The organism is Streptomyces sp. NPDC001002 (genome assembly GCF_053599215.1).
Map to the genome: position 1 here is coordinate 1 of NZ_JBSFLV010000039.1, position 56,554 is coordinate 56,554.

Consider the following 56,554-nt stretch of genomic DNA (forward strand, 5'->3'; position numbering starts at 1 on the left):
CAGCCCGGCGCAGGCCAAGTCCGAGTGACGTTGTCGGTGAGGTCCTTCCAGACGCCGGAGACGCCTCGCACCTGGGCCTGGCCGCCGAGGTTGCCTTCGGTGCCGACCTCGCGGGCGACGCGGGTGACTTCGTCGGCGAACGCGGAGAGCTGGTCGACCATCGTGTTGATCGTGGACTTCAGCTCCAGGATCTCGCCCTTCGCCTCGACCGTGATCTTCTTGCCGAGGTCGCCCTGGGCCACGGCGGTGGAGACGAGCGCGATGTTGCGGACCTGTGAAGTCAGGTTGTCCGCCATGAAGTTGACGTTGTCGGTGAGGTCCTTCCAGACGCCGGAGACGCCTCGCACCTGGGCCCGCCCGCCGAGGTTGCCCTCGGTGCCGACCTCGCGGGCGACCCTGGTCACCTCGTCGGCGAACGCGGAGAGCTGGTCCACCATCGTGTTGATGGTCGACTTCAGCTCCAGGATCTCGCCCTGGGCGTCCACGGTGATCTTCTGCGACAGGTCGCCGTTGGCCACGGCGGTCGTCACCTGGGCGATGTTCCGGACCTGTGACGTCAGGTTCGAGGCCATGAAGTTGACGTTGTCGGTGAGGTCCTTCCAGACCCCGGAGACCCCTCGCACCTGGGCCCGGCCGCCCAACTGCCCCTCGGTGCCCACCTCGCGTGCCACGCGCGTCACCTCGTCGGCGAACGCGGACAGCTGGTCCACCATCGTGTTCACGGTGAGCTTCAGTTCGAGCAGCTCACCGGTCGCCTCGACGGTCACCGTACGGGTCAGGTCGCCGCGCGCCACCGCCGTCGTCACCAGGGCGATGTCCCGCACCTGCGCGGTCAGCCGGGACGCCATCGTGTTGACCGCCTCGGTCACATCGCGCCAACTGCCGGACAGGCCCGTCACCTTGGCCCGCCCGCCGAGCCGACCCTCCGTGCCCACCTCGCGCGCGACCCGGGTCACCTCGCCGGTGAACAGCGACAGCTGGTCCACCATCTTGTTCACGGCCCGGCCCAGGCGCCGCAGATCACCGCGCAACTGCCTGCTGCCGTCGTGCAGATCGACCCGCTGGGTCAGATCGCCGCCGGCCACCGCGTCCAGCACGCGCGTGGCGTTGGCCGCCGGCGCCACCAGGGCGTCCAGCAACTGATTCACGTCATTGACCCGGGAGGTCCAGGCGCCCTGCCCCGGACTGGCGCTCACCCGCTCGTCGAGCCGCCCGTGCCGCACCAGCTCCCGCTTCACCCGCTGCACCTCGGAATTGAAGTGCGTACTGCGGTCCATGATCTGGTTGAAGGCGGCGGTCAGTTCGGCCACCAGCCCCTGTCCGGTCTCCGGCACTTTGGTGAAGTCGCCGTCCCGGGCCGCGGTCATCGCGGCGAGCAGAGGGCGCAGCTCCGATGCTCGAAGTTGTTCCGGTTTCTGACCGTCTTCGAGCACACGCGTACCACTGTTCTCACTCATGGCGGCCCACTTCGGTAACTCGGCGCTTATGGGCGTGGCCAGTCTGTCACTCTGTCGACGTCCGCTGAGGTGTATTCGTGCGAACCGTTCCGGGAGCTGTCGATGGGGGCCATTCCGACGCAACGGGAGACCGCCTTCCGCGCCTCCGATGCGCCCGCGCACGGGAGCGCGGAGGGGCGCGGGAGCGTGGAGCAGCGCGGAGGCGTGGAGCAGCGTTCGGGCGGTGTGCGCCCGCGCGCACAGAAATCCGCCGCGCTCCCCGGTAGCCCCCTCGCGCCCGGCACCGCCCGCGCGATCGTGCGGGCCGCGCTCACCGAGTGGGCCGAGGTCGCCCTGCCCGGCACCGAACACCTCACCGACCGGCTCGCCGACGACGCCGTGGTCGTGGTCAGCGAACTCGTCACCAACGCCGTCGTGCACGCCGGCACCGACGTCGAGGTGGCCTGCCGGATGGAGGAGGCGAGCGGTGACGTGGTCGTCGAGGTCTGCGACCACCACCCCTCGCGCGCACCGCGCGACGCGGACCTCTCCCGCGCACCGCGCGAAACGGACCTCTCCCGCGCACCCCGCGACGCGGACCAGCGGGGCCCGTACGAGGCCCCGGAGCACGGCCGCGGACTGCGCCTGGTCGCCACGCTCGCCGAGTCCTGGGGCGTCACCTACCGCAGGGGCGCCAAGACGGTCTGGGCGCGGCTGTCCGCCGAGGGCACCACGGCCGCGGACGGCATCGAGGAGTACACCGGCCGGCACGCCGTCACCCACGGCCTCGACGCCGCCGATCTCCTCGCCCCCGAACCCCTGCGCGCCGAGTACGACCGCGAGTGGCTGGACCGCGGCGCCCTGTCCTTCCTCGCCGAGGCCTCCGACCTGCTCGCCGGCCAGCTCGACGAGAACCTCGTCGCCGCCCTCGCAGGCCAGCTGATCGTGCCGCGGCTCGCCGACTGGTGCGCGGTCTGGCTGGAGGACGAGGCCACCGGGCGCGGCGGCTGGGCCGACGGCAGCGGCGGCACCGGACTGCGGCTGGCCCGCGTCTGGCACGGCAGCGAGAACCGCATCGAGGAACTGCGCCGGGCCCTGGAGAAGGACCCGCCCCACCCCGCCGACGCCTCCCGCCCAGGACCGGCCGGCTACCCCTGGCCCGCGGGCGCCCTCGGGCCGCACGGCACGGCACTCGCGTACCGGCTGATCGCGGGCGGCCGTCCGCTCGGCACGCTCGTCATCGGGCGGTCCGGACTCCTGCGCTTCGCCGACGAGGTCACCGGGCTGATCGAGGACCTCAGCCGCCGGGTCGCGCTCGCGGTCGGCGCGGCCCGCCAGTACGCCCGCCAGGCCACCATCAGCCGGGTCCTGCAGCGCGGCCTGCTGCCCGTCGCCGTCGCCGAGATCCCCGGCGTGCACAGCGCCCTCGTCTACGAACCCTGCGACAAGGGCGGCCCCAGCGGCGACTTCTACGACCTCTTCCCGGCCGGCGACGGCCGCTGGTGCTTCGCCGTCGGCGACGTCCAGGGCAAGGGTCCCGAGGCCGCCGTCGTCATCGGCCTGGCCCGCCCCTGGCTGCGGCTGCTGGCCCGCGAGGGCTACCGCGTCGCCGACGTCCTGGACCGCCTCAACCGCCTCCTCCTCGACGACGCCACGGAGGCCGCCGACGCCGCCGCGCGAGCCCTCGTACGCCCGCCGGGACCCGGCGACGGCCCGCAGACCCGCTTCCTGTCCCTCCTCTACGGCGAGCTGGCCCCCTTCGACGGCGGAGTGCGCTGTACCCTCGCCTCCGCCGGACACCCGCTCCCGCTCCTCCTCGGCCCCGACGGCAGCGTGTGCACGGCCGCGCGCCCGCAGACCCTCCTCGGCGTCATCGAGGACGAGACCTACACCAGCGAGACCTTCGAACTGCGCCCCGGCGACACCCTGCTCTGCGTCACCGACGGCGTGACCGAACGGCGGTCGGGACCCCGCCAGTTCGACGACGCCGACGGCCTCGCGACGGCGTTCGCCGGCTGCGCGGGCCTGAGCGCCGAGCTGATCGCGGAGCGCATCCGCCGCCTGGTCCACGAGTTCGGCGGCAAGCCACCGGAGGACGACCTGGCGCTGCTGGTGCTCCAGGCGGAACAGGCACAGCAGGCGGAGTAGCCACGCGCGCGTGCCGGACGGGAGTGGGCATGCGCGGGCGTGCTGGACAATGGAACGCATGCCTTCCGCACTCCCCGACGGTGAACCGGTCCCCGACGACGGCGCCCTCCCGCAGGCCGCGCTGGCCGGCGCCGCCGACCGCCCCCTCGGGTTCTATCTGCACGTCCCGTACTGCGCGACCCGCTGCGGCTACTGCGACTTCAACACCTACACCGCGACCGAGCTGCGCGGCACCGGCGGCGTCCTCGCCTCCCGCGACAACTACGCCGACACCCTGATCGACGAGATCCGCCTCGCGCGCAAGGTGCTGGGCGACGACCCGCGCCCGGTCCGCACGGTGTTCGTCGGGGGCGGCACCCCGACCCTGCTGGCCGCCGACGATCTCGTACGGATGCTGGGCGCGGTCCGCGACGAGTTCGGCCTCGCGCCCGACGCGGAGGTCACCACGGAGGCGAACCCGGAGTCGGTCGACCCGCGATATCTGGCCACGCTCCGCGAGGGCGGCTTCAACCGGATCTCCTTCGGCATGCAGAGCGCGAAACAGCACGTCCTGCAGATCCTGGACCGCACCCACACCCCCGGCCGCCCCGAGGCCTGCGTCGCGGAGGCCCGCGCGGCGGGCTTCGAGCACGTCAACCTCGACCTGATCTACGGCACCCCCGGCGAGTCCGACGACGACTGGCGGGCCTCCCTCGAAGCGGCCCTCGGCGCCGGCCCCGACCATGTCAGCGCCTACGCCCTGATCGTCGAGGAGGGCACCCAGCTGGCCCGCCGGATCCGCCGCGGCGAGGTCCCGATGACCGACGACGACGTCCACGCGGACCGGTACCTGATCGCCGAGGACCTGCTCTCCGCGGCCGGCTTCGACTGGTACGAGGTCTCCAACTGGGCCACCTCCGACGCCGGCCGCTGCCTCCACAACGAGCTGTACTGGCGCGGCGCCGACTGGTGGGGCGCGGGCCCCGGCGCCCACTCCCACGTGGGCGGCGTCCGCTGGTGGAACGTGAAACACCCGGGCGCGTACGCGGCGGCACTGGCGGCGGGCCGATCGCCGGGCGCGGGCCGCGAGCTGCTCTCCGACGAGGACCGCCGCGTGGAACGCATCCTGCTGGAGCTGCGCCTGATCGAGGGCGTCCCGCTGTCCCTGCTGCACGAGGAGGGGCTGAAGGCCGCGGGCCGGGCACTGACGGACGGACTGCTGCAGGAGGGTCCGTACGCGGAGGGGCGAGCGGTGCTGACGCTGCGGGGGCGGCTGTTGGCGGACGCGGTGGTGCGGGACCTGGTGGACTGAGCGGGCGGGAGAGGGACCCGGGGGGAGCGGACCATCAGTCGGCGGGTGCCGTGACGAAGTCGATCAGTTCCTCGACCCGCCCCAGCAGCTCCGGCTCCAGGTCCTTGTACGACCGCACCCGGCCCAGGATCGCCTGCCAGGCCGCACCGGTGTTTTCCGGCCAGCCCAGGGACCGGCACACGCCCGTCTTCCAGTCCTGGCCGTGGGGGATACGGGGCCAGGCCTCGATGCCGAGGGAGGACGGTTTCACGGCCTCCCAGATGTCGATGTAGGGGTGGCCGACGACCAGTGCGTGCTCGCTCGTCACCGCCTGGGCGATCCGCCACTCCTTGGTGCCGGGCACCAGGTGGTCCACCAGGATGCCGAGCCGGGCGTCGGGGCCCGGGCCGAACTCGTCCACGATGGCGGGCAGATCGTCCACGCCCTCCAGGTACTCCACGACCACGCCCTCCACGCGCAGGTCGTCGCCCCACACCCGCTCGACCAGTTCCGCGTCGTGCCGCCCCTCGACGTAGATGCGCCCGGCACGCGCCACACGCGCGCGTGCGCCCGGCACGGCGACCGAACCGGATGCCGTACGGGAGGGACGGGCGGGGCCCGAGGCGGGGCGTACGAGGGTCACCACGCGGCCCTCCAGGAGGAACCCGCGCGGCTCCAGCGGGAAGACCCGGTGCTTGCCGAAGCGGTCCTCCAGGGTCACCGTGCCCGCCTCGCAGCGGATCACCGCGCCGCAGAAACCGGTGCCGGGCTCCTCCACGACCAGTCCGGCCTCCGCCGGGACCTCGGGGACGGGCTTCGGCTTCTTCCACGGCGGGGTCAGATCGGCGGAGTACTGGCGCATTCGGATGACGATAGGAGAAGCGCCGCGGTGACGTCGTACAGATCGCGACGACACGCCGTGACCGACCTCATGGTGAGACCGACTTCATGGTGAGACGCCGAAACGGGCCGCCAACGCGTCCCGTTGCCGCCGTACGAACCCCGCGTCCACCACCGCCCCGTGACCCGGCACGTACAGCGCGTCCTCGCCGCCGAGGTCGAGCAGGCGGTCGAGGGCGGCGGGCCAGTGGGACGGTACGGCGTCGGGGCCCGCCTGCGGTTCGCCGGACTCCTCGACCAGGTCGCCGCAGAACAGCACCGCGGGGGCGTCCGGTGTGCCGGGGACGAGGACCGCCAGGTCGTGGGCCGTGTGGCCCGGGCCGACGTTCGCCAGCAGGACCTGGAGGCCGCCGCCGAGGTCGAGCGTCCACTCGCCGGAGACGTGGTGGTGCGGCGCGACGAGGGAGGCCGCTGCCTCGGTCGCCGTCCGCTCGTCCAGTCCGTTGCGCACCGCGTCCAGCCGCAGCTCCTCGCGCGCGTGCAGCGACACCACGTCCAGGCCCACCGCGCCGAAGACCTCCGCCTCCGCGAACGCCGCCGCCCCGAAGACATGGTCGAAATGCGGGTGGGTGAGCGCGAGATGGGTCACAGGGTGACCGGCGAGCGCCTGCGCGCGCGTACGCACCAGCGCGCCCTCGGCGAGGCTCGACCCCGAGTCGATCACGAGCGCCGTGCCGTCCCCGACGACCAGCCCCGCCGTGCAGTCCCAGCCCGGCAGCCGGCACCGCCCGGCACCGGCCGCCAGCCGCTCCCACCCCAGCTCTTCCCAAGTCACCGTCATACGGCGACGCTAGCTGTACGGGGTCGCTCCGCAGGCCGTCCTTGCCCGGGGAGTACCCCTCCGCCGTACACTGGCCGGGGAATGCTGGCACTCGGCTGGACAGAGTGCCAGGCGAAGCGCCCAGGGGACGAGTTCGGGAGGTGTGCGCGATGTTGAGTGAACGACGGCTCCAAGTGCTGCGCGCCATCGTCCAGGACTATGTCGGCACCGAGGAGCCGGTCGGGTCGAAGGCCCTCACCGAGCGGCACAACCTCGGCGTCTCCCCGGCGACGGTGCGCAACGACATGGCGGCCCTGGAGGACGAGGGCTTCATCGCCCAGCCGCACACCAGCGCCGGGCGGATCCCCACCGACAAGGGCTACCGGCTGTTCGTCGACAAGCTCGCCGGCGTCAAGCCGATGAGCGGTCCCGAGCGGCGTGCCATCCAGAACTTCCTGGACGGCGCCGTGGACCTCGACGACGTCGTGGCCCGCACGGTACGGCTGCTCGCGCAGCTCACCCGGCAGGTCGCCGTCGTGCAGTACCCCTCGCTGACCCGCTCGACCGTCCGGCACGTGGAGCTGCTCGCACTGGCTCCCGCCCGGCTGATGCTGGTGCTGATCACGGACACCGGCCGGGTCGAGCAGCGCATGGTGGACTGCCCGGCGCCCTTCGGGGAGACCTCGCTCGCGGATCTGCGGGCGCGGCTCAACAGCACGGTCGCGGGCCGCCGGTTCTCCGACGTGCCCCGGCTCGTGGAGGACCTCCCCGACGCCTTCGACGTCGAGGACCGCGGCACGGTCTCGACGGTGCTCTCCACCCTCCTGGAGACACTCGTCGAGGAGAACGAGGAGCGGCTGGTGATCGGCGGAACCGCCAATCTCACCCGTTTTGGACATGACTTCCCCCTCACCATCCGCCCCGTTCTGGAGGCCTTGGAGGAACATGTCGTACTCCTCAAGTTGCTTGGCGAGGCAGGGGATTCGGGCATGACCGTACGCATCGGTCACGAGAACGCCTACGAGGGACTCAACTCCACTTCCGTGGTGTCGGTGGGCTACGGTTCGGGCGGCGAGGCAGTCGCCAAGCTCGGCGTGGTCGGACCGACCCGCATGGATTACCCGGGAACGATGGGAGCGGTACGCGCAGTGGCACGGTACGTCGGACAGATCCTGGCGGAGTCGTAAGTGGCCACGGACTACTACGCCGTTCTCGGCGTGCGCCGCGACGCGTCGCAGGATGAGATCAAGAAGGCGTTCCGTCGGCTCGCGCGCGAGCTGCACCCGGACGTCAACCCGGATCCGAAGACCCAGGAGCGGTTCAAGGAGATCAACGCCGCCTACGAGGTGCTCTCGGACCCGCAGAAGAAGCAGGTCTACGACCTCGGCGGCGACCCGCTCTCGCAGGCCGGCGGCGGTGCCGGCGGCTTCGGCGCGGGCGGCTTCGGCAACTTCTCCGACATCATGGACGCGTTCTTCGGCACGGCCTCGCAGCGCGGCCCGCGCTCGCGGACCCGCCGGGGCCAGGACGCCATGATCCGGCTGGACATCGAGCTGGACGAGGCGGCCTTCGGCACCACGAAGGACATCCAGGTCGACACGGCGATCGTCTGCACCACCTGCAACGGTGAGGGCGCGGCGCCGGGGACCTCGGCCCAGACCTGTGACATGTGCCGCGGTCGCGGCGAGGTGTCCCAGGTCACCCGGTCCTTCCTGGGCCAGGTCATGACCTCCCGCCCCTGCCCCCAGTGCCAGGGCTTCGGCACGGTCGTGCCGACCCCGTGCCCGGAGTGCGCGGGCGACGGCCGGATCCGCTCCCGCCGCACGCTCACGGTCAAGATCCCGGCCGGCGTCGACAACGGCACGCGCATCCAGCTCGCGGGCGAGGGCGAGGTCGGCCCCGGCGGCGGCCCCGCCGGCGACCTGTACGTCGAGATCCACGAGCTGCCGCACGCGATGTTCCAGCGGCGCGGGGACGACCTGCACTGCACGGTCACCCTCCCGATGACCGCGGCCTCCCTCGGCACGAAGGTGCCGCTGGAGACGCTGGACGGTCTGGAGGAGGTCGACATCCGGCCCGGCACCCAGTCCGGCCAGTCGATCCCGCTGCACGGCCGGGGCGTCACGCATCTGCGCGGTGGCGGCCGGGGCGACCTCATCGTGCACGTCGAGGTCCAGACCCCGAGCAAGCTGGACCCGGAACAGGAGCGCCTGCTGCGCGAACTGGCCCAGCTGCGCGGCGAGGAGCGTCCCACGGGGCAGTTCCAGCCGGGGCAGCAGGGGTTGTTCTCCCGGCTGAAGGACGCCTTCAACGGTCGCTGAGGACGAGTTCGACGGTCGCTGACGGGCTGCCGGGGGCCGCCGCCCCCGGACGTCCCGCAGGTCGGAATCGGCCACCGGCGTCGACAGATGCCGGAGGCCTATGCCCTACCGAAGGCCGATTCGGACTTGTTCGGAGGACGTGACAACATGCCGTCATGTCCTCCGCACTGACCGATCTCTTCCCTCACCCGATCGTGCAGGCGCCCATGGCGGGCGGCGTCTCCGTGCCGCGGCTCGCCGCCGCCGTGTCCGAGGCCGGCGGGCTCGGGTTCCTCGCCGCCGGGTACAAGACGGCCGACGGCATGTACCAGGAGATCAAGCAGATCCGAGGGCTCACCAACCGTCCCTTCGGCGTGAACCTCTTCATGCCGCAGCCGGACAACGCCGACCCCGGCGCCGTCGAGATCTACGCCCACCAACTGGCCGGCGAGGCCGCCTGGTACGAGACCGAGCTCGGCGATCCGGACAGCGGCCGGGACGACGCCTACGACTCCAAGCTCGCGGTGCTGCTCGACAACCCGGTGCCGGTGGTCTCCTTCCACTTCGGCATCCCGGGCCGGGACGTGCTGGACTCGCTGCGCCGGGCCGGCACCTTCACCGTGGTCACCGTGACGACGCCCGAGGAGGCCCTCGCGGTGGAGCGGGCGGGCGCGGACGCGGTGATCGCGCAGGGCGTGGAGGCCGGCGGTCACCAGGGCACCCACCGGGACATCCCGGAGAACGACGGCTCCGGCATCGGCGTGCTCTCCCTGGTCGCCCAGGTCCGCGAGACCGTCACGCTGCCGATCCTCGCCGCCGGCGGCATCATGCGCGGCGGCCAGATCGCCTCCGTCCTCGCGGCGGGCGCGAGCGCGGCCCAGCTCGGCACGGCGTTCCTCGCCACCGCCGAGTCCGGCGCCGCCGCCGTCCACAAGCAGGCACTGACCAACCCGCTGTTCGCCCGTACGCAACTGACCCGCGCCTTCTCCGGCCGCCCCGCCCGCGGCCTGGTCAACCGCTTCATGCGCGAGCACGGCCCGTACGCCCCCGCCGCCTACCCGGAGGTCCACCACCTCACCTCGCCGCTGCGCAAGGCCGCCGCCAAGGCCGGCGACGCGCAGGGCATGGCGCTGTGGGCGGGACAGGGCCACCGCATGGCCCGCGAACTCCCCGCCGGACAGCTGGTGGAGGTCCTCGCGGCCGAACTGGACAGTGCGCTGACAGCGTTGTCGGGCAAGGGCGGCTTCCGGTGACCGCGCCGGTGTTCGTGGTCGACTCCCTGGCGGGCGTGGGCCCCGGGTCGATCGTCGAGGTGACCGGCGCCGAGGGCCGCCACGCGGTCTCGGTACGACGGCTGCAGCCCGGCGAGGACGTGGTGCTGACCGACGGTCTGGGCCGGGGCGCGGCCGGTACGGTCCTGCGCACCGAGGGCAAGGACCGCCTCCTCGTCGAGCCGACCGACTTCCCGGTGGAACCCGAACCCACCCCCCGTATCACCGTCGTCCAGGCCCTCCCCAAGGGCGACCGCGGCGAGTTGGCCGTCGAGACGATGACCGAGACCGGTGTCGACGCGATCGTCCCCTGGGCCGCCGCCCGCTGCATCACCCAGTGGAAGGGCGAGCGCGGCCTCAAGGCCCTCACCAAGTGGCGGGCCACCGCCCGCGAGGCCGGCAAGCAGTCCCGCCGGCTGCGCTTCCCGGAGGTCGCGGACGCAGCGACGACCGCTCAGGTTGCCGCACTTCTCGCCAAAGCCGACTTCGCCGCCGTCCTGCACGAGGACCGCGCCTACCCCAGCGACCCGCTGGCCACCGCCGAACTCCCCGCCACGGGCGAGATCGTGCTGGTCGTCGGCCCCGAAGGCGGCGTCTCCCCCGAGGAGTTGGCGCGCTTCGAGGTAGCCGGCGCGAGGGCCTACCGGCTCGGGCGTAGCGTGCTGCGTACCTCGACCGCGGGCACCGCGGCGACGGCCCTGCTCCTCGGCCGCACCGGCCGCTGGTCCTGACCGACCCACGGGGGAACCTCATGGAACTCGCCCAAGTCCGCCTCCTCGTCACCGACTTCGCCGCCTGCTACCGCTTCTACGCCGAAGTCCTCGGCCTCAAGCCGCAGTCGGGCGCGACCGAGGGCCCGTACGAGAAGTTCAGCCCGGCCACCGGTTCGGCGGGCATCGCCCTCCAGGACCGGGCCATGATGGCCGAAGTCCTGGGCGAACTCGGCGACTCGGCCACCGGCCACCGCTCCCTGGTCGTCCTGCGCGTCGACAACCTCGACACCTACTGCGCCCAGATCACCGAGCGCGGCGCGACCCTCCTGCACGGCCCCGCGCCCTTCACCGACCGCATGCGTGTCGCCCATCTCAAGGACCCCGAGGGCAACTTGGTGGAGCTTCAGGAATGGCTGCTGCTGCGCGGCTGACGGCCACCGGGTGGATGTTCGGGTCCGGCAGGTTGCCGGTGTGCCTCCCAAGGTGACCGCATGCGGTCTACCGTGGGCACGTGCCAAGTGGCAGGCTGCCCTCCATGGGGGCATTGAGGCGGATTTGGCTTCGGCCGCGCGGACCGCGGGTACTGGCCGTGGCCGGGCTCGTGGTGCTCGGTGTCGGCGGAGCGGTCGGGTGTGATCCCAACGGGCTGAGCACCGCAGCGGTGGCGTACACGACCGACCAGACCGCGACCAAGGAGCTGGAGCGGAAGAACGTCGACGTCCAGTGGCTCAGCTGCACCGCCAACTACGGCAACGACAAGGCGTACACGCCGGGCAAGTCGACGCCCGAGGCGAGCGAGACGACCGTCGCCAACGTGGACTGCCAGGGTGAGACCAAGGACGGCCGGGACATCACCGTCTCCGGGACGGTCACCCGCGCGGTCAACGGCTCCTGCGTACGCGGTCAGTTGGTCGCCAAGGTCGGCGGCAAGGAGTGGTTCCGGGTCAACGGTCTCGGCAACTGCAACGCCACCCCGTCCCCGGTCAACCCGCCCGCCACCTACCAGCAACCCGGCGAACCCACGGTCACGGTGACCGTCACCCGGACGATCTATTGCCAGGGCGACCCCAGTTGCTGGCCCGTAGAGGGCAAGTGACCGGTCCGGACAGTCCGTGGCCAAGTGATCCAAACCCCTGTGCCCGGTGAGCGCGGCTGCATAGAGTGATCGGGTGACACAGTCCGCGGCCCACGCCTATCTCCGGTATCCGCATCCGCACGGCGACTTGGTGGCGTTCACCGCCGAGGACGACGTGTGGCTCGCGCCCCTCGACGGCGGTCGGGCCTGGCGGGTGAGCGCCGACAACGTGCCGGTCAACCATCCGCGCATCGCGCCGGACGGGACGACCGTCGCCTGGACGTCCAGCCGGGACGGCGCCCCCGAGGTGCATGTCGCGCCGGTCGACGGAGGCCCCGCCAAACGCCTGACGTACTGGGGGAGTTCGCGCACCCAGGTGCGCGGCTGGACCCCGGGCGGCGAGGTGCTCGCGATCAGCACCCAGGGTCAGGCGAGCCTGCGCCGCAGCTGGGCGCGGGCCGTCCCGCTGGACGGCGGACCGGCCACCACCCTGCCGTACGGGCCCGTCGGCGATGTGGCCTTCGGCCCGTCCACGGTCCTGCTGTCCGCGCCGATGGGCCGCGAGGCCGCCTGGTGGAAGCGGTACCGGGGCGGCACGGCGGGCAAGTTGTGGATCGACCCGGACGGCGACGGCGAATTCGTGCGCCTGCACGAGGAGTTGGACGGGAATCTCGAAACCCCCGTGTGGGTGGGGGAGCGGCTCGCGTTCCTCTCCGACCACGAGGGCGTCGGCGCCGTCTACTCCTCCCTCGCCGACGGCTCCGATCTGCGCCGCCACACACCGGTCGACGCCTTCTACGCACGGCACTTGGCCGGCGACGGCAGCCGACTCGTCTACTCCAGCGCCGGCGAGCTGTGGACCCTCGACGACCTCGACGGCGCCGAACCCCGCCGCCTCGACATCCGGCTCGGCGGCCCGCGCGTCGACCTCCAGCCCTTCCCCGTGAACGCGTCCCGCTGGTTCGGCTCCGCCCACCCCGACCACACCGCCCGCGGCAGCGCGGTCGCCGTCCGCGGCGCCGTGCACTGGGTCACCCACCGCGCCGGACCCGCCCGCGCGCTCGCCGCCGAACCCGGCGTACGGGCCCGGCTGCCGCGCACCTTCCGCGCCGACGGCGAGGAACACGTCGTCTGGGTCACCGACGCCGAGGGCGACGACGCCCTGGAGTTCGCCCCCGCGACCGGCAGCGCCCCGGGCACCACCCCGCGCCGGCTCGCCGCCGGACAGCTCGGCCGGGTCCTCGACCTCGCCGTGGCCCCCGACGGCAGCCGGGTCGCCGTCGCCGCGCACGACGGACGCGTCCTGCTCGTCGAGCGGGACAGCGGCGAGGTCCGCGAGCTCGACAGCAGCGCCGACGGCAACGTCTCCGGGCTGGTCTTCTCACCCGACTCAGGCTGGCTCGCCTGGTCCCACCCCGGCCCGCGCCCGCTGCGTCAGCTCCGGCTCGCCAACACCACCGACCTGTCGGTCACCGAGGCCACCCCGCTCCGCTTCCGCGACTACTCGCCGGTCTTCACCCTCGACGGCAAGCACCTCGCGTTCCTCTCCGCGCGCTCCTTCGACCCGGTCTACGACGAGCACGTCTTCGACCTGGCCTTCGTCGGCGGCTCCCGCCCGCACCTGATCACGCTGGCCGCGACCACACCGTCCCCCTTCGGACCGCAGCGCCACGGCCGCCCCTTCGAGGCCCCGGACAAGGACGAGACGCCCGACAGCGAGGGCGCCCCCAGCACCCGTATCGACCTCGAAGGGCTCGCCGAGCGGATCGTGCCGTTCCCGGTCGAGGCCGCCCGCTACACCACCCTGCGCGCCGCCAAGGACGGCGTCCTGTGGCTGCGCCACCCCGTGCGCGGGGTCCTCGGCGCCTCCCGGGCCACCCCGGACGACCCCGACCCGCGGACCGCGCTGGAACGGTACGACCTGGTCCAGCAGCGCATCGAGCACCTCGCCTCCGACGCCGACCACCTCGCGGTCAGCGGGGACGGCAAGCGGGTCCTGCTGTGGACCGACGGCAAGCTCAAGGTCGTCCCCAGCGACCGGCGCGCCTCCGGCGACGACGACAGCGACACGAACATCACCGTCGACCTCACCCGCGTCCGCCAGACCGTCGACCCGGCCGCCGAGTGGCGCCAGATGTACGACGAGACCGGCCGCCTCATGCGGGACAACTTCTGGCGCCCCGACCTGGGCGGCGTCGACTGGACCGGCGTACTCGACCGCTACCGCCCCGTCCTGGACCGGGTCGCCACCCACGACGACCTCGTCGACCTCCTCTGGGAGGTGCAGGGCGAGCTGGGCACCTCGCACGCCTACGTCACCTCGCGCGGCGGCCACGGCGACGGCGAGCGCCAGGGCCTGCTCGGCGCCGACATCTCCCGTCACGAGGACGGAAGTTGGCGCATCGACCGGGTCCTGCCCGCCGAGACCTCCGACCCCGACGCCCGCTCCCCGCTCGCGGCCCCCGGCGTAGCGGTCCGCGCGGGCGACGCGATCGTCGCCGTATCGGGCCGCCCCGTGGACCCCACCACCGGCCCGGGCCCCTTGCTGGTCGGCACAGCGGGCAAACCGATCGAGCTGACGATCCTCCCGTCCGGCGGCGGCGACCAGCGCCACGCGGTCGTGGTCCCGGTCTCGGACGAGGAACCCCTCCGCTACCACGCCTGGGTCGCCGACCGCCGCGCCTACGTCCACGAACACTCCGCCGGCCGCCTCGGCTACCTCCACGTCCCCGACATGCAGGCCCCCGGCTGGGCCCAGATCCACCGCGACCTCCGTATCGAGGTGGCCCGCGAGGGCCTCGTCGTCGACGTCCGCGAGAACCGCGGCGGCCACACCTCCCAACTCGTCGTCGAGAAGCTGGCCCGCCGTATCGTCGGCTGGGACGTCCCGCGCGGCGTCCGCCCCTACAGCTACCCCGAGGACGCCCCCCGCGGCCCCGTCGTCGCCATCGCCAACGAGTTCTCCGGCTCCGACGGCGACATCGTCAACGCCGCGATCAAGGCCCTCGGCATCGGCCCCGTCGTAGGCACCCGCACCTGGGGCGGAGTAATCGGCATCGACCACCGCTACCACCTGGTCGACGGCACCCTGGTCACCCAGCCCAAGTACGCGTTCTGGCTGGAGGGTTACGAGTGGGGAGTGGAGAACCACGGGGTCGACCCGGATGTCGAGGTCCTGCAACGCCCGCAGGACTGGGCAGCGGGCAGGGATCCCCAACTGGACGAGGCGATCCGCTTGGCCCTTGAGTCACTGGAGACCAGCCCGGCCAAAACCCCGCCCAGCTTGCCCACCTAAGGGGCGCGGGGCTGTATCGATTTGCGGCTCCGCCGCGTGGGCGCGACCAGCCACGATGCACCCGCACCCGACAACGCTACGATGCCCCCATATTCGATCAATCTGTGCGAGGAGCGGCCACATGCCAGGGGACCCTCAAGACGACTGCCTGTTCTGCAAGATCGCCGCAGGACACATCCCGGCCACCATCGTCCGTGAGACACAGACCACCGTCGCGTTCCGGGACATCAACCCCCAGGCCCCCACCCACATCCTGGTCATCCCCAAGGCCCACTACGAGAACGCCGCCGAACTGGCCACCGCCGAACCGACAGTCGCCGCCGACGTACTGCGCGAGGCCGGCGAAATCGCCGCCGAGGAAAAGCTCGACAGCTACCGGATCGTCTTCAACACCGGCACCGGCGTAGGCCAGACCGTCTTCCACGCCCACGCCCACATCCTGGGCGGCCGAGGCATGACCTGGCCCCCCGGCTAAGCCAAGTCACCATGTCCGTACGCGAATTGGTAGTCCTCGGCACAGCCAGCCAGGTCCCCACCCGCCACCGCAACCACAACGGCTACCTCCTCCGCTGGGACGCCGAAGGCATCCTCTTCGATCCCGGCGAAGGCACCCAGCGCCAGATGCTCCGCGCGGGCGTCGCCGCGCACGACCTCAACCGGATCTGCGTGACGCACTTCCACGGCGACCACTCCCTCGGCCTGGCCGGCGTGATCCAGCGCATCAACCTGGACCGGGTCCCGCACGAGATCACCGCGCACTACCCGCGCTCGGGCCAGCACTTCTTCGACCGCCTGCGCTACTCCACCGCCTACCGCGAGACGGTCGGCATCACGGAAGCCCCCGTGGACGCGGACGGCGTGTTCGTCACCACACCCTCGTACACCCTGGAAGCGCGCAAGCTCTCCCACCCCGTCGAGTCCTACGGCTACCGCCTCACCGAACCCGACGGCCGCCGCATGCTCCCCGACCGCCTCGCCGAGCACGGCATCAAGGGCCCGGACGTGGGCCGTATCCAACGCGAGGGATCGGTCGACGGGGTCCCGCTCGCCGAGGTCAGCGAAACGCGCCGCGGCCAGCGGTTCGCGTTCGTCATGGACACCCGCCTCTGCGACGGAGTGCACGCCCTCGCAGAGGGCTGCGACATGCTCGTCATCGAGTCGACGTTCCTCGACGAGGACGAGCAACTCGCCGTGGACCACGGCCACTTGACCGCCGGACAGGCGGCGAGGGTGGCGCGCGAGGCGGGCGTACGGCATCTGGTCCTCACGCACTTCAGTCAGCGCTACTCCGACCCCGACGAGTTCGAGCGGCAGGCACGGGACGCGGGCTACGAGGGGGAGCTGACCGTGGCGCACGATCTACTGAGGGTGCCGGTTCCGAAACGGCGATAAAACACCCGTACGATACTTCGATGCCTCTCCCCAAAGCCGAACTGCACCTGCACATCGAAGGCACCCTGGAGCCGGAGCTCGCCTTCTCCCTCGCCGCCCGCAACGGCGTCGAGCTGCCCTACGCGGACACGGAAGAGCTCCGCAAGGCGTACCTCTTCGACGACCTCCAGACCTTCCTGAACCTCTACTACGAGCTGATGGCGGTCCTGCGCACCGAGCGCGACTTCGAGGACCTTGCGAACGCCTATCTCGCCCGCGCCGCCGCGCAGGGCGTACGGCACGCGGAGATCTTCTTCGACCCGCAGGCGCACCTCGCGCGGGGCGTGGACATGGGCACGGTGGTGAACGGCCTGTGGCGGGCGCTGGGGAGCAGCGAGGCGCACCACGGCGTCTCCACCCGCCTCATCCTGTGCTTCCTGCGCGACCAGTCCGCCGAGTCGGCCTTGGAGACGCTGGAGGCCGCGAAGCCGTACCTCGACCGGATCGTCGGCATCGGCCTCGACTCGGCGGAGGTCGGTCACCCGCCGGTGAAGTTCCGCGAGGTCTACGAGGCCGCCGCCGCCCTCGGTCTACGACGGGTCGCGCACGCCGGTGAGGAGGGCCCGCCGGAGTACATCACCGAGGCCCTGGACGTCCTCGGCGTCGAGCGGATCGACCACGGGTTGCGCTGCATGGAGGACAAGGCACTCGTCGCCCGCCTGGTCAGGGACCGGATCCCGCTGACCCTGTGCCCGCTCTCCAACGTCCGGCTGCGCGCGGTGGACGTGCTCGCCGAGCACCCGCTGCCCGCCATGCTCGACGCCGGTCTGCTCTGCACGGTCAACTCCGACGACCCCGCCTACTTCGGCGGCTACGCGGGCGACAACTTCGACGCGGTGCGCTCGGCGCTGGGTCTCGGCGAGGACCGGTTGCGCGAGCTGGCCCGCAACTCGTTCGTCGCGTCCTTCCTGGAGGACGACGAGGAGCTGCGGGCCCGATACCTGGCCGAGGTCGACGCGTACGAGTTCTAGACCTACGTGTTCTAGGCGGCCGGCGTCGTGTCGTACGCGTGCGGGACGGGCGCGTCCACGGAGATCGTCTCCACCGGGATCTCCACGACCGGCAGTTGACGTCTCCCGAAGCCCAGCGCGACCGCCGTCATCGGTACGGCGATCACCAGCAGTCCGACCGCCAGGATCGCCCCCATCGCCGGGAACCCGGCCCGCGCGGCCAGCACGCTTCCCGCCAGCGGGCCCGCGGCCGTCCCCAGTGAGGACGCCGAGCCGACCAGGACGGCCCAGCGGCCGCGGGGGTCGAGGGAGGCGGCGAGGCCGATGACGTACGAAAGGACGACCGGGTAGAGGAGGTTCCAGGCGATCTCGCCGGTCGCGAAGGTCGTGAGGTCGGTCGCGGACGCGCTCAGCAGGATGCAGAGCGAGATGACGGCCGTACCGGCGCCGATGGGCAGCGCGCGGCCCAGGCGGGGGCCGAGGGCGCCCGCGACCGTCACGCCGAACAGGCCCGCGCCGAGCGCCACCGCGAAGACCGCGCCGACGGTGGTCTCCGTCAACCGGGCCTGGTCCAGGCCGATCCGGCCGCTGACGCCCCACAGGGAGTTCTGCACGAGGGACCAGCAGGGCATGGTGACGGCGAGGAGCAGTCCCGCGCGGAAGTGGGGGAGGCGGCTGCCGTCGAGCACGGCGTGGGTGGTCGCCGTGCGCAGGGGGAGGCGGGCGGTGAGCGGCCAGACGAGCAGTGCGGTCAGGGCGATCGCGGCGAGGGGTTGGCCGTGGCCGGGGCCGAGGTGCGGGACCGTGAGGTAGACCGCGCCGGCGAGTGCGGAGACGCCGAGCAGGCCGACCGTGGTGGTGCGGTGCGGATCGGGCTGGGCGGCGATGCCGGTGGCGGCGACCGTGGTGGCCGTACCGGAGCCGAATCCGCCGATCAGCGCGCCCACGACGACTGCCGGGACGGCGGTGGTGAGGGCGGCGGTGCCGTAGCCGAGGACGGCGAGGGCGAGGCCGATGCGGGCGAGGGTGCGGGGGCCGACGCGGTCGACGCGGGAGGCGAGGACGAAGCCGGCGGCGGCCGAGCTCAGCAGCAGCGCGCTGCCGAGGGCGCCGGCCTGCGTGGCGCTCAGCGGCAGCCCGGAGTCCAGGCGGCCGACGGTGGTCGGGAGGAGGTAGGGAGCGAGGTACCCGGCCGTGAAAAGGGCGACGAGGGGCCAGGCGATGGTGCGGGGGGCGAACACGGGCGTTCCCAGGGCATGCGAAAGAAGCGGCTCAAGAAGGGGGTTGGGCGCAGGCCGTCGACGGACAGGAACGCGCGAGGAATTTGTATCAAGCACGCGGTTCCGGAAAGAAGCCCGGGATGTGTGATGTGGCGCACGTTGCGTTTGGGGTGGGGGAGGTCGGGTAGCGGAGAGCGGCGCCGAGGTGAACTCGGCCTGTCTTACCGGCGCTAACGCCAGTGCACCGCGCCTCCCGTGCCCGGTGCCATGGACTCGATCTTCTCCCTGATCTCCCGCATCACCGTCACGATCCGCTCCTCGTGCTCCGAGGTCAGCCGGGCCACCGGCACCGCGCAGCTGATCGCGTCCTGGGCCGGGTCGTCGTAGCGCAGGGCGAAGCCGAAGCCGACGATGCCGAGGACGCCCTCCTCGCGGTCGATCGAGTAGCCGCGGGCGCGGATCAGGGCGAGGTCGGAGGCGAGGGACTCTCGGGTGGTGCGGGTGTTGGGGGTGAGGGCCTCGTACGGGCCCTCGGGCAGTTCCTCGTCCGGGCGCTGGGCCAGCAGTGCCTTGCCCAGCGCGCCCACGTGCGCCGGCAGCCGCCGTCCGACCCGCAGGATCGTGCGCAGGTACTCGTGCGACTCCCGGGTCGCGAGATACGCCACGTCCCGGCCGTCGAGGCGCCCCATGTGGATCGTCTCGCCGAGCGCCACGGAGGCCTCGTCGAGATACGGGCGTACGGCCCGCACGCGCGGGTCGGAGTCGAGGTAGCTGGTGCCGGTGAGCAGGGCGTGGATGCCGATGCCGTAGAGCGAACCGGTGACGTCGGTACGGACCCAGCCGCGGCTGATCAGGGTCTGGAGCAGCGCGTACATCGAGCTGCGCGGCACGCCCAGCTCGTCGGCGAGTTCCTGGAGGCGCGCGGGACGGTCGCCGCGCGCGGCGAGCAGTTCGAGCAGCTCGACCGTGCGGGCGGCGGACTTCACCTCGCGAACGCCACCGGGCTCTGACATGCGCCGATCGTAGCGAGCGTGAGCGCCCCATTGACGGTCGCTGTTCGCGTATCTAATCTCTGTCTTCATACGTGGATAACGTCTACATGGGGAGATGGCCTCAGGTGTCCAAGGTGAACGGCGCAACGGAGACCGTGGTGCGCAGGCTGCGGGACGGGATGACGGGCGGTGTGCTCTCCTTCCCGCTCACCTCCTTCCACGAGGACGGCTCGCTCGACCCGGACGGCTTCCGCGCGCATGTCGCGGCGCAGATCGCCGCCGCCCCCGGCGCCGTCTTCCCGGCCTGCGGCACCGGCGAGTTCTTCTCGCTGGACGAGGACGAGTACCGCCGGGTCGTCGCCGTCACGGTCGAGGAGGCGGCCGGCCGACTGCCCGTGGTGGCCGGCGTCGGCTACGGCTGGGCGCAGGCCGTACGGTTCGCCCGCATCGCCGAGGAGGCCGGCGCCGACGCCCTCCTGGTCCTGCCGCACTACCTCGTCGCCGCCCCGCAGGACGGCCTGGTCGCCCAGCTGGAGCGGATCGCCGCCCGCACCTCGCTGCCGCTCATCGCCTACCAGCGCGGCCAAGTCGCCTTCGGCATGGACGCGTTCAGGCGGATCACCGAGATCCCCGGCGTCATCGGCCTCAAGGACGGCCACAGCGACCTCGACCGCCTCCAGCGCCTCACCCTGGCCGCCCCCGAGGACTTCCTCTTCTTCAACGGCGCCTCCACCGCCGAGATCCAGGCCCGCGCCTACGCCACCGTCGGCGTCCCCGCCTACTCCTCCGCCGTGCACGCCTTCGCCCCCGAGATCGCGAACGCCTTCTTCGCCGCCCTGAGCACCGGCGACGACGGCACGGTCGACAAACTGCTGCGCGACTTCTACGTCCCGCTCGTCGAACTCCGCGACCGGGTACCGGGATACGCCGTCTCGCTGGTCAAGGCGGCGGCCCGGCTGCGTGGCCGTCCCGTCGGTCCGGTCCGCGCCCCGCTCACCGACCCCTCGGCCGCCGACCTGGCCGACCTCAAGGCCCTCCTCGCGGCCGGCCTCGACCTCGTAGGAGCCGCCCTGTGAACCTCACCATCACCGACGTCCGGCTCACCCCGATCCTCATCGCCGACCCGCCCCTGCTCAACACACAGGGCGTGCACCAGCCGTACACCCCCCGGCTGATCGTCGAGGTGGAGACGGCCGACGGGATCACCGGCGTCGGCGAGACGTACGGCGACACCAAGTACCTGGAGCTGGCCCGGCCGTTCGCCGAGAAACTGAAGGGCCGTCAGGTCACGGATCTGAACGGGCTGTTCACGATCGCCGACGAGGTCTCCGTGGACGACTCCCGGGTCTCCGCGCAGGTCGACGTGGGCGGACTGCGCGGGGTCCAGACCGCCGACAAGCTGCGTCTGTCCGTCGTCTCCGGCTTCGAGGTGGCCTGCCTCGACGCCCTCGGCAAGACGCTCGGCCTGCCCGTGCACGCGCTGCTCGGGGGCAAGGTGCGGGACGCCGTCGAGTACAGCGCGTACCTGTTCTACAAGTGGGCCGACCATCCGGCGGGCGTGGCCTGCGAGAAGGACGACTGGGGTGCCGCGGTCGATCCGGCGGGGGTCGTCGAGCAGGCGCGGAAGTTCAAGGAGCGGTACGGGTTCACCTCGTTCAAGCTCAAGGGCGGGGTCTTCCCGCCGGACGAAGAGGTCGCCGCCGTACGGGCGTTGGCCGAGGCCTTCCCCGGGCATCCGCTGCGGCTCGACCCCAACGGCGCCTGGTCCGTGGCGACTTCGCTCAAGGTGGCGCAGGAGGTGGGCGGCCTCCTGGAGTACCTGGAGGATCCCGCGCTCGGTACGCCGGCCATGGCCGAGGTGTCCGCCGGGACCGACGTGCCGCTGGCCACCAACATGTGCGTGACGACCTTCGCCGAGATCAGGGAGGCGTTCTCGCGGGACGCCGTCCAGGTCGTCCTCTCCGACCACCACTACTGGGGCGGCCTGCGCAACACCCAGCAACTCGCCGCCGTCTGCCGCACGTTCGGCGTCGGGGTGTCCATGCACTCCAACACGCACCTGGGGATCAGCCTGGCCGCGATGACCCATGTCGCGTCCACCGTCCCCAACCTCCACCACGCCTGCGACTCCCACTACCCCTGGCAGTCCGAGGACGTCCTCACCGAGCGCCTCACCTTCGAGGGCGGCAAGGTCACCGTCTCCGACGCGCCCGGCCTCGGCGTCCAACTCGACCACGACAAGCTGGAGTTGCTGCACCGGCGGTGGCTCGACGACGACGGGTCGCTGCGCGAGCGGGACGACGCGGCGGCGATGCGGGTCGCGGAACCGGGGTGGGAGACGCCGAGCGTGCCTCGCTGGTAGCCGCCGGGCAGGGTCGGGTCGGTGTCGAAGGTGAGGTCCGGGTCGGGGCGGCCGGATCCGGACGCGGGCGGTGGCCCGGCGCGATCGTGGTGACGGCGCGTCGGCACGCGGTGGACCTGCGGCTCCCCTCACCGGCGCGACCCACGGGCGGGGCTGCGGCGACGGCCGGTTGTCGGTGGTGTGGTGCACACTGGCCTGATCCGCACCATGTCAGGGAGTGCACCGTGATCGCGCCCAATGGGAAGGGACCCTCACCCGTCGTCTCGGGACCGCAGTGTCAGGCCGAGGTCGACCCGCTGGCCGCCGTGCGCGCACCGGACGATCCGCCCTGGGACGTGTACCTCACGGGCACGGTCTTCCTCGACATCGTCTTCACCGGCCTGGAGACCGCCCCCGTGCGCGGCACCGAGTCCTGGGCGCGCGGGATGGGTTCGAGCCCCGGCGGCGTCGCCAACATGGCCACCGCCCTGGCACGCCTCGGCCTGCGCACGTCCCTCGCGGCGGCCTTCGGCGACGACCACTACGGGGAGTACTGCTGGGACGCCCTGGAGCAGGGCGAGCACATCGACCTCTCCACCTCCCGCACGGTCCCCGGCTGGCACTCCCCGGTCACCGTCTCCATGGCGTACGAGGGCGAGCGCACGATGGTCTCCCACGGCCACGAGCCGCCCCCCGAGGCCGTGGCCGTCGCCAAGACCGGCGTCCTGGACAGCCCGCCCCGCGCGCGTGCCGCCGTCGCCTCCCTCACGCCCGGCGAGCACGCCCCCTGGATCGCCGAGGCCGCGCGCCGGGGCACCCGCGTCTTCGCCGACGTCGGCTGGGACGACACCGGCGCCTGGGACCTGGCCGGCCTGCCCGACCTCGAACACTGCGAGGCCTTCCTGCCGAACGCGGAGGAGGCCATGCGCTACACCGGCGCCAAGTCCCCGCGCGCCGCCGCCCACGCCCTCACCGAACACGTGCCGCTCGCGGTGGTGACCCTCGGTGCGGAGGGCGCCTACGCGGTCGACCGGCGGACCGGCGAGACCGCCGAGGTGCCCGCCATCGCCGTGGAGGCCCTCGATCCCACCGGCGCCGGTGACGTCTTCGTGGCCGGCTTCGTCACCGGCACCCTGGCGGACTGGCCGCTCGCGGACCGCCTCGCCTTCGCCGGCCTCACCGCGGCCCTGTCCGTCCAGGAGTTCGGCGGCTCCCTCTCGGCACCCGGCTGGTCCGAGATCGCGGCCTGGTGGCGCAAGGTCCAGTCCGTCGAGACCCAGGACCCGACGCCCCTCCAGCGGTACGCCTTCCTGGAGACCCTCCTCCCGGAGGAGGCGGCGAGACCGTGGCCGCTACGGCGGGCGGTACCGACGATCGGGTTCGGCAGATCGACCTGACGGCGTCCGGTTTCTCGGGTGGGTAGTGCCGGCGGGCGGCCCCGTCAGCTGGCCCCGGACCGCCCCAGCACCTCCGTGACCTGCTCATGGACCACCTCGCGCACCTGCTCCGGCAGCGCGCCCAGGGTCGTACCGTCCAAGGCCTCCAGCACCGCCTCCGTACCCGTGTCGCACGGCAGGGCCTCGCTGAGCACCTCGTATCCCTCCCGTACGGCGACCCGCAGCACAGGACCACCGGTGCCCGCGGGGGCGTGTACCGCGGAGGCGACCACGTAGGGCGGGGGGCCGCCCGCCGACTCGGGCAGCTTGCGGTAGCCGCTGGCGATCGGGGTGGGCCAGTGCAGGCTCAGCAGGAGGGGCTGCTTGGCCAGGAGCTCGGCCAGGTCCGTGCGGACCGGGCCCTCCGGTGTCAGGACCAGGGCGCGGGCGCCCAGCACCAGGGCCGCGGGCAGCAGACACCGCAGCGTGCTGCCGACGATGTTCCCGCCCACCGTCGCGGTCCGCCGCACGGCCCCCGTGCCTATCCCGGCCGCCGCCCGCCGCAGTACCTCCGGCACCCGCTCGTCGATCTGGTGCAGCAGCACCGCCGCGCCCAGCTCCTCGGCGCCGACGACGTTCGCCTCCGGCACCTCGCGCAGGGAGACGGCCTGTTCGGGGAAGCCGTCCCGTTGCCAGCCCGCCCACACAAGGGTGGCACCACCGACGGGTATCGCCCCCTCGCTCAGGCACAGCTGTGCCTCGGACACGGACGTGGGCAGACGCAGGAGCACGGCCTACCTTCTTTCTCCGGCAGACGATCCGGGCAGGTGATGCGGGCAAGCGATTCGGGCTAGCGATTCGGACGGACGATCTGGACGGGTGAGACGGGCGTCGCCGCCATCGAACGCGCGTAGCAGCGCACGAATAGTGGTGACGGAGCGCATTCTTCCCGCGCGCGGGGGGAGCATGCAGGGCTCATCGCTTCACACAGGGCGCCCTCACACGCGAAAAGCCCTACGGCGTTGTCAGTGCACCGACGTACTCTTGGAACCGCGAGGCCGCCCTCAGCTACGCGGCCGTGACGAGGAGGAATCGCAGGCCTACAGAGCCGGCCCATGACTCAGACACCCACAGCTCCCACCCCCGCGCAGGGGCAGGCCAGAGCACAGTTCACGGTCCCTGCCCAGCACCCGATGGTCACCGTGCTGGGTTCCGGCGACGCCCTCCTGCGTGTGATCGAGAAGGCCTTCCCGGCGGCCGACATCCACGTCCGGGGCAATGAGATCAACGCGGTCGGCGACGCCGGTGAAGTCGCCCTCGTCCAGCGCCTGTTCGACGAGATGATGCTGGTGCTCCGCACGGGGCAGCCGATGACGGAGGACGCAGTGGAACGCTCGATCGCCATGCTGAGGGCGAGCGAGAACGGGAAGGGCGACGGCCAGGAGACCCCGGCCGAGGTCCTCACGCAGAACATCCTGTCCTCGCGCGGCCGCACCATCCGCCCCAAGACCCTGAATCAGAAGCGGTACGTCGACGCGATCGACAAGCACACGATCGTCTTCGGCATCGGCCCGGCCGGCACCGGCAAGACCTACCTCGCCATGGCCAAGGCGGTGCAGGCCCTGCAGGCCAAGCAGGTCACCCGCATCATCCTCACCCGCCCCGCGGTCGAGGCGGGCGAGCGGCTCGGCTTCCTCCCGGGCACGCTCTACGAGAAGATCGACCCCTACCTGCGCCCGCTGTACGACGCGCTGCACGACATGCTGGACCCCGAGTCGATCCCGAAGCTGATGGCGGCGGGCACGATCGAGGTGGCCCCGCTGGCGTACATGCGCGGCCGTACGCTCAACGACGCCTTCATCATCCTGGACGAGGCCCAGAACACGAGCCCCGAGCAGATGAAGATGTTCCTCACCCGGCTCGGCTTCGAGTCGAAGATCGTGATCACCGGTGACGTGACGCAGGTCGACCTGCCGAGCGGCACCAAGAGCGGTCTGCGCCAGGTGCAGGACATCCTCGAAGGGGTCGACGACGTCCACTTCTCGCGGCTGTCGTCGCAGGATGTCGTACGGCACAAGCTGGTCGGCCGTATCGTCGACGCGTACGAGAAGTACGACAGCGAGAACGGTACGGAGAACGGCACCCACAAGGGCGCCCGTAACAAGCGGAAGTAGACCAGCACGACCATGTCGATCGACGTCAACAACGAGTCCGGAACCGAGGTCGACGAGCAGGCGATCCTCGACATCGCCCGCTACGCGCTCGCGCGGATGCGTATCCACCCGCTCTCCGAGCTCTCGGTGATCGTCGTGGACGACGACGCCATGGAGCAGCTCCACATCCAGTGGATGGACCTGCCGGGGCCGACCGACGTGATGTCGTTCCCGATGGACGAGCTGCGTCCGCCGGCGAAGGACGACGAGGAGCCCGTGCAGGGGCTGCTCGGGGACATCGTGCTGTGTCCCGAGGTCGCCAAGAAGCAGGGCGAGGAAGCACCGACGCAGCACTCCATGGACGAGGAGCTCCAACTGCTCACCGTCCATGGGGTGTTGCACCTGCTGGGCTACGACCACGAGGAGCCGGACGAGAAGGCCGAGATGTTCGGTCTGCAGGCCGCCATCGTGGACGGCTGGCGTGCGGAGAAGGGCATGACCGGCCCGTCTCCGGCCCCGACCGTCTCATGAGCCCGCAGATCGTCGCGGGCGCCGTCGCGCTGGTCGTCGTCGCCTGGCTCGCCGCCTGCGCGGAGGCGGGCCTCGCGCGCGTGTCCAGCTTCCGCGCCGAGGAGGCCGTCAAGTCCGGCCGCCGGGGCAGCGCGAAGCTCGCGCAGGTCGCGGCCGACCCGACCCGCTATCTGAACGTCGCCCTGCTGGTCCGCGTGGCCTGCGAGATGGCGGCCGCCGCACTGGTGACGTACGCCTGTCTCCAGGAGTTCTCCGGCACCACCAGGGCCCTTCTGGTCGCGATCGGCGTGATGGTCCTCGTGTCGTACGTGGCCGTCGGGGTCTCCCCGCGCACCATCGGCCGCCAGCATCCGCTGAACACGGCCACCGCGGCGGCGTACGTGCTGGTGCCGCTCGCCCGGATCATGGGGCCGATCCCGTATCTGCTGATCCTCATCGGCAACGCGCTCACGCCCGGCAAGGGCTTCCGCCGCGGCCCGTTCGCCTCCGAGGCGGAGCTGCGCGCGCTGGTCGACCTCGCCGAGAAGGAGTCGCTGATCGAGGACGACGAGCGCCGCATGGTGCACTCGGTCTTCGAGCTGGGCGACACGCTCGTACGGGAGGTCATGGTCCCGCGGACCGACCTCGTCGTCATCGAGCGCTACAAGACGATCCGGCAGGCCCTCACCCTCGCCCTGCGGTCGGGTTTCTCGCGCATCCCGGTGACCGGGGAGAGCGAGGACGACATCGTCGGGATCGTGTACCTGAAGGACCTGGCACGCAAGACGCACATCAGCCGGGACGCGGAGAGCGAGCTGGTGTCGACGGCCATGCGCCCCGCCGCCTTCGTGCCCGACACGAAGAACGCGGGCGACCTGCTGCGCGAGATGCAGCAGGACCGCAACCACGTCGCCGTCGTCATCGACGAGTACGGCGGCACGGCCGGCATCGTCACCATCGAGGACATCCTGGAGGAGATCGTCGGCGAGATCACGGACGAGTACGACCGCGAACTCCCGCCGGTGGAGGACCTCGGCGACGACCGCTACCGCGTCACCGCCCGCCTCGACATCACCGATCTGGGCGAGCTGTACGGCCTGGAGGAGTACGACGACGAGGACGTCGAGACCGTCGGCGGCCTCCTCGCCAAGGCCCTGGGCCGGGTGCCCATCGCCGGCGCCTCCAGCGTGGTCGAGCTGCCGGACGGCCGCGAACTGCGCCTGACCGCCGAGGACTCGGCCGGGCGTCGCAACAAGATCGTCACGGTCCTGGTGGAGCCGGTGGACCCGGCGGACGCCGAGGCGAAGCCGAAGGAGTGACGGGGAGTGGGGCGGAGGTGACGGAGGCCGACGACGGACCGGTGGCCCGGATGCGGGTGACCAACAGCGGTACGGCGATGCTGGAGTTGATCCTGGAGCCGTACGGCAGCGACCACTGGCTGAAGCCCGGCGAGACGTTCGTGGTGGAGACGTACGGCTTCGGGGACGGCGATCCCTTCGAGGTCGAGCACGAGTCGGCGCGGGTGACGGTGTACATCGACGGGCACGGGGACGTGCTCGACGTGCACGGCGCCGAGATCAAGTCCGGCCACGGCCGACCGGAGAGGAAACGACCGCATGACCCCCGACGAACTGCGTGGCTTCTGTCTCTCCTTCAACGCCGCGGTTGAGGACTTCCCGTTCACCCCCGAGACGTCCGTCTTCAAGGTGCTCGGGAAGCTGTTCGCGCTGACCCGGCTCGACGGCAGTCCGCTCACCGTGAACCTCAAGTGCGATCCCGAGGACGCGGTGCGGCTGCGGGAGGAGTACCCCGGGCTGATCATCCCCGGCTATCACATGAACAAGCGGCACTGGAACACGGTCACGGTCGACGGCGAGCTCCCGGACCGCGTGGTCCGGGAGCTCGTGGAGGACTCGTACGACCTGGTGGTGGCCGGGCTACCGCGCGCCGAGCGGCTCCGCCTCGACCGCCCCTGAGCGGACCCGCAGCCCCACCGCGACCAGTGCGGCGGCGGCCAGCACGATCACCGAGTCGATCGCCAGGACCGTGTGCACACCGGACAGCAGATCGTCCGAGGTCGTGGCGAGGACCCCGAGCAGCGGGATGCCGACGGTGAGGCCGATCTGCTGGGTCGAGGTCACCAGACCGGTGGCCAGGCCCTGTTCCTCGTCCGGGACGCCCGAGGTGACGGTGACGCCGTAGGAGATGATCGCGCCCAGGTGGCACATGCTCGCCAGCGAGACGGCGGCCGTGGCGAGCCAGACCGACCAGGTGTGCGCGTTCAGGCCCAACAGGGCGGCGACCAGGGCGCCTTGACCAGCCAGCGAGAGGGCGAGGGTACGGCGGGCGCCGAGCCGGCCGATGACCTTCGGGGCGTACGTGCCCGCCACCGCCGACAGGACGCCCTGGACCCCGAAGACCAGTCCCGTCTCGAACGCGGACAGGCCGAGGACCTCCTGGAAGTACAGGGTCAGCACGAAGACGACCGTCGACATCATCGAGAAGGTCACCAGACCGCCGATGTTGCCCCACGCCACCGTGCGGCGGCGCAGCATCGGAAGAGAGACCAGGGGCTGGGCGGTACGGGACTCGACGGCCACGAACGCGGTCAGGAGCAGGACGCCCACGACGAGGGTGGCGATGACGTCGGCGCCGCCGAAGCCGCGGTCGGCGGCCGTGGACAGGGCGTAGATCAGGGCCAGCAGGCCCGCGGTGACGGTGATCGCGCCGGGGATGTCCAGCCGCGGGCGGTCCGGGGTGCGGGACTCGGGGAGCAGGCCGGGGGCCAGCGGCAGCACGATCAGGGCGAAGACGGACAGCAGGCCCATCGTGGAGCGCCAGCCGAGCGCGTCGGTCAGTACCCCGCCCGCGACCATGCCGACGGTGAAGCCCAGCGAGAGCAGCGTGCCGGAGATGCCCAGGGCGCGGTCGCGGGCCGGGCCCTCCGGGAAGGTCGTCGTCAGCAGGGACATGCCGGTCGGCAAGATCGCCGCCGCGCCCAGCCCCTGCAATGCCCGGCCGGCCAGGAAGGACGCCGGGTCCCAGGCGAAGGTGGCCAGCAGCGAGGCCGCGCCGAACACCGCGAGCCCGGTCAGGAACAGCTTGCGGCGGCCGTAGAGGTCGCCGATGCGGCCGAAGAGCAGCAGGAACCCGCCGGACGGGAGCGCGAACGCCGTCACCGCCCACTGCAGGGCGGAGGTGCTCATGCCCAGGTCCGGGCCGAGGACCGGCAGGGCGACGTTGAGGACGGAGAAGTCGAGGGCGACCATGAACTGGGCCGCGCACAGGACGAACAGAACGAGCTTGTCCCGCGTGGACAGCCGGGGAGTGCCGTGCGGAGGGGTGGACGGAGTGGTCGGGGTCGTGGTCTCGATCGCCATGGCAAGAGCATCGGGCGGCCGGAATAAGCGTGGGGAGTCGGAACTTATCGTGGTGGTGGCACCACCAGACAGAGGGGGATCTGTACGTGGCTGAGGACGTGGGCAGGAGCCATCGCCGGACCGAGCTGCGCGAGTTCCTGATGAGCAGGCGGGCCCGGGTGAGCCCGGCCGAGGCGGGACTGCCCGACGGCGGCGCCCGGCGCCGTACCCCGGGGCTGCGCCGCGAGGAGGTCGCGGTGCTGGCCGGCGTGGGCGCCTCCTGGTACCAGTGGCTGGAGCAGGGCCGGGACATCTCGGTCTCCCCGCAGGTCCTGGACGCGGTGGCCCGGGTGCTGCGGCTCAGCGGCACCGAGCGCCGGCATCTGTACGTGCTGGCCGGGCTGAACCCGCCGGTGCCCGAAGTGGCCCCGGAGAAGCGGGACATGTGCGAGGGGCTGCGCCGGCTGATCGACACGTGGATGCCGTATCCGGCGCACATCATGGACGCGTACTACAACTGCGTGCAGTACAACGCGGCCGCCGCGATCGTGCTCGGCATGCGGCAGGAGGGCACGCAGAACTGCCTGGTCGACTTCTTCACCGATCCGCTCTACCGCTCCCGCTCCAAGAGCTGGGAGAAGAACGCGCGCACGGTCGTCGCGCAGTTCCGGGCGGCCTCCTCGGCGCGGCCCGACGACGAGGGGTACCAGGAGCTGCTGGACCGACTGCACGCGGACAGCCCGGAGTTCGCCGCGCTGTGGGCGGAGCGGGACATCGAGGACGCCGGGCAGATCCGCAAGGAACTGGACCATCCGCTGGCCGGACTGCTGGTCGTGGAGTCGACGGCGATGCGGGTCCCGGCCCGCCCCGACCTGACGATCGTGCTGCACACCCCGCTGGACGAGGCGAACACCGCGGCCAAGCTGGAGTGGCTGGCCTCCCCGCAGGCGCGGCGCGGGGCGATGTACCCCGTGGCGGGGTGACGCGGGTACCCCGTGGCCGGGTGACGGGGGCGCCGCTTCGTATGCTCTGGGCATGACCGAAAGCAACGCGCTCGACCCCGAGGACCGCAAGATCGTCACCCTGGCCCGCTCCGCGCGGGCCCGCAACGGTGTGCCCGAGGGGGCGGCCGTACGGGACGACACCGGCCGTACGTATGTCGCCGGGACCGTCGAGCTTCGGTCACTGAAGCTGAGCGCGCTGCGGACGGTGGTGGCGATGGCGGTGGCTTCCGGGGCGAAGTCGCTGGAGGCGGCGGCGGTCGTCACGGAGGCCGACGCGGTGCCGGACGAGGATCTCGCGGCGGTGGCTGACCTGGGTGGAGCCGGGACGCCCGTACTGCTGGCCGGACCCGACGGAACCGTGCGCGGCACCGCGACCGCAGGCTGAAAATCGCTCTTTTCAGAGTCGGCCGGAATTCAACCTTGCCGCCTCCGTGTCTCTCACGCATCAATGGAACCGTCAGTTCCGACGGACCGTCAGATTCAGGCACCCAGCTCCACCACCCCCCACTCGGCGCCCCGCACCGCGCCCGCCTGTGGTTCGTTCGGACTCTCCCAATCCATCCCCACATGGCAATTCCCGCACGGGAAGGGAGCCGGATCCCCATGAACGGCAAACGAATCACCACAGGTGCGGCGATGGCGGTAGGGGCCCTCGCGGCCGCTTCGCTCGCGTTCGCGCCCAGCGCCCTCGCCGTCACCCCGCAGGAGGCGACGATCAACGCCGACTGCGGCATCTTCGGCGGCGGCGCGGCCACCCTCACGGCGACCCAGGACGGCACGGCGGCCACCATCACCGTCACGTCCGCGATCACCGCTCCGATCGACCTGACGGAGGACTCCATCTCCTCCACGCTCACCCTGGTGAACGCGAGCGGCGGCACCACGGCCTTCACCGGTACGGAGAACCCGGCGATGGCCACCGGCGACGCCGTCACCGTCGGTCCGCTCAACGGCACCGTGGCCTCCGGCGACAGCCTGGAGGCGTTCGGCGGCTCGCTGCAGATGACCATCTTCGGCATCAACGTCACGTGTACGGCGACCGCGGCGCAGTCGCCGGGGCCGTTCGTGTTCGACTGATGTAGCTAGTTGATGATCCGTCAGTTCCTGTGCGCCACACAGGAACTGACGGCTCATCAGTTCGTTTCGGCATCTCCATTGACTTCTCACGCGATCCGCACATCAATGCCCCCAGCGAGCACAGAGAAGAGGGGGCACACCCATGGGTTCGCACAACCGAAGACGCCGTTGGGCGTCACTGCTCGCGGGAACCGCACTCGCGGTCACCGCGAGCGGCGCGCTGGCCTGTCCGGCCGGGGCAGCGGGTACGAACGTGGACTTCGGCACGCACTGCATCCCGCCCGCCATCGCCGGCATCCCGCCGATCGACGGCACCACCACCGCCAGCGTCTCGGCGGACAACACCAGCCCGAAGGTCGGCGACACGGTCACGGTGACGTACACCGTGGTCAAGCCGGCCGCCAACAACCCGACGGCCATCGCCCTGCCGGCCGACATCATGACGCCCACCGGAAAGGTCGCCCTCGGCGGCGCGCAGACCGGTTCCGTGACCGTCACCGGACCCAAGAAGAACGACCCGGTGCCCGGCAACGGCGCCTTCCCGTCGTTCTCCATGACCGGCACCTTCACGGTCACCGCGCCCGGCGCGATCACCCTCTCGCCCGGCGACTACAACATCCACACCAGCTACATCCTGGAGCTGGACACCCCCTGCACGGTGATCACCCCGCCCGCGCCGGTCTCCCAGACCGTCACCGCGACGGACGCCAATCCCACCAACAACCGTGCCATCTCGCTGGGTTCGGCCTCCGGGAACCCCGGTGACAGCGTCACCGTGAGCGGCACCGACTTCACGCCGGGCGCGACCGTCACCCTGGCCGGGCGCTCCGGGTCCACCCAGACCGCGGACACGGCGACCGTCACCGCCGGCAGCAACGGCGCCTTCAGCGGCTCGCTCGTCGTCAACGACAAGACGACGACCGGGATCGTGGCCTACGAGGGCAGCGCGTGGAACGCCGAGAAGGGCGCGGGACCCGCGGCCTACCTCGTCAACGACACGACACCCGTGCCGGACGGCAGCCAGAAGCTGACCACGACCGTGAAGGCGGGGACGCTGTCCATGTCCCAGGCCGGCGACTCCGTGGCGCTGTCTGCGGTCGACTTCGGTCAGGGCGGGGCCTCCACCGGGGCCCTGAACTCCGTTACCGTCAAGGACTACCGCGGCGGCCCCGTGGGCTGGTCCCTGACCGGCAAGGTCACCGACTTCACCGGTCCCGGCGCCAAGATCGATGCCGGGAAGCTGAGTTGGAGCCCGGCCTGCGCCACCAAGGCCGGCAGTCCGAGCACCTGCCAGGCCGGTTCCGCCGGTTCGGTGGGCCTCTCGGGCGCGACCCTGGCGGCGGCCCCCGACGGGACGGTCACCGGCGGTGAGTTCACCGTCGACGCCGGACTCTCGCTGGACGTACCGGCGTTCACGCCTCCGGGCTCGTACGCCGGAGTTCTGACGCTCACGCTCAGCTGACGGCAAGGGCGTCCGCACCCGCCCGCCCTTCTTCTTCTCGTCCTTCTTCTTGTCCATGGTCTCGTCCGTGGGGGTCCGCACCCATGCGCAAGCTGTACGTCCTCCTCCTGGGCCTGCTGCTGGCCTGGCAGGCCGCGCCCGCGCACGCCGCCGACAACGGCAGTTGGTCCGTCTATCCCGTCTCCTCGGCCGTCGCCGCGCGGCCCTACTTCTATCTCTCCGCCGATCCCGGGCAGACCATCGACGACAAGGTGGTCGTCGCCAACAAGACCGGGAAGCCGCTGACCTTCCGGTTGTACGCGGCCGACGCCTACAACACCGCGCGCGACGGCGGGTTCGCGGTGCGCACGGTCGACGAGAAGCAGCGGGGCGTGGGCGCGTGGGCGAAGCCCGCGAAGACCCGGGTCACCGTGCCGGCCCACAAGACGGTCACCGTCCCCTTCACGCTGAAGGTGCCCGAGGGTGCCGAACCGGGCGACCACCCGGGCGCGTTGGTCGCGCTGGACGAACGGATCGACAAGGGCGACGGATCACTGGCCCTGGGTGTGCAACGCGCCGTCGCCGCCCGTGTGTACCTCCGGGTGGGCGGGCCGACCCTCCCCGCGCTCGCCGTCGAGAACGTCCACATCACCCACCACCAGCCACTGGTACCGGGGTTGGGGGACAGCGACGCGACGATCTCCTACACCCTCCACAACACCGGCAACGTCACCCTCGATCCGAAGGTGACACTCAAGGCGCAGGGCCTCTTCGGCCGTACGCTCCTGTCCCGCGGCCTGACCCGGATCCCCGCCGAACTGCTGCCCGGGCAGCGCGTGAAGCTCAGCGAGCCGTGGAAGGGCGCGCCCCAACTCGACTGGGGGGACGTCACGTTGACCGCGAGCGCGCCGGGCACGCGGCAGTCGGAGAGCGCCTCGTTCTTCGCGCTGCCCTGGCTCGCGGCGGCGCTGCTGCTGGCCGTGGGGTTCGTGGGCGGAGTACTGGCGGTCAGAGCGCGTCGGGACCGCGCTCGCCCGTCCGTACACGTACCACCGTCTCCACCGGCATCGCCCACGCCTTCCCGTCCCCGATCTTCCCCGTCCGCGCGGCTGTGACGATCGCCTCCAGAACGGGCTCCGCGTCGGCGTCCTCGACGACGACCTCGATGCGGACCTTCGGCACCAGGTCGACCTGGTACTCGGCGCCCCGGTAGACCTCGGTGTGGCCGCGCTGACGGCCGTACCCGCTGGCCTCCGTCACGGTCAGACCGTGCACGCCGAGCTCCCGCAGGGCGGTCTTCACCTCGTCGAGGCGGTGCGGCTTCACGATCGCGGTGATGAGCTTCATGCCGCGCACCATACGGCCCGGGCCGGTCCGTCCCGGGCCCCGGGTGCACGCTTGTACGGCGTGGGCTCGTGGATCAGGGAGAATGGGCGCCATGAGCGTTCGCACCCAGTCATCCGAGCAGCCGGCCGAGTCCGCCCACCGCGCCGGCTTCGCCTGCTTCGTGGGCCGCCCCAACGCGGGCAAGTCCACCCTTACGAACGCTCTGGTCGGCCAGAAGGTCGCGATCACCGCGAACCAGCCGCAGACCACGCGGCACACGGTACGCGGGATCGTGCACCGGCCCGATGCCCAGTTGATCCTGGTCGACACCCCGGGGCTGCACAAGCCGCGCACGCTGCTGGGGCAGCGGCTCAACGACGTCGTGCGCACCACCTGGGCCGAGGTCGACGTGATCGGCTTCTGTCTGCCGGCGAACGAGAAGCTCGGTCCCGGTGACCGCTTCATCGCGAAGGAACTGGCGGGGATCAAGAAGACTCCGAAGGTCGCCATCGTCACGAAGACGGACCTCGTCGACTCCAAGACCCTCGCCGAGCAGCTCATCGCCATCGACCAGCTCGGCAAGGAGCTGGGCTTCGAGTGGGCGGAGATCGTGCCGGTCTCGGCGGTCGCGGACCAGCAGGTCGACCTGCTCGCCGACCTCCTCGTCCCGCTCCTCCCGGAGGGTCCGGCCCTCTACCCCGAGGGCGACCTCACCGACGAGCCCGAGCAGGTCATGATCGCGGAACTGATCCGCGAGGCCGCGCTGGAGGGCGTCCGCGACGAGCTGCCGCACTCCATCGCCGTCGTCGTCGAGGAGATGCTCCCCCGCGAGGACCGCCCCGCCGACAAGCCCCTCCTCGACATCCACGCCTTCGTCTACATCGAGCGCCCCAGCCAGAAGGGCATCATCATCGGCCCGAAGGGCGCCCGCCTGAAGCAGGTGGGCATCAAGTCCCGCAAGCAGATCGAGGCGCTGCTGGGCACGCCGGTCTTCCTGGACCTGCACGTGAAGGTGGCGAAGGACTGGCAGCGGGACCCGAGGCAACTGCGCAAGCTGGGCTTCTAGCGCGCTGTCCCCTGCGGGGACATGTCCTGCAGGCCCACCACCCTCAGCAGTCGCAGGCGTTCGTGTGACTCCGTGCCCGGGCGGGCCGTGTGGATGATGAGTCGGTGGCGGTGGTCGGAGCCCAGGAGGATCTCGCAGTCGAGTTCCAGGAGGCCCACCAGCGGGTGTTGGAAGCGTTTGGTGGTGAACCGGCGTACCGCCACCTCGTGTTCGTCCCAGAGGGTGGCGAACTCCTCGCTGGAGGAACGGAGTTCGGCGGCCAGCGCGGCCGGTTCCGGGTCGTCGGGGCGGACCGCGGTGACCGCGCGGAGGTCGGCCACGTGGGCGCGGGCGTGGTCGGGGCGGTCCTCCGGCGGGAAGAGCGCGCCGCCTTCCCCGTCGAGGAAGAAGCGGCGGAGCAGGTTGCGGTCCCGGGGCGGGCGGGCGAGCCCGTCGCCCGACAGCGCCCTCGACATCGCGTTCTGTGCCAGCAGCTCACCGCAGTCCGTCACCACCATCGCGGGGGTGTCGTGCAGGCGGTCCAGGATCAGCAGGAGGCCCGGGCGGACGTGCGCCGACGCGCTCTCCCGGCGGGGCGGCTCCTCGCCCGCCAGGTGGAACAGGTGGTCGCGTTCGTCGTCCGTCAGGCGCAGGCCGCGCGCCAGTGCCGTCAGCATCTGGCGGGACGGGTGCGGGCCCCGGGACTGTTCCAGGCGCGTGTAGTAGTCCACCGACATGCCCACCAGCTGCGCCACCTCCTCGCGGCGCAGCCCCGGCGTACGGCGGCGCGGGCCGGCCGTGAGGCCCACGTCCGACGGATTCAGCCGGGCCCGGCCGCGGCGCAGGAAGTCGGCGAGTTCGGTTCGGTCCACCCCTCCAGCGTGCGGCACCGAGCCCGGCTTATCCAGGGACCGCCGATCCCCCGATCACCAGGTCTCTCCCGGCCGTCCCGTCGGCGCCGGAAGGTGGGCGGTGACGAGAGGAGCACATCATGCTGACGTTGGTGACAGGCACGACAGGTCAGGTGGGCCGGCGCTTGGTCCCGAGGCTGCTGGCCCAGGCCCGGCCGGGGGAGGTCGTACGGGTCCTGGTACGGGACGCGGCCAAGGGCGAGCCGTTCGCGGAACTGGGCGCCGAGGTCGTGGTCGGCGATCTGCGGGACGAGGAAGTGCTCGGCAAGGCGGTGGCCGGGGCGGACGCGGTGCTGAATGTCGCGGCCTCCTTCCGCGGGGTGCCGGACGAGGAGGCGTGGGCCGTCAACCGGGACGCGGCAATCGCCCTGGGGCGCGCCGCGCTGGCCTCCGGAGTCGAGCGGTTCGTGCAGGTCAGTACCGGGATGGTGTACGGCGTCGGGCGGGGCCGCCCGCTCGTCGAGGAGGACGAGAGCCGGCCCGGCGGCCAGATGTGGGGCGCCTACAACGAGTCGAAGGTGGCGGCGGAGCGGGAACTGCTCGCGCTGGACGGTATGGACGTGCGCGTCGGCCGACTCCCCTTCGTCTACGGCGAGGGAGACCCGCATCTGGCCAACGCCCTGATGTGGGCCGGGAACTGGGCGCCCGCCCAGCGACTGCAGATGGGCCATCACGCGGACGTCGCCCAGGGCCTGCTGCGGCTGCTGTACGCGCCGGGAGTCGCCGGGCGGATCTACAACATCGCCGACGACGCCCCCGTCACGACGGTCGAGCTGTACCAGCTCAACGGCGTCGAGGTACCCGCCGAACTACAGGACAACCCGGACCCCGACCCGTGGTTCGGGATCATGTCCACCCAGCGGATCCGCCGGGATCTGGGCTACCGGCCCATCTACCCGAGCGTCTGGTCCGCGAGGGACGCCGGAGCGCTCTGAGGCCGGAGGCGTGCCGGGGACTCTGAAACCGGGGGAGTGCCGGGGCGCTCTGAAGCCGGGGGAGTGCCGGGGCGTCGGCCCGCGCCCCCGGCACCGGAGGCCGTCAGTCCACGCCCCTGATCCGCCGCACCAGCACCGCCCCCGCCAGCCCGACCACCGCCGCCACCAGATACAGCATCCGGTAGCCGCCCAGGTACGTCACGATCGGTGCGGCGAGGGCGGGGGCCGCGACCTGGGGCAGGGCGTTCGCCACGTTGATCACGCCGAGGTCCTTGCCCCGGTCCCCGGCCTTCGGCAGGACGTCCGTCATCAGGGCGAAGTCGACCGAGGTGAAGACGCCGAAGCCGATGCCCAGGACCGCCGCAGCGACGATCGCGCCGGGCCAGGTCTGCCAGACCGCGAGCCCGGCCGTCGCGACCGCCATCAGGATCCCGGACCAGATCACGAACGGCTTGCGCCGGCCCAGCCGGTCCGACCACACCCCGCCGACGACGACCGTGGCGAGCAGGGTCAGCCCGTTCACCGCGGTCAGGATCAGCACGCCCTGGTCGGGATCGTCGTAGTGCAGGCGGTCGCGCAGGTAGTAGAGGAGGTAGAGCAGCACCAGCGCGTTGCTGAGGTTGATCAGGAACCGGGTCAGCCAGGCCCAGCCCAGATCCGGATACCGGCGCGGGCTCAGCCAGAAGCCCGCGAGGAAGGATCGCCACGACCACGGCGGCCGGTCCGACACCGGCAGCCGCAGATCCGGGTACTTCAGGACGTACGGCAGCACGCCCACGACCGTGAACACCGCGCAGGCCGCGTACCCGGCCCCGATGCCCCCGACCACCGTCGCCAGGCCCGTCCCGCCGACCACGCCGAGGATCTGCGCGGCCCCCAACCACCCGCCCACCGAACCGCGTTGGAGCCGGGGCACCCGGTCCGGCACCGCCGCCGTGACCGCCGCGAAGGCCGCGTTCAGGGTCAGCTGGACCAGGCACCAGCCCAGCGCCATCGTCCACACCCCGCCCGCCCCCGCGAGCAGCAGCAGGGACAGCGCACCGCCCGCCGCTCCGGCCACGATCCACGGCGTACGGCGGCCCCAGCGGCCCGTCGTTCGGTCCGAGAGGGCGCCGAAGAACGGGTTGGCGGCGAGTGAGACCAGCGCTCCGGCGCCGGTCACCCAGGCCAGCATCGCCTCCTTGGACATGCCGGAGCCCGGCGCGAAGTCCTTCGCCTGCGAGGCCAGCAGGATCTGCAGCGGGCCGTACCAGCCCACCCAGATCGCCCCGTTGGCGAGCGAGAGGGACACCGTCCAGCCACGCCCGACCCGTTCGACGGGCTCGGCGAGCGCGGCCGGGGAGTGCGCGGAACCATGGGAGTTGTGGGAGTTCTGGGAGTCCTCCAAGGGGGCCGTCATCTCTGCGCCCGGAGCAGGTCCTGGAACCACGCGTACGAGGCCTTCGGCGTGCGCACCTGCGTCTCGTAGTCGACGTGCACGAGCCCGAACCGGCGCGCGTACCCCTCCGCCCACTCGAAGTTGTCGAGCAACGACCAGGCGAAGTAGCCGCGTACGTCCACACCGGCCGCCACCGCGTCGTGCAGGGCCCGGACATGACCGTCGAGGTAGGCGATCCGGTCCTGGTCGTCGACGCCCTCGTAGGAGCAGCCGTTCTCGGTGATGACGACCGGCGGGAGGCGGTCGCCGTAGCGCTCGCGGAAGCCGGTGAGGAGTTCCGTCAGGCCGCCGGGGACCACGGGCCAGCCGAAGTCGGTGCGTGGGACGCCCTCGATCTCCCTTACGGAGAAGGGGAGTTCGGCGGGCATGGTGAGGCCGCCGAACTCGATCTCCGCGCCCTGCGGGGCGCCCACCCGGGTCGGCGCGTAGTAGTTGATGCCGTACCAGTCGAGGGGCTCCGCTATCACCTTCAGGTCCGACTCGACGTCCCCGGGCATCAACTCGCCGATGCCGTCCGGGTATTGGCCGAGCAGGAGCGGGTCGGCGAAGAGACGGTTGAGCAGCAGGTCGTAGAAGTCCGCCGCCTCCACGTCGGCCGCCTCGTCCGAGGCCGGCCAGGTCGGGCCGTGCGAGTTGGCGATGCCGATGTCGCTCGCGCCCGCCGCGCGCAGGGCGCGTACCGCCAGGCCGTGCGCGAGGAGTTGGTGGTGGGCGACCGGGAGCGCGTCGAAGAGCAGCTTCTTGCCCGGTGCGTGGGCGCCCAACGCGTGGCCCAGCAGGGTGTGTTCGGCGGGTTCGTTGAGGGTGATCCACTTCTTCACCCGGTCACCGAGCCGCTCCGCGACGACCGACACGTACTCCGCGAAGTGCGCTGCCGTGTCCCGCTCCAGCCAGTCCTGGGTGACCGGCAGGTCCCAGTGGAAGAGGGTGGGGACCGGGCGTACGCCGGCCGCGCACAGCTCGTCCACGAGACGGTCGTAGAAGTCCAGTCCGCCCGGCGAGTTCACCCTCGGCCAGGAGATGGAGAAGCGGTACGCGTCCACGCCCAGGTCCCGCAGCAGGGCCACGTCCTCGCGGTAGCGGTGGTAGTGGTCGCAGGCCACCGCCGCCGTCGAGCCGTCCTTGATGTGCCCCGGTTCGGCCGTGAAGACGTCCCACACCGACGGTTCGCGCTCGTCCACGGCCCCCTCGATCTGGTGCGCCGAAGTCGACACACCCCACAGGAAACCGGCCGGGAACCGAGGGATCGGATGCGCCGCTGCACGCGGATCAGTCGCCATGGGCGGGATCATCCTTACCCCTCGGTAGGGAAGTCAACGCCCCCGCGTGAACTGCCGGTTACGCCCCTTCCGCGGCCCGTGCCGAGGCCACTTCCCCGGCACCTTCCTAGGCCCCTTCCTTCAACACCCTGGAGATCAGCTCGCGTTGCTCGTGGGTGAGCCGGGGATCGGCCGCGTACACCGTCTTCCCGTCCACGGTGATCTCGTAGCTGAAGCCGTCCGGCACCCCCAGCGGCCGGCTGTCCTGGCCGCCGGACAGCGCCTGTTGAGCCAGGGCCTGCCATTCGGGGGCATCGGGCCGCCCGGAGGTGTTCACCTCCGCGTGCCGCTCGATGCCCGCGAACCCGCCCGTGCGCCGCACCTGAATACGCATGGGCCCTGTCTAGTACGGACTCACGGAATCCGCACCCCGACCTGCTCCCACGCCTTCGACACGGCCTGGAGTTCCTCGCTCCCGTCGCCGTAGCGCTCGCGCGCGGCCTTCGCCGTCAGCTTGGCGAAGTCGGCGAACAGGGCGCTGCTGGTGAGCTCGCCGCCGGTGAGGACGTCGTACCAGACCTGTCCGGCCTTCTCCCAGGCGTTGCCGCCGAGCGCGTTCGCCACCAGGTAGAACGCGTGGTTGGGGATACCGGAGTTGATGTGCACGCCGCCGTTGTCGCGGCCGGTGCGGACGTAGTCGTCCATGGTCGCGGGCTGCGGGTCCTTGCCGAGCACGTCGTCGTCGTACGCGCTGCCCGGCTCCTTCATGGAGCGCAGCGCCTTGCCGGTGACGCTCGGGGCGAGCAGGCCCGCGCCGATCAGCCAGTCGGCCTCGGCGGCGGTCTGGCCGAGCGTGTACTGCTTGATGAGCGAGCCGAAGACGTCGGACATCGACTCGTTCAGGGCGCCGGGCTGGCCGTAGTACGTGAGGTTGGCGGTGTACTGGGTGACGCCGTGGGTCAGTTCGTGGCCGATGACGTCGATCGGGATGGTGAAGTCGAGGAAGATCTCGCCGTCGCCGTCGCCGAACACCATCTGCTCGCCGTTCCAGAAGGCGTTGTTGTAGCGCTCGTCGAAGTGGACGGTCGCGTCCAGCGGGAGGCCTTCGGCGTCGATGGAGTGGCGTCCGTAGGCCTTGAGGTAGAGCTCGAAGGTGGCGCCCAGGCCGGCGTATGCGCGGTTCACTGTGGCGTCCTGGCCCGGGTCGGCGCCCTCGCCGCGGACTTTGGTGCCGGGGAGGTCGGTGCCGTGGCCGGCGTCGTAGATGGTGCGGAGTGGCTGGTCCGACGCGGCCGTTTCCTGGGGCGTCGGGGCCAGGGAGAACTCGGTGGTGACCCTTCGCCTGCCGCGGAGTTCGCTGTCGCGGATCAAGGTCTGTTGGGCTGGGCCGGAGAGGTTGGGATCGTCGTTCCTGGCCAGGTGGTCGAGGATGTGTGGCGGAACGACGGTGCAGAAGACGGGCTTGAAGCCCCCGTTTGTCGTCATGTGCGGCACGATGGCACTGCGTTAGCGGGCTGTCACTAGGTGCCACCATGATTGGTGAAATATGGGGATGCTCCCGCCGTGGATGGTTGCGCTGTGTTAGGCCCTGACGGCCGGTGGGGGTTGATCGCGCCCACGCGGCGGAGCCGCACATCGACACAGCCCCGCGCCCCTTAAAAGACCACAGTCCCGCATGTTGATACGGGGGCGCCCGTCCATGGGTGCTCCGCTAGCATGCTCTGCATCATGCATTTCGGGCTGCTTCTTCTTAGCTGCCGCGGCGAGGGCCTGTAAGACAGGTCGACTCCCTCCCCGCGGAGCTTGGCGTTGCGTCGTCGGCCGTCCTTCCGGACACCCTGAGGAGCCCCCCGATCATGGCGAACCGCCAGCAGCCCAGCTCTATGCCGATCCACAAGTACGGCCAGTACGAGCAGGTCGACATTCCGGACCGTACGTGGCCCGGCAAGCGCATCACCACCGCCCCCCGCTGGCTCTCCACCGACCTGCGTGACGGCAACCAGGCCCTGATCGACCCGATGTCGCCCGAGCGCAAGCGCCGGATGTTCGACCAGCTGGTGTCGATGGGCTACAAGGAGATCGAGGTCGGGTTCCCGGCCTCCGGGCAGACCGACTTCGACTTCGTGCGCTCGATCATCGAGGAAGAGGGCGCGATTCCGGACGACGTGACGATCTCCGTGCTGACTCAGGCTCGGGAAGATCTGATCGAGCGGACCGTCGAGTCGCTGAAGGGTGCCAAGCGGGCGACCGTGCATCTGTACAACGCGACCGCGCCTGTGTTCCGGCGGGTGGTCTTCCGTGGGTCCAAGGACGACATCAAGCAGATCGCCGTCGACGGTACGCGGCTGGTGATGGAGTACGCCGAGAAGCTGCTGGGGCCCGAGACCGAGTTCGGGTACCAGTACTCGCCGGAGATCTTCACCGACACCGAGCTGGACTTCGCGCTGGAGGTCTGCGAGGCGGTGATGGACGTCTACCAGCCGGGTCCGGGGCGCGAGATCATCCTCAACCTGCCTGCCACGGTGGAGCGTTCGACCCCGTCCACGCACGCGGACCGCTTCGAGTGGATGGGCCGCAACCTGTCCCGCCGCGAGCACGTCTGCATCTCCATCCACCCGCACAACGACCGCGGTACGGCGGTGGCGGCGGCCGAGCTGGCGCTGATGGCCGGCGCCGACCGCGTCGAGGGCTGTCTGTTCGGGCAGGGCGAGCGCACCGGCAACGTCGACCTGGTCACCCTGGGCATGAACCTGTTCTCGCAGGGCGTCGACCCGCAGATCGACTTCTCCGACATCGACGAGATCCGTCGTACGTGGGAGTACTGCAACCAGATGGAGGTCCACCCGCGCCACCCGTACGTGGGCGACCTGGTCTACACGTCCTTCTCCGGCTCCCACCAGGACGCCATCAAGAAGGGCTTCGACGCCATGGAGGCCGACGCGGCCGCGAAGGGCGTCACGGTCGACGACATCGAGTGGGCCGTGCCTTATCTGCCGATCGACCCGAAGGACGTGGGGCGCTCCTACGAGGCCGTCATCCGGGTCAACTCGCAGTCCGGCAAGGGCGGGATCGCGTACGTCCTGAAGAACGACCACAAGCTGGACCTGCCGCGCCGGATGCAGATCGAGTTCTCGAAGATCATCCAGGCCAAGACGGACGCCGAGGGCGGCGAGGTCACCGGCGGTGCCATCTGGGCGGTGTTCCAGGACGAGTACCTGCCCAACCCGGAGAACCCCTGGGGCCGTATCCAGGTCCGCACCGGCCAGTCGACCACCGACACGGACGGCATCGACACCCTGACCGTCGAGGCCACCGTCGACGGCGAGGACACCGTCCTGACGGGCTCCGGCAACGGTCCGATCTCGGCCTTCTTCGACGCCCTGCAGTCCGTCGGCGTCGACGTACGTCTGCTGGACTACCAGGAGCACACGCTGGCCGAGGGCGCCTCCGCGCAGGCCGCCTCCTACATCGAGTGCGCGATCGACGACAAGGTTCTCTGGGGAATCGGGATCGACGCGAACACGACGCGTGCGTCACTGAAGGCCGTCGTGTCCGCCGTCAACCGCGCGACCCGATAGTCACTCTGACCGGCAGTTTCGGGGCCTTGATCGTCGTATACGGCGATCAAGGCCCCGCTGTTTTCGGCCACCCGGACGTGGAGGTCACGGAAAGGTCTCCTCCGGGGTAATGACTACGCCTCAACAATGTGGCTAACATCACGCAAGCGCGGCGATGTTGCCGCGGCGTTACGGAGGTGCGACGTGCTGCCAGTACGGGGACGAGACGGCCGTGCTTCCCGGCTTGCCCGGATCCTGGGCACGCGCACCGCGTGGACACCCGTCGGCGACGGCGAGTTCTTCTGCCCCGGCTGCGGGGGCGACCGCAACTACCAGCGGCTGACCGGCCGCCGCCGCTTCACCCTGCTGGGTGTGCCGGTGCTGCCGCGCGGTGAGACCGGGCCGGTCGTGGAGTGCGGCGCCTGCCGCCGGCACTTCGGCACGGACGCCCTCGACCACCCGACCACCACCCGCTTCTCCGCGATGCTCCGCGACGCCGTGCACACCGTCGCCCTGGCGGTCCTCGCCGCGAGCGGCAGCTGTTCCCGTACGGCCCTGGAGGCCGCCGCCGGGACGGTCCGCGCGGCCGGCTTCGACGACTGCACGCAGGAGCAGCTGAACGCGCTCGTGGAGGCGCTGGCCGCCGACACCGGCCGGGTCTACGGCCAGCCGTGCGGTGCCGGACTCGCCATAGAGCTGCACGAGGCCCTCGACCCGCTCGCCCCGCACCTCGCTCCGGTGGGCCGCGAATCGATCCTGCTGCAGGGGGCGCGCATCGCCCTCGCGGACGGTCCGTACACCCCGGCCGAGCGCGAGGTCCTCACGACGGTGGGCGCGGCCCTGACGATCTGCGCGGACGACGTGACCCGCCTCCTGGAGTCGGCCCGCACGCCGTCCTGACCCGCCCGCGTTACTCCCGCGGGAGTAACGCCGCCGCCGGGCCACCCCTGGCAGTAGCCCGCCTCTCGCCCTTCCGCCCGACGAACACGCCCCTTCCCGCCGGAAGTCTGGAACCGACCCAGACACCCGACCGGAGGGAGCCCGGACATGGGGGACACAAGGACCAGGACACGGCGCAGGCGGGCCGTGCCGTGGCTCGTGCTCGGACTGTGGATCGCCGTGCTGGCGATCACCTCGCCGTTCGCGTCGAAGCTCGCGGACGCCCAGCACGACCGTGCCGTCGACTATCTGCCGGCGAGCGCCGACTCCACACAGGTCGCCGAGATCCAGGACCGGCTGCCCGGCGGCGAGGCCACCGAGCTGGTCGTCGTCTACCACCGCGCCGGCGGACTGACCGCCGCGGACCGGGCGACCGCCGCCGACCAGATCGGCGCGATCGCGGGCGCGCACCCGCTCACCGCCGCGCCCGAGGGCGTTCCGTCCAAGGACGGCACCACCCTGATGTACCCGGTCGCCAGTACCGAGCCCGGCACGGACGAGAAAGCACGTGATGTGCTCGTCAACGAGGTACGGGACCTCGCGCGAGGCGGCGACGGGCTGAGCGTCGAGGTCGGCGGGTCGGGGGCGCTCGCCACCGACGCGGGGGAGGTCTACGACTCGCTCGACGGGCCGCTGCTCTTCACCACCGCCGGGATCGTCGCGCTGCTGCTGATCCTCATCTACCGCAGTCCGTTCCTGTGGCTGGTGCCGCTCGCCGTCGCGGGGATGGCCGACTACCTCTCGATGGGCGTCGCCTACGGGCTCCACCAGTGGTTCGGCACCTCGGTGACCGGCCAGAGCTCCGGCATCATGACCATCCTCGTCTTCGGCGCGGGCACCGACTACGCCCTGCTGCTCGTCTCCCGCTACCGCGAGGAACTGCGCCGTACCGAGCGGCCCTACGACGCCATGGCCGCGGCACTGCGCGGCTGCGGGCCCGCCGTGCTCGCCTCCTCCGGCACCGTCGCCGCCGGACTGCTGTGCCTGCTCGCCGCCGACCTCAACTCCAGCCGGGGCATGGGCCCGCTCGGCACCGTCGGCGTACTGTCCGCGCTCGTCGCCATGCTGACGCTGCTGCCCGCCGTCCTGGTGCTGCTCGGTCGCCGGGTGTTCTGGCCGCTCGTGCCCCGGTACGGCAGCACGCCCAAGGCCCGCAGGTCCCTGCTGGCCGCCGTGGGCAGCTCCGCGGGGCGCCGGCCCCGCACCGTGCTCGCCGCCGGCGCCGTGCTGCTCGGCGCGCTCGCCCTGGGCACGTTCGCCCTGCCCGACGCCCTCAAGCAGGAGGACTCCTTCACCACCAGGCCCGACGCGGTCGCCGCCATGGAGACCCTCGCGAAGGCCTACCCCGAGCGCGGCTCCCAGCCGATCACCGTCCTCACCCCCACCGGCCGTGCCGACGCCGCCCTGGCCGAGGTCCGCGAGCTGCGGGGCGTCGCCGACGTCGAGCGGGGCCGCAGCGGGCACGGCTGGACGGAGCTGTCGGTCATCGCCACCGCCCCGCCCGAGTCGGCGGGCGAGACCCGCGTCATCGAGACCTTGCGGGACCGGCTGGACGGCTCGCACGTCGGCGGACCCAGCGCCCAGCAGCTCGACCTCGCCGACACCAACGCCCGCGACCGGCTGGTCGTCGTCCCGCTCGTGCTGACGTCCGTCCTGCTGATCCTCGTACTCCTGCTGCGTTCGCTCGTCGCGCCGCTGCTCCTGGTGGCCGCCGTCGTCGCGGTGTGGGGCGCGGCCCTCGGCATCGGCGGACTCGTCTTCGGGCCGCTCTTCGGCTTCGCGGGCACCGACCCCGGCCTCGGTCTGCTGTCCTTCGTCTTCCTGGTCGCCCTCGGCGTCGACTACGGCATCTTCCTCATGCACCGCATGCGGGAGGAGTCCCTCGGCGGCGCCGAACCGGTGCCGGCCGCGCTCACCGCGCTGCGCACCACGGGCGGGGTCATCGCGTCCGCGGGGCTCGTCCTGGCGGCGACCTTCGCGGTGCTCACCAACATGCCGCTGGTGAGCCTGGTGGAGCTGGGCTTCGTCATCGCGGTCGGTGTCCTGCTCGACACCTTCCTCGTCCGCACCTACCTGGTCACCAGCGCGAGTGTGCTGCTGGGCCGCCGGGTCTGGTGGCCGGGGCGGCTGTCGCGGACGCCGCAGAAGCCGGTGGAGGCCGAACGCCAGTCGGAGCCCGTCTGAATCTCCGGGCGCCCCTGACTCCCGAAGGGGCGCCCGCCTACCGGAAGATGAACTTCGTGCAGGAGAAGACGCGTTCACACCGGGCGGAGCGGATCATGGCCGTCATCGGCCGTGATCCCCGCACCGCCGCGCACGGCACCCGCAAGGACGCCCTGCTCACGCTGGTCCTCGCCGCGTCGGCCGGGTGGCTGGCGCTGTCCACCGGCGACGGCCGCCGCCCCGACGCGCTCGGCTGGACGCTGCTGCTCGCCGCGCACGTGCCGCTCGTATGGCGCCGGCGCCGTCCGATGCTCGTGCTCGCGGCCGTGGTGGCGCTGGTCGTGCCCTACCACGGCCTCGACTTCAACCACGAGGCGCCGTCCGCCGTCTCGTACGTCGCGCTGTACACGGTCGCCGTCACCGGCCGCCCGCTGCGCACGATCCTGACGGGCCTCATCGTCCTGACCGTCGCCGTCTCGGTGATGCTGACGGTCAACACCCACCAGGCCGCCGAACTGCTGGGCGTCTCCGGCTGGGTGGTCGCGGTCCTCTTCTTCGGCATCGACGTCCGCTACTACCGTAGCTATGTCGCCTCGATCGTCGAACGCGCCGAGCGCGCCGAACGCACCCGCGAGGAGGAGGCCCGCCGCCGGGTCGCCGAGGAGCGGCTGCGTATCGCCCGCGACCTGCACGACCTGCTCGCCCACAGCATCACCCTCATCGGCGTGCAGACCTCGGTCGCCGCGCACGTGCTGGCCGCCGACCCCGAGCGCCTGGACCGGGAGACGGTGGCCAGGGCGCTGGAGGACATCGCCGAGACCTGCCGCAGCGCGCGGGGCGAACTGCGCACCACCCTGGAGGTGTTGCGCGAGCACGACCTGCCGGACGCCCGCGGCCCGCTGCCCGGCCTCGACGGACTGCCCGACCTGGTGCGGGCCGCCCGCCTGGCCGGCGCCCGCGTCGAACAGACGGTGGGGATCCGGCGGGCCCCGCCCGCGGTCGGCGCCGCCGTCTACCGCATCGTGCAGGAGGCGCTGACCAACGCGGTACGGCACGCGGGTCCCGAACCCGCCGTACGCGTCGGCCTGTACGAAGCTGACGGCGCTCTGCACCTGCGCGTGACCGACGACGGCACCGGGCCCGACCGCGCCGGGACCCACGGCTTCGGCCTGGTCGGCATGCGGGAGCGGGCCCGCAGCGTCGGCGGCACCCTCGACGCCGGACCGCGGGACGAGGGCGGCTTCGAAGTGCGGGCCGTCCTGCCCACGAGCCTTCCGGAGGGAGCCGTATGACGATCCGTGTCCTGCTCGCCGACGACCAGCACCTGGTGCGGGCCGCCTTCGCCATGCTCGTGGAGTCGGCCCGGGACATGACGGTCGTCGGGCAGGCGGCCACCGGCCGGGAGGCGGTCGAGCTGGCCCGGCGCGCGCGGGCCGACCTGGTGGTGATGGACATCCGGATGCCCGACCTGGACGGCATCGAGGCGACCCGGCTGATCGCGGCGGACGCGGACCTCGCCGGGCTGCGGGTGCTGGTCCTGACGACCTACGACACCGACGAGAACATCGTCGAGGCCCTGCGCGCCGGCGCCTCCGGATTCCTGGTCAAGGACACCCGTCCGGCCGAACTCCTCGACGCCATCCGGACGGTCGCCGCCGGCGACGCGCTGCTCTCCCCGGGACCGACCGCGCGACTCATCGAACGCTTCCTGCGCAGCCCCGTGCCGCCGACGGCGGACGGCGGCCCGGAATGCCTGTCCGAGCGGGAACGGGAGGTCCTCACCCTGGTCGCTCGGGGTCTCAACAACACTGAAGTGGGTGAAGCACTCGGACTGAGTCCGCTGACCGCGAAGACCCATGTCAGCCGGATCATGGGGAAGCTCGGAACCCGTGACCGGGCCCAGCTGGTGATCGTGGCGTACGAGTCGGGACTGGTGATACCGGGGAGCATGTGACGGAAGGTCAGTGTCTGACAGCCCGCTAGGGAGATCGATGACCATCCTGAGCCGCACCCTTGTCGTCGCCGCGGTCCTCGCGGCCCCCCTCACCGCGACCCCGCACGCCTCCGCCGCCGGCTGCACGTCCTCCGTGCCGTACGTCTCGGGCCAGGGCGGCTACGACACGTACCGGATCCCGGCGACGGTCACCACCGGCCGGGGCACGGTCCTCGCCTTCGCCGAGGGACGGCGCACCGGCGCGTCCGACACCGGCAACATCGACGTCGTGGTCAAGCGCTCCGCCGACGGCGGCTGCACCTGGGGCCCGCTGCAGGTCGTCACCGAGGGAGACGGCGACACCCGCGGCAACCCGGCGCCGGTGCTGGACCCGCTCACCGGCGCGGTCGTCCTGGTGACGTCCTACAACAGCGGCCTGGTCACCGAGCCGCAGATCATGCGGGGCGAGGTGACGCCCGAGCAGAGCCGCCGGGTGTTCGTGCAGCGCAGCTGGGACGACGGCCGCACCTTCTCCGCGCCGGTCGACATCACCGCGCAGGTCAAGGAGCCGAACTGGCGCTGGTACGCCACCGGGCCCGGCCACGCCGTCGCCCTCACCAGCGGCCCGCACGCCGGCCGCCTGGTTGTCCCCGCCAACCACTCCGCGGCCCCGCCCGCGGGCTCCGCGGACACCGGCCAGGAGCGCAAGTACTACGGCGGCCACGCGATCTACAGCGACGACGGCGGCACCACCTGGCACATCGGCTTCGTCGACTCCTCGTACGAGGGGTACGACAACGCCAACGAGACCAGCGTCACCGAACTCCCGGACGGGCGGCTGTACTTCAGCTCCCGTGACGAGGGCGGCACCAGCAAGGGCAACCGGCTCGACAGCTACTCCTCCGACGGCGGCCAGACCCTCGACCGCCCCTACCGCCAGCAGCCCACCCTGAGCGACGTACCGGCGGTCCAGGGCAGCGTGCTCCAACTCCCCGAACCGGGCGCCCCGTTGCTGTTCTCCGGCCCGTCCGTGCCCACCGCCCGTCAGGCGATGGCGATCTGGCGCAGCACGGACGGCGGCGCGACCTTCACCAAGGCGCTGACCCTGTCGACCCAGCGGGCCGCCTACTCCGACCTGGTGCGGATCGGCTGGGAGACGCTCGGGATCCTGTACGAGACGGGTGTGGCGGGCACGTACGAGACGATCGAGTTCCGCCGGCTGCCGACCGACAGCCTCTGATCCGCCGGACAGGTCCTAGAGCAGCCCGGCCGCCGCCAGGAACTTGCCCACCCGGCGTACCTCCTCCGGCGACAGCGGCACCTGGGGTTCCGCCGTCGCCGGGCAGTCGATGATCCCGCGCAGGTGCAGCGCCGCCTTGAAGGCGCCGAGCGCCGAGGAGCTGCCGCCCATCCGGGCCGGGTCGCCGGCGCCGACCAGGTGGAACAGGGCGCACAGGCGGTCCTGTTCGGTGCGGGCGCGGTCCCAGTCGCGGGCCCGGCAGGCGCGGTCGAGGCGGACGTAGCCGTGCGGGTCGACGTTGGCGAGGCCGGGCACCGCGCCGTGCGCGCCGAGCGCGAGGGCGGAGTCGACGAACAGTTCGGAGCCGGTCAGGACGCTGAAGCCGGTGAGGGCGCGGGCGCCGGTGACGACCTCGCGGAAGCCGGCCAGGTCGCCGCTGGAGTCCTTGAGCCCGGCCAGCGTGCGGTCGGCGGCCAGCTCCAGGACCAGCTGGGCGGGCAGCTTGCTGTGGACGGCGACCGGGATGTCGTAGGCGACGACCGGGACCGGACTGGCGGCGGCGATCAGCCGGAAGTGGCGGGCGATCTCGGCGGGGTGGGTGCTCGTGTAGTACGGCGCCGTCACGACCACGGCGTCCGCGCCGGCCGCGGTGACGGACGCGACGTGGTCCAGGACCCTCGGGGTCGTCATGTCGATGACGCCCGCGAGGACCGGGTGCTGCCCGCCGACATGGCCCGCCACGGCCTCCACGACCAGCCTGCGCTGCCGGTCGGTGAGATAGGCCGCCTCCGAGGAGGAGCCGAGCACGAAGAGCGCGTCCACCCCCCCGCCGAGCAGATGGTCGACCAGCCTGAGCAGGGAGGGGACGTCCACCTCGCCGCCCGGTGTCAGGGGGGTGCAGACGGGTGGGACGACACCGGTGAGCGGGGCGGGGAAGGTCATGAAGGCTCCCTGGGGTGGTTCTGCCGTACGAGATCGCGGGTCGACTGGTCCTCCTCCACAGGATGGTGGCAGCGGTAGCGGTGACCGGCCTCCGACGCGGCCGAGAATTCCGGCATTTTGGACACGCACTCCTCGTCGGCCTTCCAGCAGCGGGTGCGGAAAGGGCAGCCGCTCGGCGGGCGCGTGGCCGAGGGGACCGGGCCGGTCAGCGGGATCGGGTCGACGGGGTCGAGCAGTCCGGGCGTGGCCGAGAAGAGCGCGCGGGTGTACGGGTGCCGGGCGCGGTCGGTGACGTCCGCGGCCGGCGCCTCCTCGACGATCCGGCCCAGGTACATGGTGATCACGCGGTCGCTCATCCGCCGTACCGTCTGGATGTCGTGCGAGACGAACACCAGGGCCAGGCCCAGGCGTTCACGCAGGTCGAGCAGGAGGTTGAGGATCTGGGCGCGGACCGACACGTCCAGGGCGCTGGTCGGTTCGTCGGCCACCACCAGGTCGGGGTCCAGGGCCAACGCCCGGGCGATCGCGACGCGTTGGCGCTGACCGCCGGAGAGCTGGCCGGGCAGCGCGTCGGCGACGGACCGCGGCAGACCGACCAGGCCCATCAACTCCCTTACCCGCTCCTCCCGTTGGGCCTTCGTGCCGCGCTCGTGCACGTCCAGCGGGTCGCGCAGGATCTGCCGGATCGGCAGCCGGCGGTTCAGGGCGGTCGAGGGGTCCTGGAAGATCATGCCGACGCCGGACCCGATCGCCGCCCGGCGCTCACCGTCCGGCATCGACCACAGGTCCCGCCCCCGGAACACCACCGACCCGGCCGTCGGCCGCTCCACCCCCACCAGCACCTTCGCCAGCGTCGACTTCCCGCACCCGGACTCCCCGACCACCCCGACCGTCTCACCGGCCGCGACGGCCAGATCGGCCCCGGTCAGCGCGTACACCCGATCCCGCGTGAAGACCCCACCGCTGCGGGCCTTGTGCACCACGTGGGCGTCGGACAGCTCGACGATCGCGTTCACTGGAGGGCCTCCGTGCCGGGCGTTGGGCGGTTCGGTGTTCGCGTTCACGTCAGGGTTTCCGTCGGCCGGGCCGGATCGCCGGGTGGCAGCGGCCGTGGAGGGCTGCCGGGCCGGACGCCGGGCGTCGTGCGCCGGTCCGGTCGCGTCGGGTCGCCCGGCCGGTGCGGGTGTTGTGGGTCGGGCCGTGGTCGGGCGGTTCGGCGGTCGCGTTCACCGGGTGGTCTGTGTCCTCGCCGGGATGGCTCACGTCACGGCCTCCACGGACACCGGCTCGGGGGCCGGGTGGTGGCAGGCTGTGGTGTGGGTCGGGGGGCCCAGCAGGTCGGGGCGGGTGGTGCGGCACAGGTCGCTCGCCAGGGGGCAGCGGTCGGCGAAGCGGCAGCCGGCCGGGAAGTCGGCGGGGGAGGGGACGACGCCCTTGATCTGGGTGAGGCGTTCGGCCGCCGACTCCAGGGAGAGCACGCTGCCGAGCAGGCCGCGCGTGTAGTGGTGGGCCGGTGCCTCCACCAGGTCGGCGGTCACGCCCGTCTCCACGATCTGTCCGCCGTACATCACCACCACCCGGTCGGTGACGTCCGCGACGAGCGCGAGGTCGTGCGAGACGAGGATCAGCGCGAAGCCCAACTCCTCGCGCAGGCGCAGCAGAAGCTGTATCACCTGCGCCTGCACGGTGACGTCGAGCGCGGTCGTCGGCTCGTCGGCGACGATCAGCTTCGGGTCGCGGGACAGCGCCATGGCGATCAGGACGCGCTGGCGCTGGCCGCCGGAGAGTTCGTGCGGATAGCTGCGCAGGGTGCGGTCGGGGTCGAGGCCGACCAGGCCGAGGAGTTCGGCGGGGCTGCGGTGTCCGCCCCGGCGAACGAGCTGCTTGAGCTGGGCGCGGATCGTCATCGCCGGGTTGAGGGAGGAGAGCGCGTCCTGGTAGATCATCGCCATCTCGTGGCCGAGCAGGCGGCGGCGTACGCGCATGGGTTCGGCGAGCAAGTCCCGCTGGTCGAAGCGGACTTGGCCGCGGACGCGGGCGCCCTTGGGCTCCAGGCCCATGATGGTGAGCGCGGTGAGCGACTTCCCGCAGCCCGACTCGCCGACCAGGCCCAGGACTTCGCCGGGCTGCACCTCGAAGCTGATGCCGTCCACGATGTCCACGCCGTCGTGCCGGCCCTCGAAGCCGACGGCGAGGTTCTCGACGGCCAGTATCGGCAACTGCCCCTGGGGGAGCGGCCGGGCGCGGGAGCGCAGGCGCTGGGCCGCCGCCGTCAGACCGGGCAGTTCCAGCACCTCGCCGGTGCCGGGCTCCGCCGTCTCCAGCCGGTCCTTGTCCTCGTCCCCTTTTTCGTGCGGGTCGCGGGCCGTCACCTCGCGCGCCGAGGGCGCCGCCCACGCGTCGGACACGCCCTCGGACAGGACGTTCAGCGACAGGACGGTGATCAGCATCAGCAGACCGGGGAAGACCGTCGCCCACCAACCGCCGGTCAGCACCATGTTCTTGCCGTCCGCGATGACGCTGCCCCAGGACGGGTCCGGGGGCCGGACGCCCGCGCCGATGAAGGACAGCGACGCCTCGAAGACGATCGCCTCGGCGACCTGGACCGTGCAGAACACCAGCACGGGAGCGGCGCAGTTGACCGCCACGTGCCGCAGCACGATGTGCGGGGTCCGCGCGCCGATCACCCGCTCCGCGGTCACGTAGTCCTCGCCGTACTGGTCCAGCACGTTGGCCCGTACGACCCGCGCCACCGGCGGGGTGAACAGGAACGCGATCGCGCAGATCAGTACGGTGATGCCGCCGCCGAACACCGCCACCAGGACGGCCGCGAGCGCGATGCCCGGGAATGCCATCACCACGTCCAGACAGCGCATCAGCGTCTCGTCGACACCCCGGCGCGAGGTCGCCGCCACCGCGCCGAGCACGGCACCCACCACGAGGGCGAGCGCGGTGGCGCCCAGACCGATCGCGAGCGACCAGCGGGCCCCGTACATCAGCCGGCTCAGCAGGTCCCGGCCGAGGCTGTCCTGGCCCAGCCAGTGCGCGGCGGACGGGTGGCCGGTGCCGTCGACCGGGGCCTGCTGGGCGAGCGGGTCGTCCGGCGCGAGCAGCGGGGCGAGCAGCGCCACCAGCACGACGACCGCCAGGAAACAGACGGCGACCTTCGACATGAGCGGCAGTCGGCGCCGGCCGCGCAGCCGGATGCCGGGCCGGGAGAGCGCGTCGGCGAGGCCCTTGCGCGTGAACGGGGTGTTCATGTGGCCGCATCCCTCAGTCGCGGGTTGACCAGCAGATACAGGACGTCGATGACGAGGTTCACGACGACGAAGCCGATCGCGGTCGTGATCACCACGCCCTGTACGACGGCCGGATCGCCGTTCTGTACGGCGTCGATCATCAGCTTGCCCATGCCGGGCAGCGCGAAGATCGTCTCGATGACGACCGCGCCGCCCAGCAGATAGCCGACCCGCAGACCGAGCACGGTCAGCGGGTTCATCAGGGCGTTGCGCAGCACGTTGCGCCCGACCACGACCCGCGGCGGCAGCCCGCTGCCGATCGCCGTACGGACGTAGTCCTTGTCCAGCTCCTCCACCACCGACGTCCGGACGATCCGGGTGAGTTGGGCCGCCACCGGCAGCGAGAGCGCCAGCGCCGGGAGCGCCATCGTCTTGAGCCAGCCGGTGACGGAGTCCGCCGGGTTGATGTAGCCGCCGGCCGGGAACCAGCCCCGGTCCACGGCCAGGTACTGGATCATCAGCAGCGCCAGCAGGAAGCCGGGGGCCGCGACCCCGGTCAGCGAGACGACCCGGACGATCTGGTCCGGCAGTCGGTCGCGGTAGATCGCCGCGGTCACCCCGCCGAGCAGGGACAGCACGACCGCGATCCCCAGGCCCAGGAAGGTCAGTTGGAGGGTGAGCGGCAGTGCGGTGGTGACCTGGTCGAGCACCGGCGCGCGGGTCAGGGTGCTGGTGCCCAGGTCGCCGTGGAGCAGATCGCCCACGAAGTCGACGTAGCGCACGGGCAGCGGGTCGAGCAGGCCGCTGCGCTCGCGGAAGTCGTGCAGCTGCTGCGGGGTGGGGTTGGCGCCCTGGAAGAACGCGGAGGCCGGGTCGACGTCCGAGAAGCGCATCACCAGGAACACGAACAGGACGATGCCGAGCATCAGCGGCACGAGCAGCGCGATGCGCCGGATCAGGATCCGTACGACAGCTGTCATGGCGTCAGACCCACTTCGCCTGGAGGAAGTTGACGCCCGGATAGGGCTGCGGCTTTATGCCGGTGAGCTCGTGCGGGTCCCACGCGGTCATCAACTCGTTGTGGACGACCGGGTAGAGCACGGCCTGTTCGGCGACGACGTCGACGTAGTCCTGGATCATCGTCTTCTTCCGCGCCGGGTCGGACTCCCGTGTGGCCAGGTCCATGTCCCTGAACAGCCGCTTGGCGACCGGGTGTTCGGCCCAGCGGGCGTAGCCCATCCAGAGGTTCTGCGGGCCGTAGTTGTAGTGCATGATCAGGTCGGCGTCGAGGCCGAACTGGTTGGGGTTCGAGGCGGCGGCCACGACCTGGTAGTCCTGCTTCTGGTCCAGCTTGGTGAAGACGGCGGTGGTCTCCTGGGGGGAGAGGGTCGTCTTGACGCCGATCGCGTCCCAGGACGCCTTGATGGTCGGCAGGCAGTCGGTGATCCAACTCAGGTTCACCGCGAGGATGTCGACCTTCAGGCCGCTGACCCCGGCGGCCTTCAGCAGCGCTTTCGCCTTCTCCGGATCGTGTCGGTAGACGGTCTTCGCCGGCCGGTAGGCGGGGTTGCCCTCGTTCAGGAACGACGAGGACGGCTTCCCGTGTCCCTTCAGCGCCACTTGGACGATCGTGTCGGTGTCGATCGCGTAGTGCAGCGCCTGCCGCACCCGCACGTCGTCGAAGGGCTTGTGCTGGGTGTTGAACAGCAGGAACAGGTTGTTCATCCCGGCCCCGCCCGCGACCGTCATCCCGCCGTCGCGGAGCCGGGCGATGTTGGCGTACGGGATGTTGTCGGAGATCTGCGCGCCCGCGCTCGCGCCCGAGACCCGTGCCACGCGGGAGGCCGCGTCGACGATCGTCAGCCAGTTCATCTTGTGGAAGGCCGGCCGGCGCGGGCCGTTGTAGGCCTCGAAGGCGGCGAAGGTGGTGTTGGCCTTCGGGTGGTGCGCGGTCTGCCGGTACGGTCCCGAGCCGACCGCGAGACCCCGGATCGCGTCGTCCCAGCCGCCGGGCCGCGAGAACACGTGCTTGGGCATGACCTTGGCCAGCGTGAGCCGCGAAAGCCCTTCGGGGAAGGGGAAGTTGAGCACCAGCTCGACCGTGCGCGCGTCGACCTTGCGGACCTGCTTCAGCCAGCTCGCGAAGAAGCCCTTGGCCAGGGTCTGCGTCTTGGGGTCGAGGATCCGGTCGAACACGAACACCACGTCGTCGGCGGTGACCGGCCTGCCGTCGTGGAAGGTGGCGCCCTCGCGCAGCGCGAACCGCCAGGTGGTGGCGTCCGGGTCGCCCGGCAGCTCGGTGCCGAGCGCCGGATAGGGCGCCCGGGTGATCGGGTCGGTGTCGAGGAGCCCTTCGTAGATGTGGTTGTTGGCGGCCATGGAGAATGCCGACGCCGTCTGCGTGGGATCCCAGCTGCCGTCGTTCCCGTACCCGATCACCGCGGTCAGTGCCCGGTCCTTGCCGCCGCCCCCGGTGTCATTGGTCGACTCCGGCCCGCAGGCCGCCAGGGACGACGACAGGGCAGCGGCCGCGCCCACCGCTCCGGTGTGCTTCAGGAAGGTCCGGCGGTGCACGGTTCCTCCAGCCGAGGATGAGGAGATACGA

The 56,554-nt window shown here is 71.6% G+C and carries 52 protein-coding genes; 33 read left to right on the forward strand and 19 right to left on the reverse strand.

Annotation, left to right across the window (positions count from 1 at the left end; genetic code table 11):
- Positions 1-1,457 (reverse strand): HAMP domain-containing protein (locus tag ACWDR3_RS19335; RefSeq protein WP_450353710.1); only part of this gene is annotated, 1,457 nt, incomplete at its 3' end.
- Between the two features lie 102 nt (positions 1,458-1,559).
- Here ACWDR3_RS19335 and ACWDR3_RS19340 point away from each other — a divergent pair.
- Together ACWDR3_RS19340 and hemW are read left to right on the forward strand one after the other, a co-directional pair.
- The gene (locus ACWDR3_RS19340; RefSeq protein WP_450353711.1) at positions 1,560-3,584 is read left to right on the forward strand and encodes a SpoIIE family protein phosphatase; all 2,025 of its coding nucleotides are present in this window, start codon (positions 1,560-1,562) and stop codon (positions 3,582-3,584) included.
- A gap of 58 nt (positions 3,585-3,642) precedes the next feature.
- On the forward strand, positions 3,643-4,875 hold the full coding sequence (hemW, locus tag ACWDR3_RS19345) for a radical SAM family heme chaperone HemW (protein WP_450353712.1): 1,233 nt from the start codon (positions 3,643-3,645) through the stop codon (positions 4,873-4,875).
- 34 nt (positions 4,876-4,909) lie between these two features.
- Here the strand turns inward: hemW and ACWDR3_RS19350 are convergent, their stop codons facing one another.
- On the reverse strand, positions 4,910-5,716 hold the full coding sequence (locus ACWDR3_RS19350) for a DUF3097 domain-containing protein (RefSeq protein ID WP_450353713.1): 807 nt from the start codon (positions 5,714-5,716) through the stop codon (positions 4,910-4,912).
- An 84-nt stretch (positions 5,717-5,800) separates the two neighbouring features.
- Positions 5,801-6,535 (reverse strand): MBL fold metallo-hydrolase, encoded by a 735-nt coding sequence (locus ACWDR3_RS19355; RefSeq protein WP_450353714.1) that lies wholly within the window; start codon positions 6,533-6,535, stop codon positions 5,801-5,803.
- 149 nt (positions 6,536-6,684) lie between these two features.
- Between ACWDR3_RS19355 and hrcA the strand changes: the two genes are divergently transcribed.
- The 10 genes from hrcA to ACWDR3_RS19405 all read left to right on the forward strand — a co-directional run bounded on the left by hrcA (position 6,685) and on the right by ACWDR3_RS19405 (position 17,570).
- Positions 6,685-7,701 (forward strand): heat-inducible transcriptional repressor HrcA, encoded by a 1,017-nt coding sequence (gene hrcA, locus ACWDR3_RS19360; protein WP_401720902.1) that lies wholly within the window; start codon positions 6,685-6,687, stop codon positions 7,699-7,701.
- Complete coding sequence (gene dnaJ, locus ACWDR3_RS19365) at positions 7,702-8,835, forward strand: molecular chaperone DnaJ (RefSeq protein WP_450353715.1); 1,134 nt, start codon at positions 7,702-7,704, stop codon at positions 8,833-8,835.
- A 155-nt stretch (positions 8,836-8,990) separates the two neighbouring features.
- Entirely contained in the window at positions 8,991-10,067 is a 1,077-nt protein-coding gene (locus ACWDR3_RS19370; protein ID WP_450353716.1) for a nitronate monooxygenase, read from the forward strand.
- Entirely contained in the window at positions 10,064-10,816 is a 753-nt protein-coding gene (locus ACWDR3_RS19375) for a 16S rRNA (uracil(1498)-N(3))-methyltransferase (RefSeq protein ID WP_450353717.1), read from the forward strand. Before ACWDR3_RS19370 ends, ACWDR3_RS19375 begins: the two co-directional genes overlap by 4 nt.
- Before the next feature lie 20 nt (positions 10,817-10,836).
- Positions 10,837-11,229: a VOC family protein gene (locus tag ACWDR3_RS19380; protein WP_401720891.1), complete on the forward strand. Its 393-nt coding sequence runs from the start codon at positions 10,837-10,839 to the stop codon at positions 11,227-11,229.
- Between the two features lie 104 nt (positions 11,230-11,333).
- On the forward strand, positions 11,334-11,894 hold the full coding sequence (locus ACWDR3_RS19385) for a hypothetical protein (RefSeq protein ID WP_450353718.1): 561 nt from the start codon (positions 11,334-11,336) through the stop codon (positions 11,892-11,894).
- A 73-nt stretch (positions 11,895-11,967) separates the two neighbouring features.
- Entirely contained in the window at positions 11,968-15,168 is a 3,201-nt protein-coding gene (locus ACWDR3_RS19390; protein WP_450353719.1) for a S41 family peptidase, read from the forward strand.
- 121 nt (positions 15,169-15,289) lie between these two features.
- Positions 15,290-15,643 carry a histidine triad nucleotide-binding protein gene (locus tag ACWDR3_RS19395; protein ID WP_450353720.1) on the forward strand — a complete coding sequence of 118 codons (354 nt, stop codon included), beginning with the start codon at positions 15,290-15,292 and terminating at the stop codon, positions 15,641-15,643.
- Between the two features lie 11 nt (positions 15,644-15,654).
- A complete protein-coding gene (locus tag ACWDR3_RS19400; RefSeq protein ID WP_450353721.1) occupies positions 15,655-16,560 on the forward strand; it encodes a ribonuclease Z in 906 nt (301 codons plus the stop codon).
- Between the two features lie 20 nt (positions 16,561-16,580).
- Positions 16,581-17,570, forward strand: a complete 990-nt coding sequence (locus ACWDR3_RS19405; protein ID WP_450353722.1) for an adenosine deaminase — start codon at positions 16,581-16,583, stop codon at positions 17,568-17,570.
- An 11-nt stretch (positions 17,571-17,581) separates the two neighbouring features.
- Here ACWDR3_RS19405 and ACWDR3_RS19410 read toward each other — a convergent pair whose 3' ends face one another.
- Together ACWDR3_RS19410 and ACWDR3_RS19415 are read right to left on the reverse strand one after the other, a co-directional pair.
- The gene (locus ACWDR3_RS19410; RefSeq protein ID WP_450353723.1) at positions 17,582-18,790 is read right to left on the reverse strand and encodes an MFS transporter; all 1,209 of its coding nucleotides are present in this window, start codon (positions 18,788-18,790) and stop codon (positions 17,582-17,584) included.
- A 209-nt stretch (positions 18,791-18,999) separates the two neighbouring features.
- The gene (locus ACWDR3_RS19415) at positions 19,000-19,782 is read right to left on the reverse strand and encodes an IclR family transcriptional regulator (RefSeq protein WP_450353724.1); all 783 of its coding nucleotides are present in this window, start codon (positions 19,780-19,782) and stop codon (positions 19,000-19,002) included.
- 86 nt (positions 19,783-19,868) lie between these two features.
- Between ACWDR3_RS19415 and ACWDR3_RS19420 the strand changes: the two genes are divergently transcribed.
- The 3 genes from ACWDR3_RS19420 (at position 19,869) to ACWDR3_RS19430 (ending at position 23,499) form a co-directional block, all read left to right on the forward strand.
- Positions 19,869-20,837, forward strand: coding sequence for a 5-dehydro-4-deoxyglucarate dehydratase (locus ACWDR3_RS19420; protein ID WP_450353725.1), 969 nt, complete (start codon positions 19,869-19,871; stop codon positions 20,835-20,837).
- Complete coding sequence (locus tag ACWDR3_RS19425; RefSeq protein ID WP_450353726.1) at positions 20,834-22,123, forward strand: glucarate dehydratase family protein; 1,290 nt, start codon at positions 20,834-20,836, stop codon at positions 22,121-22,123. The genes ACWDR3_RS19420 and ACWDR3_RS19425 overlap by 4 nt, the downstream gene beginning before the upstream one ends.
- 224 nt (positions 22,124-22,347) lie before the next feature.
- Positions 22,348-23,499 carry a carbohydrate kinase family protein gene (locus ACWDR3_RS19430; protein ID WP_450353727.1) on the forward strand — a complete coding sequence of 384 codons (1,152 nt, stop codon included), beginning with the start codon at positions 22,348-22,350 and terminating at the stop codon, positions 23,497-23,499.
- Between the two features lie 44 nt (positions 23,500-23,543).
- On the opposite strand, the gene ACWDR3_RS19435 is transcribed toward ACWDR3_RS19430, so the two are convergent.
- A complete protein-coding gene (locus ACWDR3_RS19435) occupies positions 23,544-24,269 on the reverse strand; it encodes an FAD binding domain-containing protein (protein ID WP_450353728.1) in 726 nt (241 codons plus the stop codon).
- Positions 24,270-24,593: 324 nt separating this feature from the next.
- On the opposite strand from ACWDR3_RS19435, the gene ACWDR3_RS19440 reads away from it, so the two are divergent.
- Genes ACWDR3_RS19440 through ACWDR3_RS19460 form a run of 5 tightly spaced genes read left to right on the forward strand, consistent with a single transcriptional unit; the run spans position 24,594 to position 28,117 of the window.
- Positions 24,594-25,652, forward strand: coding sequence for a PhoH family protein (locus ACWDR3_RS19440; RefSeq protein WP_123999880.1), 1,059 nt, complete (start codon positions 24,594-24,596; stop codon positions 25,650-25,652).
- Positions 25,653-25,664: 12 nt separating this feature from the next.
- On the forward strand, positions 25,665-26,162 hold the full coding sequence (ybeY, locus tag ACWDR3_RS19445; protein WP_450353729.1) for an rRNA maturation RNase YbeY: 498 nt from the start codon (positions 25,665-25,667) through the stop codon (positions 26,160-26,162).
- On the forward strand, positions 26,159-27,460 hold the full coding sequence (locus ACWDR3_RS19450) for a hemolysin family protein (RefSeq protein ID WP_450353730.1): 1,302 nt from the start codon (positions 26,159-26,161) through the stop codon (positions 27,458-27,460). Before ybeY ends, ACWDR3_RS19450 begins: the two co-directional genes overlap by 4 nt.
- Before the next feature lie 17 nt (positions 27,461-27,477).
- Complete coding sequence (locus ACWDR3_RS19455; protein WP_450353731.1) at positions 27,478-27,810, forward strand: hypothetical protein; 333 nt, start codon at positions 27,478-27,480, stop codon at positions 27,808-27,810.
- Positions 27,758-28,117 (forward strand): MmcQ/YjbR family DNA-binding protein, encoded by a 360-nt coding sequence (locus ACWDR3_RS19460; RefSeq protein ID WP_450353732.1) that lies wholly within the window; start codon positions 27,758-27,760, stop codon positions 28,115-28,117. Before ACWDR3_RS19455 ends, ACWDR3_RS19460 begins: the two co-directional genes overlap by 53 nt.
- Here the strand turns inward: ACWDR3_RS19460 and ACWDR3_RS19465 are convergent.
- A complete protein-coding gene (locus ACWDR3_RS19465) occupies positions 28,079-29,521 on the reverse strand; it encodes an MFS transporter (RefSeq protein ID WP_450353733.1) in 1,443 nt (480 codons plus the stop codon). The two genes, ACWDR3_RS19460 and ACWDR3_RS19465, sit on opposite strands and share 39 nt — an antisense overlap.
- Before the next feature lie 140 nt (positions 29,522-29,661).
- On the opposite strand from ACWDR3_RS19465, the gene ACWDR3_RS19470 reads away from it, so the two are divergent.
- The 5 genes from ACWDR3_RS19470 (at position 29,662) to ACWDR3_RS19490 (ending at position 34,137) form a co-directional block, all read left to right on the forward strand.
- Positions 29,662-30,483 (forward strand): helix-turn-helix transcriptional regulator, encoded by an 822-nt coding sequence (locus ACWDR3_RS19470; protein ID WP_124000428.1) that lies wholly within the window; start codon positions 29,662-29,664, stop codon positions 30,481-30,483.
- Positions 30,484-30,535: 52 nt separating this feature from the next.
- Entirely contained in the window at positions 30,536-30,889 is a 354-nt protein-coding gene (locus ACWDR3_RS19475) for a cytidine deaminase (protein WP_450353734.1), read from the forward strand.
- 218 nt (positions 30,890-31,107) lie between these two features.
- Positions 31,108-31,581 carry a hypothetical protein gene (locus ACWDR3_RS19480; RefSeq protein ID WP_450353735.1) on the forward strand — a complete coding sequence of 158 codons (474 nt, stop codon included), beginning with the start codon at positions 31,108-31,110 and terminating at the stop codon, positions 31,579-31,581.
- A gap of 142 nt (positions 31,582-31,723) precedes the next feature.
- Entirely contained in the window at positions 31,724-33,043 is a 1,320-nt protein-coding gene (locus ACWDR3_RS19485) for a beta-xylosidase (protein ID WP_450353736.1), read from the forward strand.
- Positions 33,044-33,126: 83 nt separating this feature from the next.
- Positions 33,127-34,137, forward strand: a complete 1,011-nt coding sequence (locus ACWDR3_RS19490) for a WxL protein peptidoglycan domain-containing protein (RefSeq protein ID WP_450353738.1) — start codon at positions 33,127-33,129, stop codon at positions 34,135-34,137.
- Here the strand turns inward: ACWDR3_RS19490 and ACWDR3_RS19495 are convergent.
- Positions 34,031-34,369 (reverse strand): P-II family nitrogen regulator, encoded by a 339-nt coding sequence (locus ACWDR3_RS19495; protein ID WP_450353739.1) that lies wholly within the window; start codon positions 34,367-34,369, stop codon positions 34,031-34,033. The genes ACWDR3_RS19490 and ACWDR3_RS19495 overlap by 107 nt on opposite strands.
- Positions 34,370-34,451: 82 nt before the next feature.
- On the opposite strand from ACWDR3_RS19495, the gene era reads away from it, so the two are divergent.
- On the forward strand, positions 34,452-35,414 hold the full coding sequence (era, locus tag ACWDR3_RS19500; RefSeq protein WP_401720827.1) for a GTPase Era: 963 nt from the start codon (positions 34,452-34,454) through the stop codon (positions 35,412-35,414).
- Here era and ACWDR3_RS19505 read toward each other — a convergent pair.
- The gene (locus ACWDR3_RS19505) at positions 35,411-36,265 is read right to left on the reverse strand and encodes a helix-turn-helix transcriptional regulator (RefSeq protein WP_450353740.1); all 855 of its coding nucleotides are present in this window, start codon (positions 36,263-36,265) and stop codon (positions 35,411-35,413) included. The two genes, era and ACWDR3_RS19505, sit on opposite strands and share 4 nt — an antisense overlap.
- A gap of 119 nt (positions 36,266-36,384) precedes the next feature.
- On the opposite strand from ACWDR3_RS19505, the gene ACWDR3_RS19510 reads away from it, so the two are divergent.
- Positions 36,385-37,239 (forward strand): NAD-dependent epimerase/dehydratase family protein, encoded by an 855-nt coding sequence (locus ACWDR3_RS19510; RefSeq protein WP_450353741.1) that lies wholly within the window; start codon positions 36,385-36,387, stop codon positions 37,237-37,239.
- Between the two features lie 103 nt (positions 37,240-37,342).
- Here ACWDR3_RS19510 and ACWDR3_RS19515 read toward each other — a convergent pair whose 3' ends face one another.
- From ACWDR3_RS19515 to ACWDR3_RS19530, 4 genes are all read right to left on the reverse strand, one after another.
- Positions 37,343-38,638: an MFS transporter gene (locus tag ACWDR3_RS19515; RefSeq protein ID WP_450353742.1), complete on the reverse strand. Its 1,296-nt coding sequence runs from the start codon at positions 38,636-38,638 to the stop codon at positions 37,343-37,345.
- Positions 38,635-39,957 (reverse strand): GH1 family beta-glucosidase, encoded by a 1,323-nt coding sequence (locus ACWDR3_RS19520; RefSeq protein ID WP_450353743.1) that lies wholly within the window; start codon positions 39,955-39,957, stop codon positions 38,635-38,637. The genes ACWDR3_RS19515 and ACWDR3_RS19520 overlap by 4 nt, the downstream gene beginning before the upstream one ends.
- Before the next feature lie 106 nt (positions 39,958-40,063).
- Entirely contained in the window at positions 40,064-40,330 is a 267-nt protein-coding gene (locus tag ACWDR3_RS19525) for a protealysin inhibitor emfourin (protein WP_450353744.1), read from the reverse strand.
- Positions 40,331-40,350: 20 nt separating this feature from the next.
- Positions 40,351-41,421 (reverse strand): M4 family metallopeptidase, encoded by a 1,071-nt coding sequence (locus ACWDR3_RS19530; protein WP_450353745.1) that lies wholly within the window; start codon positions 41,419-41,421, stop codon positions 40,351-40,353.
- Positions 41,422-41,792: 371 nt separating this feature from the next.
- Between ACWDR3_RS19530 and leuA the strand changes: the two genes are divergently transcribed.
- From leuA to ACWDR3_RS19560, 6 genes are all read left to right on the forward strand, one after another.
- On the forward strand, positions 41,793-43,514 hold the full coding sequence (gene leuA, locus ACWDR3_RS19535; protein ID WP_450353746.1) for a 2-isopropylmalate synthase: 1,722 nt from the start codon (positions 41,793-41,795) through the stop codon (positions 43,512-43,514).
- A gap of 183 nt (positions 43,515-43,697) precedes the next feature.
- Positions 43,698-44,393: a TerB family tellurite resistance protein gene (locus ACWDR3_RS19540; protein ID WP_450353747.1), complete on the forward strand. Its 696-nt coding sequence runs from the start codon at positions 43,698-43,700 to the stop codon at positions 44,391-44,393.
- Between the two features lie 147 nt (positions 44,394-44,540).
- Positions 44,541-46,616 (forward strand): MMPL family transporter, encoded by a 2,076-nt coding sequence (locus ACWDR3_RS19545; RefSeq protein WP_450353748.1) that lies wholly within the window; start codon positions 44,541-44,543, stop codon positions 46,614-46,616.
- A gap of 47 nt (positions 46,617-46,663) precedes the next feature.
- Positions 46,664-47,887, forward strand: coding sequence for a sensor histidine kinase (locus ACWDR3_RS19550; RefSeq protein WP_450353749.1), 1,224 nt, complete (start codon positions 46,664-46,666; stop codon positions 47,885-47,887).
- Complete coding sequence (locus ACWDR3_RS19555) at positions 47,884-48,549, forward strand: response regulator (RefSeq protein ID WP_450353750.1); 666 nt, start codon at positions 47,884-47,886, stop codon at positions 48,547-48,549. The genes ACWDR3_RS19550 and ACWDR3_RS19555 overlap by 4 nt, the downstream gene beginning before the upstream one ends.
- Before the next feature lie 37 nt (positions 48,550-48,586).
- Positions 48,587-49,768: a sialidase family protein gene (locus ACWDR3_RS19560; RefSeq protein ID WP_450353751.1), complete on the forward strand. Its 1,182-nt coding sequence runs from the start codon at positions 48,587-48,589 to the stop codon at positions 49,766-49,768.
- Between the two features lie 15 nt (positions 49,769-49,783).
- Here ACWDR3_RS19560 and ACWDR3_RS19565 read toward each other — a convergent pair whose 3' ends face one another.
- Genes ACWDR3_RS19565 through ACWDR3_RS19590 form a run of 6 tightly spaced genes read right to left on the reverse strand, consistent with a single transcriptional unit; the run spans position 49,784 to position 56,523 of the window.
- The gene (locus ACWDR3_RS19565; RefSeq protein ID WP_450353752.1) at positions 49,784-50,710 is read right to left on the reverse strand and encodes a dihydrodipicolinate synthase family protein; all 927 of its coding nucleotides are present in this window, start codon (positions 50,708-50,710) and stop codon (positions 49,784-49,786) included.
- Complete coding sequence (locus tag ACWDR3_RS19570; protein ID WP_450353753.1) at positions 50,707-51,726, reverse strand: oligopeptide/dipeptide ABC transporter ATP-binding protein; 1,020 nt, start codon at positions 51,724-51,726, stop codon at positions 50,707-50,709. Before ACWDR3_RS19570 ends, ACWDR3_RS19565 begins: the two co-directional genes overlap by 4 nt.
- Before the next feature lie 49 nt (positions 51,727-51,775).
- On the reverse strand, positions 51,776-51,973 hold the full coding sequence (locus ACWDR3_RS19575; RefSeq protein ID WP_450353754.1) for a hypothetical protein: 198 nt from the start codon (positions 51,971-51,973) through the stop codon (positions 51,776-51,778).
- Positions 51,970-53,970, reverse strand: coding sequence for a dipeptide/oligopeptide/nickel ABC transporter permease/ATP-binding protein (locus tag ACWDR3_RS19580; RefSeq protein ID WP_450353755.1), 2,001 nt, complete (start codon positions 53,968-53,970; stop codon positions 51,970-51,972). The genes ACWDR3_RS19575 and ACWDR3_RS19580 overlap by 4 nt, the downstream gene beginning before the upstream one ends.
- Positions 53,967-54,929, reverse strand: a complete 963-nt coding sequence (locus tag ACWDR3_RS19585; RefSeq protein ID WP_450353756.1) for an ABC transporter permease — start codon at positions 54,927-54,929, stop codon at positions 53,967-53,969. Before ACWDR3_RS19585 ends, ACWDR3_RS19580 begins: the two co-directional genes overlap by 4 nt.
- Positions 54,930-54,933: 4 nt before the next feature.
- Positions 54,934-56,523 carry an ABC transporter substrate-binding protein gene (locus ACWDR3_RS19590; RefSeq protein ID WP_450353757.1) on the reverse strand — a complete coding sequence of 530 codons (1,590 nt, stop codon included), beginning with the start codon at positions 56,521-56,523 and terminating at the stop codon, positions 54,934-54,936.
- Positions 56,524-56,554: the final 31 nt, after the last annotated feature.

What these genes read in the sequence shown, in the direction of transcription:
- ACWDR3_RS19475 (WP_450353734.1), top strand. Translation starts at nt 30,536, where the DNA reads ATGACCGAAAGCAACGCGCTCGACCCCGAGGACCGCAAGATCGTCACC.
- era (WP_401720827.1), top strand. Translation starts at nt 34,452, where the DNA reads ATGGGCGCCATGAGCGTTCGCACCCAGTCATCCGAGCAGCCGGCCGAG.
- ACWDR3_RS19465 (WP_450353733.1), bottom strand. Translation starts at nt 29,521, where the DNA reads ATGGCGATCGAGACCACGACCCCGACCACTCCGTCCACCCCTCCGCAC.
- leuA (WP_450353746.1), top strand. Translation starts at nt 41,793, where the DNA reads ATGGCGAACCGCCAGCAGCCCAGCTCTATGCCGATCCACAAGTACGGC.
- ACWDR3_RS19580 (WP_450353755.1), bottom strand. Translation starts at nt 53,970, where the DNA reads ATGAACACCCCGTTCACGCGCAAGGGCCTCGCCGACGCGCTCTCCCGG.
- ACWDR3_RS19420 (WP_450353725.1), top strand. Translation starts at nt 19,869, where the DNA reads ATGGGGAGATGGCCTCAGGTGTCCAAGGTGAACGGCGCAACGGAGACC.
- hemW (WP_450353712.1), top strand. Translation starts at nt 3,643, where the DNA reads ATGCCTTCCGCACTCCCCGACGGTGAACCGGTCCCCGACGACGGCGCC.
- ACWDR3_RS19585 (WP_450353756.1), bottom strand. Translation starts at nt 54,929, where the DNA reads ATGACAGCTGTCGTACGGATCCTGATCCGGCGCATCGCGCTGCTCGTG.
- ACWDR3_RS19525 (WP_450353744.1), bottom strand. Translation starts at nt 40,330, where the DNA reads ATGCGTATTCAGGTGCGGCGCACGGGCGGGTTCGCGGGCATCGAGCGG.
- ACWDR3_RS19520 (WP_450353743.1), bottom strand. Translation starts at nt 39,957, where the DNA reads ATGGCGACTGATCCGCGTGCAGCGGCGCATCCGATCCCTCGGTTCCCG.
- ACWDR3_RS19400 (WP_450353721.1), top strand. Translation starts at nt 15,655, where the DNA reads ATGTCCGTACGCGAATTGGTAGTCCTCGGCACAGCCAGCCAGGTCCCC.
- ACWDR3_RS19460 (WP_450353732.1), top strand. Translation starts at nt 27,758, where the DNA reads ATGACCCCCGACGAACTGCGTGGCTTCTGTCTCTCCTTCAACGCCGCG.
- ACWDR3_RS19355 (WP_450353714.1), bottom strand. Translation starts at nt 6,535, where the DNA reads ATGACGGTGACTTGGGAAGAGCTGGGGTGGGAGCGGCTGGCGGCCGGT.
- ybeY (WP_450353729.1), top strand. Translation starts at nt 25,665, where the DNA reads ATGTCGATCGACGTCAACAACGAGTCCGGAACCGAGGTCGACGAGCAG.
- ACWDR3_RS19550 (WP_450353749.1), top strand. Translation starts at nt 46,664, where the DNA reads ATGAACTTCGTGCAGGAGAAGACGCGTTCACACCGGGCGGAGCGGATC.
- ACWDR3_RS19470 (WP_124000428.1), top strand. Translation starts at nt 29,662, where the DNA reads ATGAGCAGGCGGGCCCGGGTGAGCCCGGCCGAGGCGGGACTGCCCGAC.
- ACWDR3_RS19480 (WP_450353735.1), top strand. Translation starts at nt 31,108, where the DNA reads ATGAACGGCAAACGAATCACCACAGGTGCGGCGATGGCGGTAGGGGCC.
- ACWDR3_RS19440 (WP_123999880.1), top strand. Translation starts at nt 24,594, where the DNA reads ATGACTCAGACACCCACAGCTCCCACCCCCGCGCAGGGGCAGGCCAGA.
- ACWDR3_RS19415 (WP_450353724.1), bottom strand. Translation starts at nt 19,782, where the DNA reads ATGTCAGAGCCCGGTGGCGTTCGCGAGGTGAAGTCCGCCGCCCGCACG.
- ACWDR3_RS19370 (WP_450353716.1), top strand. Translation starts at nt 8,991, where the DNA reads ATGTCCTCCGCACTGACCGATCTCTTCCCTCACCCGATCGTGCAGGCG.
- ACWDR3_RS19340 (WP_450353711.1), top strand. Translation starts at nt 1,560, where the DNA reads ATGGGGGCCATTCCGACGCAACGGGAGACCGCCTTCCGCGCCTCCGAT.
- ACWDR3_RS19565 (WP_450353752.1), bottom strand. Translation starts at nt 50,710, where the DNA reads ATGACCTTCCCCGCCCCGCTCACCGGTGTCGTCCCACCCGTCTGCACC.
- ACWDR3_RS19510 (WP_450353741.1), top strand. Translation starts at nt 36,385, where the DNA reads ATGCTGACGTTGGTGACAGGCACGACAGGTCAGGTGGGCCGGCGCTTG.
- ACWDR3_RS19350 (WP_450353713.1), bottom strand. Translation starts at nt 5,716, where the DNA reads ATGCGCCAGTACTCCGCCGATCTGACCCCGCCGTGGAAGAAGCCGAAG.
- ACWDR3_RS19490 (WP_450353738.1), top strand. Translation starts at nt 33,127, where the DNA reads ATGCGCAAGCTGTACGTCCTCCTCCTGGGCCTGCTGCTGGCCTGGCAG.
- ACWDR3_RS19560 (WP_450353751.1), top strand. Translation starts at nt 48,587, where the DNA reads ATGACCATCCTGAGCCGCACCCTTGTCGTCGCCGCGGTCCTCGCGGCC.
- ACWDR3_RS19395 (WP_450353720.1), top strand. Translation starts at nt 15,290, where the DNA reads ATGCCAGGGGACCCTCAAGACGACTGCCTGTTCTGCAAGATCGCCGCA.
- ACWDR3_RS19485 (WP_450353736.1), top strand. Translation starts at nt 31,724, where the DNA reads ATGGGTTCGCACAACCGAAGACGCCGTTGGGCGTCACTGCTCGCGGGA.
- ACWDR3_RS19495 (WP_450353739.1), bottom strand. Translation starts at nt 34,369, where the DNA reads ATGAAGCTCATCACCGCGATCGTGAAGCCGCACCGCCTCGACGAGGTG.
- ACWDR3_RS19405 (WP_450353722.1), top strand. Translation starts at nt 16,581, where the DNA reads ATGCCTCTCCCCAAAGCCGAACTGCACCTGCACATCGAAGGCACCCTG.
- ACWDR3_RS19545 (WP_450353748.1), top strand. Translation starts at nt 44,541, where the DNA reads ATGGGGGACACAAGGACCAGGACACGGCGCAGGCGGGCCGTGCCGTGG.
- ACWDR3_RS19515 (WP_450353742.1), bottom strand. Translation starts at nt 38,638, where the DNA reads ATGACGGCCCCCTTGGAGGACTCCCAGAACTCCCACAACTCCCATGGT.
- hrcA (WP_401720902.1), top strand. Translation starts at nt 6,685, where the DNA reads ATGTTGAGTGAACGACGGCTCCAAGTGCTGCGCGCCATCGTCCAGGAC.
- ACWDR3_RS19385 (WP_450353718.1), top strand. Translation starts at nt 11,334, where the DNA reads ATGGGGGCATTGAGGCGGATTTGGCTTCGGCCGCGCGGACCGCGGGTA.
- ACWDR3_RS19380 (WP_401720891.1), top strand. Translation starts at nt 10,837, where the DNA reads ATGGAACTCGCCCAAGTCCGCCTCCTCGTCACCGACTTCGCCGCCTGC.
- ACWDR3_RS19450 (WP_450353730.1), top strand. Translation starts at nt 26,159, where the DNA reads ATGAGCCCGCAGATCGTCGCGGGCGCCGTCGCGCTGGTCGTCGTCGCC.
- ACWDR3_RS19530 (WP_450353745.1), bottom strand. Translation starts at nt 41,421, where the DNA reads ATGACGACAAACGGGGGCTTCAAGCCCGTCTTCTGCACCGTCGTTCCG.
- ACWDR3_RS19555 (WP_450353750.1), top strand. Translation starts at nt 47,884, where the DNA reads ATGACGATCCGTGTCCTGCTCGCCGACGACCAGCACCTGGTGCGGGCC.